The organism is Desulfonatronum thiosulfatophilum, assembly GCF_900104215.1.
Taxonomy (GTDB): domain Bacteria; phylum Desulfobacterota; class Desulfovibrionia; order Desulfovibrionales; family Desulfonatronaceae; genus Desulfonatronum; species Desulfonatronum thiosulfatophilum.
The window spans coordinates 57,672-107,672 of the sequence record NZ_FMXO01000016.1; the positions used below are offsets into that span (position 1 = coordinate 57,672).

Annotated in this window: 47 protein-coding genes (1 of these 47 cut by a window edge); 12 read left to right on the forward strand and 35 right to left on the reverse strand. The window is 56.8% G+C overall.

Going from position 1 to position 50,001, the window contains the following annotated elements; genetic code table 11:
• The 3 genes from BLP93_RS13470 to BLP93_RS13480 all read right to left on the reverse strand — a co-directional run.
• Positions 1-1,798, reverse strand: partial view of an efflux RND transporter permease subunit gene (locus BLP93_RS13470; protein WP_092122786.1) — the 5' portion only. It extends 1,346 nt beyond the left edge of the window; the window shows 1,798 of its 3,144 coding nt (coding positions 1-1,798); its start codon is at positions 1,796-1,798; the stop codon falls past the left edge of the window.
• Positions 1,795-2,910, reverse strand: a complete 1,116-nt coding sequence (locus tag BLP93_RS13475; RefSeq protein WP_092122789.1) for an efflux RND transporter periplasmic adaptor subunit — start codon at positions 2,908-2,910, stop codon at positions 1,795-1,797. The genes BLP93_RS13470 and BLP93_RS13475 overlap by 4 nt, the downstream gene beginning before the upstream one ends.
• Before the next feature lie 450 nt (positions 2,911-3,360).
• Positions 3,361-4,566 carry a type II secretion system F family protein gene (locus tag BLP93_RS13480; protein WP_092122792.1) on the reverse strand — a complete coding sequence of 402 codons (1,206 nt, stop codon included), beginning with the start codon at positions 4,564-4,566 and terminating at the stop codon, positions 3,361-3,363.
• 484 nt (positions 4,567-5,050) lie between these two features.
• Between BLP93_RS13480 and typA the strand changes: the two genes are divergently transcribed.
• The gene (gene typA / locus BLP93_RS13485) at positions 5,051-6,877 is read left to right on the forward strand and encodes a translational GTPase TypA (RefSeq protein ID WP_092122795.1); all 1,827 of its coding nucleotides are present in this window, start codon (positions 5,051-5,053) and stop codon (positions 6,875-6,877) included.
• Positions 6,878-6,974: 97 nt separating this feature from the next.
• Here typA and infA read toward each other — a convergent pair whose 3' ends face one another.
• Together infA and BLP93_RS13495 are read right to left on the reverse strand one after the other, a co-directional pair.
• Positions 6,975-7,193: a translation initiation factor IF-1 gene (gene infA, locus BLP93_RS13490; protein WP_092122798.1), complete on the reverse strand. Its 219-nt coding sequence runs from the start codon at positions 7,191-7,193 to the stop codon at positions 6,975-6,977.
• Positions 7,194-7,351: 158 nt separating this feature from the next.
• The gene (locus BLP93_RS13495; protein ID WP_092122801.1) at positions 7,352-7,669 is read right to left on the reverse strand and encodes an RNA recognition motif domain-containing protein; all 318 of its coding nucleotides are present in this window, start codon (positions 7,667-7,669) and stop codon (positions 7,352-7,354) included.
• Between the two features lie 238 nt (positions 7,670-7,907).
• Between BLP93_RS13495 and BLP93_RS13500 the strand changes: the two genes are divergently transcribed.
• The 5 genes from BLP93_RS13500 (at position 7,908) to BLP93_RS13520 (ending at position 11,263) form a co-directional block, all read left to right on the forward strand.
• On the forward strand, positions 7,908-8,462 hold the full coding sequence (locus BLP93_RS13500) for a DUF4416 family protein (RefSeq protein ID WP_092122804.1): 555 nt from the start codon (positions 7,908-7,910) through the stop codon (positions 8,460-8,462).
• Positions 8,463-8,824: 362 nt separating this feature from the next.
• The gene (gene hisB / locus BLP93_RS13505) at positions 8,825-9,412 is read left to right on the forward strand and encodes an imidazoleglycerol-phosphate dehydratase HisB (protein ID WP_092122807.1); all 588 of its coding nucleotides are present in this window, start codon (positions 8,825-8,827) and stop codon (positions 9,410-9,412) included.
• Positions 9,413-9,414: 2 nt separating this feature from the next.
• Positions 9,415-10,065, forward strand: coding sequence for a hypothetical protein (locus tag BLP93_RS13510; protein ID WP_092122810.1), 651 nt, complete (start codon positions 9,415-9,417; stop codon positions 10,063-10,065).
• The gene (hisA, locus tag BLP93_RS13515) at positions 10,062-10,805 is read left to right on the forward strand and encodes a 1-(5-phosphoribosyl)-5-[(5-phosphoribosylamino)methylideneamino]imidazole-4-carboxamide isomerase (protein ID WP_092122813.1); all 744 of its coding nucleotides are present in this window, start codon (positions 10,062-10,064) and stop codon (positions 10,803-10,805) included. The genes BLP93_RS13510 and hisA overlap by 4 nt, the downstream gene beginning before the upstream one ends.
• Before the next feature lie 260 nt (positions 10,806-11,065).
• Positions 11,066-11,263, forward strand: a complete 198-nt coding sequence (locus BLP93_RS13520; RefSeq protein WP_092122816.1) for a heavy-metal-associated domain-containing protein — start codon at positions 11,066-11,068, stop codon at positions 11,261-11,263.
• A 133-nt stretch (positions 11,264-11,396) separates the two neighbouring features.
• Here the strand turns inward: BLP93_RS13520 and BLP93_RS13525 are convergent, their stop codons facing one another.
• The 18 genes from BLP93_RS13525 to BLP93_RS13610 form a co-directional block, all read right to left on the reverse strand.
• Positions 11,397-12,443 (reverse strand): ADP-ribosylglycohydrolase family protein, encoded by a 1,047-nt coding sequence (locus BLP93_RS13525; protein WP_092122819.1) that lies wholly within the window; start codon positions 12,441-12,443, stop codon positions 11,397-11,399.
• 346 nt (positions 12,444-12,789) lie between these two features.
• Positions 12,790-12,975 carry a tautomerase family protein gene (locus BLP93_RS13530; RefSeq protein WP_139163008.1) on the reverse strand — a complete coding sequence of 62 codons (186 nt, stop codon included), beginning with the start codon at positions 12,973-12,975 and terminating at the stop codon, positions 12,790-12,792.
• A 32-nt stretch (positions 12,976-13,007) separates the two neighbouring features.
• The gene (gene secF, locus BLP93_RS13535) at positions 13,008-14,099 is read right to left on the reverse strand and encodes a protein translocase subunit SecF (RefSeq protein WP_092122825.1); all 1,092 of its coding nucleotides are present in this window, start codon (positions 14,097-14,099) and stop codon (positions 13,008-13,010) included.
• Between the two features lie 14 nt (positions 14,100-14,113).
• Positions 14,114-15,712 (reverse strand): protein translocase subunit SecD, encoded by a 1,599-nt coding sequence (secD, locus tag BLP93_RS13540; RefSeq protein ID WP_092122828.1) that lies wholly within the window; start codon positions 15,710-15,712, stop codon positions 14,114-14,116.
• 215 nt (positions 15,713-15,927) lie between these two features.
• Positions 15,928-16,275, reverse strand: a complete 348-nt coding sequence (gene yajC / locus BLP93_RS13545) for a preprotein translocase subunit YajC (protein WP_092122831.1) — start codon at positions 16,273-16,275, stop codon at positions 15,928-15,930.
• 440 nt (positions 16,276-16,715) lie between these two features.
• Positions 16,716-18,254 carry a GspE/PulE family protein gene (locus tag BLP93_RS13550; RefSeq protein ID WP_092122834.1) on the reverse strand — a complete coding sequence of 513 codons (1,539 nt, stop codon included), beginning with the start codon at positions 18,252-18,254 and terminating at the stop codon, positions 16,716-16,718.
• Positions 18,251-20,221, reverse strand: coding sequence for a type II secretion system secretin GspD (gspD, locus tag BLP93_RS13555; RefSeq protein WP_161946339.1), 1,971 nt, complete (start codon positions 20,219-20,221; stop codon positions 18,251-18,253). The genes BLP93_RS13550 and gspD overlap by 4 nt, the downstream gene beginning before the upstream one ends.
• A gap of 126 nt (positions 20,222-20,347) precedes the next feature.
• Positions 20,348-21,211: a PDZ domain-containing protein gene (locus BLP93_RS13560; protein ID WP_139163009.1), complete on the reverse strand. Its 864-nt coding sequence runs from the start codon at positions 21,209-21,211 to the stop codon at positions 20,348-20,350.
• Between the two features lie 116 nt (positions 21,212-21,327).
• Positions 21,328-21,597, reverse strand: coding sequence for a flagellar biosynthesis protein FliQ (gene fliQ / locus BLP93_RS13565; protein ID WP_092122843.1), 270 nt, complete (start codon positions 21,595-21,597; stop codon positions 21,328-21,330).
• A 327-nt stretch (positions 21,598-21,924) separates the two neighbouring features.
• A complete protein-coding gene (gene fliP, locus BLP93_RS13570) occupies positions 21,925-22,728 on the reverse strand; it encodes a flagellar type III secretion system pore protein FliP (protein WP_092122846.1) in 804 nt (267 codons plus the stop codon).
• Positions 22,664-23,014 (reverse strand): flagellar biosynthetic protein FliO, encoded by a 351-nt coding sequence (fliO, locus tag BLP93_RS13575; protein WP_092122848.1) that lies wholly within the window; start codon positions 23,012-23,014, stop codon positions 22,664-22,666. Before fliO ends, fliP begins: the two co-directional genes overlap by 65 nt.
• On the reverse strand, positions 23,007-23,561 hold the full coding sequence (gene fliN / locus BLP93_RS13580; RefSeq protein ID WP_092122851.1) for a flagellar motor switch protein FliN: 555 nt from the start codon (positions 23,559-23,561) through the stop codon (positions 23,007-23,009). The genes fliO and fliN overlap by 8 nt, the downstream gene beginning before the upstream one ends.
• 107 nt (positions 23,562-23,668) lie before the next feature.
• The gene (gene fliM / locus BLP93_RS13585; protein ID WP_092122854.1) at positions 23,669-24,646 is read right to left on the reverse strand and encodes a flagellar motor switch protein FliM; all 978 of its coding nucleotides are present in this window, start codon (positions 24,644-24,646) and stop codon (positions 23,669-23,671) included.
• Positions 24,647-24,804: 158 nt separating this feature from the next.
• Positions 24,805-25,308 (reverse strand): flagellar basal body-associated FliL family protein, encoded by a 504-nt coding sequence (locus BLP93_RS13590; protein ID WP_092122857.1) that lies wholly within the window; start codon positions 25,306-25,308, stop codon positions 24,805-24,807.
• 189 nt (positions 25,309-25,497) lie between these two features.
• Positions 25,498-26,214 carry an OmpA/MotB family protein gene (locus BLP93_RS13595; protein WP_092122860.1) on the reverse strand — a complete coding sequence of 239 codons (717 nt, stop codon included), beginning with the start codon at positions 26,212-26,214 and terminating at the stop codon, positions 25,498-25,500.
• 159 nt (positions 26,215-26,373) lie between these two features.
• Positions 26,374-27,210, reverse strand: a complete 837-nt coding sequence (locus BLP93_RS13600; RefSeq protein WP_092122863.1) for an OmpA/MotB family protein — start codon at positions 27,208-27,210, stop codon at positions 26,374-26,376.
• 101 nt (positions 27,211-27,311) lie between these two features.
• Positions 27,312-28,073 carry a motility protein A gene (locus tag BLP93_RS13605; protein ID WP_092122866.1) on the reverse strand — a complete coding sequence of 254 codons (762 nt, stop codon included), beginning with the start codon at positions 28,071-28,073 and terminating at the stop codon, positions 27,312-27,314.
• A 79-nt stretch (positions 28,074-28,152) separates the two neighbouring features.
• Entirely contained in the window at positions 28,153-28,896 is a 744-nt protein-coding gene (locus tag BLP93_RS13610) for a YggS family pyridoxal phosphate-dependent enzyme (protein ID WP_092122869.1), read from the reverse strand.
• A 220-nt stretch (positions 28,897-29,116) separates the two neighbouring features.
• Here BLP93_RS13610 and BLP93_RS13615 point away from each other — a divergent pair, with 220 nt between their 5' ends.
• The 3 genes from BLP93_RS13615 to BLP93_RS13625 all read left to right on the forward strand — a co-directional run bounded on the left by BLP93_RS13615 (position 29,117) and on the right by BLP93_RS13625 (position 33,202).
• Positions 29,117-30,301 (forward strand): pyridoxal phosphate-dependent aminotransferase, encoded by a 1,185-nt coding sequence (locus tag BLP93_RS13615; RefSeq protein WP_092122872.1) that lies wholly within the window; start codon positions 29,117-29,119, stop codon positions 30,299-30,301.
• Between the two features lie 59 nt (positions 30,302-30,360).
• Positions 30,361-31,761 carry a sensor histidine kinase gene (locus tag BLP93_RS13620; protein WP_244148760.1) on the forward strand — a complete coding sequence of 467 codons (1,401 nt, stop codon included), beginning with the start codon at positions 30,361-30,363 and terminating at the stop codon, positions 31,759-31,761.
• 67 nt (positions 31,762-31,828) lie between these two features.
• Positions 31,829-33,202 (forward strand): sigma-54-dependent transcriptional regulator, encoded by a 1,374-nt coding sequence (locus BLP93_RS13625; RefSeq protein ID WP_092122875.1) that lies wholly within the window; start codon positions 31,829-31,831, stop codon positions 33,200-33,202.
• 21 nt (positions 33,203-33,223) lie between these two features.
• On the opposite strand, the gene BLP93_RS13630 is transcribed toward BLP93_RS13625, so the two are convergent.
• Both BLP93_RS13630 and BLP93_RS13635 read right to left on the reverse strand, forming a co-directional pair.
• Positions 33,224-33,601, reverse strand: coding sequence for a type II toxin-antitoxin system VapC family toxin (locus BLP93_RS13630; RefSeq protein WP_092122878.1), 378 nt, complete (start codon positions 33,599-33,601; stop codon positions 33,224-33,226).
• Positions 33,598-33,855, reverse strand: coding sequence for a type II toxin-antitoxin system Phd/YefM family antitoxin (locus tag BLP93_RS13635; RefSeq protein WP_092122881.1), 258 nt, complete (start codon positions 33,853-33,855; stop codon positions 33,598-33,600). Before BLP93_RS13635 ends, BLP93_RS13630 begins: the two co-directional genes overlap by 4 nt.
• Positions 33,856-33,948: 93 nt before the next feature.
• Between BLP93_RS13635 and recD2 the strand changes: the two genes are divergently transcribed.
• Positions 33,949-36,168 carry an SF1B family DNA helicase RecD2 gene (gene recD2 / locus BLP93_RS13640; RefSeq protein WP_092122884.1) on the forward strand — a complete coding sequence of 740 codons (2,220 nt, stop codon included), beginning with the start codon at positions 33,949-33,951 and terminating at the stop codon, positions 36,166-36,168.
• Between the two features lie 200 nt (positions 36,169-36,368).
• On the opposite strand, the gene BLP93_RS13645 is transcribed toward recD2, so the two are convergent.
• Positions 36,369-37,301, reverse strand: a complete 933-nt coding sequence (locus tag BLP93_RS13645; RefSeq protein WP_425248229.1) for an SAM-dependent methyltransferase — start codon at positions 37,299-37,301, stop codon at positions 36,369-36,371.
• Positions 37,302-37,768: 467 nt separating this feature from the next.
• Between BLP93_RS13645 and thiD the strand changes: the two genes are divergently transcribed.
• Complete coding sequence (thiD, locus tag BLP93_RS13650) at positions 37,769-38,620, forward strand: bifunctional hydroxymethylpyrimidine kinase/phosphomethylpyrimidine kinase (RefSeq protein ID WP_092122887.1); 852 nt, start codon at positions 37,769-37,771, stop codon at positions 38,618-38,620.
• A 487-nt stretch (positions 38,621-39,107) separates the two neighbouring features.
• Here thiD and hemC read toward each other — a convergent pair whose 3' ends face one another.
• From hemC to BLP93_RS13670, 4 genes are all read right to left on the reverse strand, one after another.
• Positions 39,108-40,049 (reverse strand): hydroxymethylbilane synthase, encoded by a 942-nt coding sequence (gene hemC / locus BLP93_RS13655; RefSeq protein WP_092122890.1) that lies wholly within the window; start codon positions 40,047-40,049, stop codon positions 39,108-39,110.
• A 14-nt stretch (positions 40,050-40,063) separates the two neighbouring features.
• Positions 40,064-40,303, reverse strand: a complete 240-nt coding sequence (locus BLP93_RS13660; RefSeq protein WP_092122893.1) for an FmdB family zinc ribbon protein — start codon at positions 40,301-40,303, stop codon at positions 40,064-40,066.
• 405 nt (positions 40,304-40,708) lie between these two features.
• Positions 40,709-41,311 carry a D-sedoheptulose 7-phosphate isomerase gene (locus tag BLP93_RS13665; RefSeq protein WP_167353025.1) on the reverse strand — a complete coding sequence of 201 codons (603 nt, stop codon included), beginning with the start codon at positions 41,309-41,311 and terminating at the stop codon, positions 40,709-40,711.
• Positions 41,312-41,586: 275 nt separating this feature from the next.
• Positions 41,587-42,252, reverse strand: coding sequence for a hypothetical protein (locus tag BLP93_RS13670; protein ID WP_139163010.1), 666 nt, complete (start codon positions 42,250-42,252; stop codon positions 41,587-41,589).
• A gap of 449 nt (positions 42,253-42,701) precedes the next feature.
• Between BLP93_RS13670 and BLP93_RS13675 the strand changes: the two genes are divergently transcribed.
• Entirely contained in the window at positions 42,702-44,030 is a 1,329-nt protein-coding gene (locus BLP93_RS13675) for a TolC family protein (protein WP_092122899.1), read from the forward strand.
• Positions 44,031-44,218: 188 nt separating this feature from the next.
• On the opposite strand, the gene BLP93_RS13680 is transcribed toward BLP93_RS13675, so the two are convergent.
• The 5 genes from BLP93_RS13680 to BLP93_RS17745 all read right to left on the reverse strand — a co-directional run bounded on the left by BLP93_RS13680 (position 44,219) and on the right by BLP93_RS17745 (position 49,976).
• On the reverse strand, positions 44,219-45,037 hold the full coding sequence (locus tag BLP93_RS13680) for a Wzz/FepE/Etk N-terminal domain-containing protein (protein WP_092122903.1): 819 nt from the start codon (positions 45,035-45,037) through the stop codon (positions 44,219-44,221).
• On the reverse strand, positions 45,037-46,938 hold the full coding sequence (locus BLP93_RS13685; RefSeq protein WP_092122906.1) for a polysaccharide biosynthesis protein: 1,902 nt from the start codon (positions 46,936-46,938) through the stop codon (positions 45,037-45,039). The genes BLP93_RS13680 and BLP93_RS13685 overlap by 1 nt, the downstream gene beginning before the upstream one ends.
• Before the next feature lie 138 nt (positions 46,939-47,076).
• Positions 47,077-48,132 carry an MraY family glycosyltransferase gene (locus tag BLP93_RS13690; protein WP_092122909.1) on the reverse strand — a complete coding sequence of 352 codons (1,056 nt, stop codon included), beginning with the start codon at positions 48,130-48,132 and terminating at the stop codon, positions 47,077-47,079.
• Between the two features lie 172 nt (positions 48,133-48,304).
• Positions 48,305-49,441: a glycosyltransferase family 4 protein gene (locus tag BLP93_RS13695; protein WP_092122912.1), complete on the reverse strand. Its 1,137-nt coding sequence runs from the start codon at positions 49,439-49,441 to the stop codon at positions 48,305-48,307.
• A 145-nt stretch (positions 49,442-49,586) separates the two neighbouring features.
• On the reverse strand, positions 49,587-49,976 hold the full coding sequence (locus tag BLP93_RS17745) for a transposase (RefSeq protein WP_425248230.1): 390 nt from the start codon (positions 49,974-49,976) through the stop codon (positions 49,587-49,589).
• Between the last annotated feature and the right edge of the window lie 25 nt (positions 49,977-50,001).

The following is a 50,001-nucleotide window of genomic DNA, read 5'->3' on the forward strand; positions in this document are numbered from 1 at the left end:
CCGCCTCAACGCCGTTCAGCCCCGCCAAGCGCTGTTCGACCTGGCGCACCAGGTCATCGGCCTCCCAAACCGACAGATCGCCCCGGGCATGCACCCTGACCTGCAAGGTTTCCGGTTCGATGTCCGGAAAGAACTCCACGCCGCGCCCAAAAACGCCGTAGAGCAGATACAGGCACAGGACGAGGCCCACTCCGCCGGCCAGCGTGAGCACGGGGCGTCGGCAGCAGTGACCGAGCACCTCGACATACCGTGCCGTTATCTTTCCCGTATGTTGATAATCTCCGGTTTCCGCGGCTTTTATGCGCCGCGACTTCTCATCATCCCCTTGAGATCTTGGCCCGAGCACCTGTCCCAGCGCGGGTACGAACACCAGGGCCATGAGCAGCGACGCGAGCAAGGTTATAATGACCGTCGCCGGCAGATAGATGATGAATTCCCCGATCATTCCGGGCCAGAACAGCATGGGGACGAAAACGGCGATGCTGGTTGCGGCGGCGCTGATGATCGGCCAGGCCATGCGTTGCGATGCGAGCAGAAACGCTTCTCGGCGATGGCGTCCCTCCTTGATGTATCTGTCGGCCAACTCAACCACGACGATAGCCCCGTCCACCAACATGCCGACAACGAGGATCAGCGCGAACAAAACGACAATATTGAGGGTGAAGCCCATGGCGTAGATCACCAGGATGCCGGTCAGGAAAGCTCCCGGCACGGCTACCGCCACCAGCAAAGCGGCACGCAGACCCATTACGGCAATGATCGTCAGGGAGACCAGCAGCACCGCGATGATCACCGTGTTCTCCAGATCGCCAAGAAGATTTTCGATCTGCTCGGCCTGGTTCTGGAGCAGGGTCACCCGCAGTGCCTCGGGCCAGGCCTGTTGCGCCTGCTCCAGTTCCCGTAACACGGCGTCCACGGTGATCAGCACGTTGGCGCCCGTCCGCGGGCGCACATCCAGGGTCAGTGCGGGTTCACCGTCAATACGGGCGAAACGTTCCGGATCAACAAAGCCTTCCCGAACCTCGGCCACGTCATCGACCGTGATCACGATCCCCTCTTCCACCCGCACGGCGATATTGCGTACGTCCTCCATGTTCTCGATGGTCCCGGGAACAATAATCCCGATCCGTCCCGCACCGGCATGGACGGAACCGGCGGGCACAAGCTGGTTGTTCCGTTCAACGGCGCCGGCCAGTTCCTGAAACGAGATCTGATAGGTTTCCATCATGGTCGGGTCGACCAGGATCTCCATGACCTCGTCCCGCTCACCGATGATGTCCACCTGCAGCACGCCATCGATGCCTTCCAGGCGATCGCGCAGATTCCGCGCCACCTGAAGCAGCGAACGCTCCTCCATCGGCCCGGAAAGGACGATGCTCAGAATCGGGAAAAGATCCAGATTGACTTCATTGACCACCGGTTGTTCGGCGCCCGCGGGCAGTTCCGGAGCGGCCACGTCCACGGCCTGCTGGACGTCGAGCATGGCGGTGCGGCTTTCAAAGCCGGGCAGAAATTCAAGCCGGATGATCCCGAACCCCTCTCCGGCATTGGAAACCAACTCGTCGAGTCCCGCCAATTGCTGGAGTTCACGCTCCAAGGGCTGCAGCAAGAGGCGTTCGGAATCTTCGGCTGAAACGCCGGGATAGACGACGGTGACGAAAAAAATCGGAATGTCGATATCCGGCGCGGCCTCTTTCGGAGCGATGACGTATGCCGCTCCACCGGCGGTCAGCAGCAAAAGAAGCAACAGCAGAAGCGTTCGGCCACGGCCGAGGAGCCCGGCAAGAATCGCATTCATTGCGCCACACTCTCCACAGGAGCGTCCTCGTGCATCAAGTGTGCTTCCTCGGAACGGGCAATCACCTCCTCCCCGGCTCGAACAAAGCCCTGGCCGACGGTGATGATGCGTGCCCGATCCGGCAATCCCGTGACCCAGACTCCCTCCCGGCCGGCACGTACGACTTCGATGACATGAAACTGCACCCTGTCTTCCGCGTCCACGGTCATCACGCCGATCCGGCCGTCATCATCCAGCCCGATGACGGCCGGCGAAACCTGATGTGCAAGCACCTCCTCGGTGGGTATCTCGACCTCGGCGCTGGTCCCGGCAGGCAGATCCCGGCCTGGATTCGGCACCTCGACTTCAATGCGGAAGGTGCGGGTGGCCGGATCCGCAAGCGTACTGACGAAGGTCACCTCGCCCTCCACCATGCCGTGACGCAACACGTTCACTCGTGCCGGCAAGCCCACTCTGACCCGCCCGATGCTGTGCTGCGGCACCTGAACCATGGCCCGCAACGGATGATTGTTGACGATCCTGGCCACCTCGTCTCCGGTGGAGACGAAATCTCCACGCTCGGCAATGCGCTGGTCCACGCTCCCGGCGATGGGCGCCTCAATCCTGGTCCGGCTGATTTCCTCTTCAATCGCCGTCAAATCCGCCTGGGCGGCTTCCATTTCCGCCATTGCCGTTTCGAGCTGGATTTCAGCCTCAAAGCCGTCCTCAACGAGTTGACGCGTAGCCTGCAGTTGCCTTTCAGTGACATTCAACCTCGCCTGGGCCTGCCGCAACTGCGCACGGCGCTCGCTGAGCTCAAGCTGGGCCAACAAGTCGCCCGCTTCCACGGCCGCACCAAGCTGCACATGCCAGTTCTCGATACGCCCGCCCGTCTCCGCTCGCACCATCACGACCTGTTCCGGTTGCAGATCCCCGTGCAGCACGAGAAGGCGCTCCACCGGCTGCGCCTGCATTTGCCGAACAGCTACGATGGTCCTGCGCTCGGCAGGCCTGACCTCTTCCTTCGTTTCGTCGTCACGCAACAGCACGCCGCTTGCGATCCAGATGATCACCAGGGCAAGAATGCCGATGATCACCCACGTCTTGGGCCCTCCCAAAACCTTGCTCATCATGTTGGCATTTCTCCTCCGCCTTCGAATCCGTCTTCTGCCAGCCAGGTCTGCTTCCAAGGGCAATAACGGTTTCATGACTCAGGCATGAACAGATCCAGCTGAATTTTCATCAAAAAATTCACCCATTAATCGTCATCATCTCCCTGGGGTTGTCAAGAAGAACAGTCTTCATTCACTGCTGATGAGCGGTATTTGATGGACGCAATTACAACGCCCGGTGAAGGCTTGCTGCACCGGGCGTTGTTGGATGACCATGATTGCTTCGTGATCTTGCTGGAGAGATGGAGATCATTTTTTGGAGTGTCTGCTTGGAGGAGCTAAACGTACGTGGGGTCTCCCGTACATGGGATCCCCAGTCGGCCATTTCCGCATCGGAATGAGCAGGCCGAGAGGGCTTCTTTCATGGCGAAATCAGACGAACGCAGGACAGAGGACGAGCGTGCGTCCGAATCACCTGACGCGTGAGGTCAAATCAAAGATCGGCCCCATGACCGCCAGAACGAGAAAACCCACCAGAAGCCCTAACGCCAGAATCAAAGCCGGTTCCACCAGTGCTGCAAAGCGTTTCAATGTGGCGTCGGTTTCACGTTCAAGCAGTTTGCCCAGACGCTCCAGAAACGAACCAAGCCCTCCGGCGGCCCGCCCGGCACTGATAGAGGTCAAAAAAACATCTGGATAGATGCCCTGTCTGGACAGCACTTCATCCAAAGGCTGGCCCGTGGAAACTTCCCGGGCGGCCTGGGACATTTTTTCTCGAAAAAAAAGCGACCCCACCCCCTGAGCCGAACTTTCCAGGGCCTGAACCATGGGAATGCCGGCTTGCAGTTGAAAGGCTACAAGACCGGAAAAACGAGCCAGCACGCCTTTTTGAACCACGGGTAGCCGCCAGAAAAGCCTGTCCAGACGCATTCGCCAACCCGGCCTGCGTTTGTAGGCCATGACTGACATCCATGCCGCGCCTCCCAAACCCAACAAAAGCATCATCCCCCAGGATTCCATCCACGCCCCCACGCTGAGAAGGATCCGCGTATCCCAGGACAATTCTCCGGCGGAAGAGGTCACGATGTCGGCGATCCGCGGAAGAACCCGGGATAGCAGGAAAAAGACCGCGCCAAGGCCGATCACCAGAATGGTCAGAGGATATCCGAGAGAGGTGAGCAATCGTTCCCGAAATTCCCGTCTCCCCTCCTCGTATCGGGCGATTCGCTCCAGCACCTCACCCAGCCGCCCAACCTGTTCCGCCACATGGACCATGGCCGTATATACCGGAGGAATGACCGCGGGATGATCCTGCAAGGCCTGGGAAAAAGCCTGCCCACCCTCCACCGCGTCACGAATCTGCAGCCAGAATCCCGAAGCATGCCCGTTGGATGTTCGCGCCAGAAGATCCAGACTCTGCGCCAGCGACCCGCCTCCCTGAAGCATCATTCCCAGGGAGTAGAAGGCTTCATCCAGACGGATGCGATGCAGCCAAACCCCTGGAGTGAGCCAGGAGCGCAATGAGCGGATGTGGACGCCTCCGGCAAGGCCGAGCTGAAGGGGCAACAGGCCTTGCTCCTGAAGTTTTCCATAGGCCACCGCGCGGCTCTCAGCTTCACAAAGCCCCTTGCGCTGAATTCCTTGGCGGTCCAGGGCAAGATATTGAAATGTCGGCAATGGTTATCCTTCTTTTAGATTTCGATTTCGATTGCGATTGCGATTGCGATTGTTATGTTATGCGATCATTCACGAAACAACCGAAACCCACTGACTTAAATAAAAATCGGCAATTTTTCTACCGTTGTCGAAATCGCAATCGCAATCGCAATCGAAATCGACACGCAATCCATCATGTTCCCGCCAATCACCTCAATTCATGAGCCACGCCATCGTTAACCTTGCTGTATCGGCGAAGCCGATTTTGCCCACGCAAAGACCGGATGTCCAACATCTCCAAGCATACATTAATGCATTCATGCTTGTGCCCCTGCGAATGCCCCCATTCAGTTCAACCGAGAAACAGCTCAGATGTCGGCACTTGCCGTGCCGCATGTTGTGCAGTAAAAGCCCATAAGCCGGAAGTGTCCTTTCAACGAAAGAAATGGCGCAATTCACTCGTGTTTGTCCCTTGAGGCAGATCCAACTTTTAACAAAAAAGAATATGCCAAACAAAGAAACCAATCAATCAATTCGGAATATCGCCATCATTGCCCACGTCGATCACGGCAAAACAACACTGGTGGATGCCTTGTTCAGACAAAGCGGACTGTTTCGGGAAGGCCAGGAAGTGGCCGAGCGGATCATGGATTCCATGGACCTGGAACGGGAGAGGGGCATCACCATCGCAGCCAAGAATTGCGCCGTGCTTTGGAAAAACGTTAAAATCAACATCATCGACACCCCAGGGCACGCCGATTTCGGCGGTGAAGTCGAACGCTCCCTGTCCATGGCCGACGGCGCGGTACTCCTGGTGGATTCCTCTGAAGGGCCCTTGCCCCAGACGCGCTTCGTGCTCAAAAAGACTCTTGAATCAAAGTTAAAAGTTATCGTGGTGATCAACAAGATCGACCGTCAGGATGCCCGCGTCGAGGAAGTGCTGAATGAAATTTATGATCTGTTCATAGACCTCGACGCCACGGAAGAACAGTTGGATTTTCCGGTGCTTTACGCGATTGCCAGGGACGGCATTGCCAAGCATGCCCTGGAAGATCCGGATGAGAACCTGCATCCCCTCTTTGATACAATCCTGGAAACAATCCCCGGACCGGCGTATGATCCCAGCATGCCTTTTCAAATGCTGGTTTCGGATCTGGGGTACTCCGACTATCTGGGGAGATTGGCCATCGGCCGGGTGGTAAATGGAAGTGCGAAACAGAATGAACAACTGATCTGCATTGACGCGGCTGAGGAACAACTTCCATTGCGGGTGACCAAACTGCAGACCTATTCCGGCCTTTCACTGCAGGACGTCAAGGAAGTGGGGCCTGGCGACATCGCTGTCCTGGCTGGGATTGAAAACGTGGCGATCGGCGACACCATCTGCACCAAGGCCGAGCCTTCGGCGCTCAAACGGATCAAAGTGGACGAACCCACCGTGGCCATGAAATTTTCCATCAACACGTCTCCTTTAGCCGGGCGGGAAGGGAAATTCGTCCAGTCCCGCAAGATATGGGAGAGGCTGGTCAAGGAATCCCTCAGTAATGTCGCGATCCGGATTGAAGAGACCGAGGACAGAGACAGCTTCGTGATCAAGGGCCGAGGTGAATTTCAAATGGCTATTCTCGTGGAAACCATGCGTCGAGAGGGTTATGAGCTCAGCGTGGGTCGCCCGGAAGTCATCTACAAATATGTGGACGGGAAACGCCTGGAACCCATGGAGCACCTTTTTATCGATTGCGAAGAGGTTTTTCTTGGCGTGGTTACAGAAAAGCTCTCCATCCGGAAAGGGCGCATGTCCAACCTCGTGAACCGGGGAACCGGTCGCGTCCGGGTGGAATTCTCGATTCCTTCCAGGGGGTTGATCGGATATCGTGACGAATTCTTGACCGACACGAAGGGAACCGGGGTCATGAACTCTTACTTTTCGGGTTATGAGGAGTATCGGGGAGACTTTCCGACGCGATTCATGGGATCCATCGTCGCGGACAGGGCTGGAACCGCCGTGCCCTATGCGTTATTCAATCTGGAGCCCAGGGGAAGACTCTTCATCTCGCCCGGAGAACCAGTCTACGAAGGGATGATCGTCGGGGAACACAATCGGGAGAGCGACTTGAACGTCAACCCCTGCAAGGAAAAAAAGCTCACGAATATGCGGGCTTCGGGAAAGGATGAAGCGGTGATCCTGACCCCTGTACTGCCGTTGACTCTGGAGTGGGCGTTGCACTTCATTCGCGAGGACGAACTGGTGGAAGTGACCCCGCATTCCATTCGATTGCGCAAGACGGTTTTGTCCGCATCCAAACGTCATGTCATGGGCGGAGCAAAATAATGCAAATGAGTGGACGTTGCTGCGCAGATTGCTCTTAAGCGGAGGATAAGGGGGGACGGGCCGAGGCGGAACACTGCAACCGCCCCCTTAATAGAGGCTATTTTTCCCGAAAAACGATCCGCCCCTTGGTCAGGTCGTATGGGGACAACTGAACCCGTACCTTGTCTCCGGGCAATATCCGGATTCGAAATTTTCTCATCTTCCCACAAAGATGCCCAAGAATTTTATGTCCGGTCTCCAGTTCGACGGAAAAAAGGGTGCTGGGCAAAGCCTCCTGAACAACCCCGCTCATTTCAATACATTCTTCCTTGGCCATAGGCCCTCCTTCGGTTAAAGATATACACCACGAACCACGTCGGTAAGCTCGGATAGCATTTAATTACTTCTTGATGCATTGCAAGCAAAAAAGCCCCGTCCTCACGAAGAAAGAGGACGGGGCTTCGTAAGGCCTATGTATTCAAAATTGGGCTGCCACTACCAGCGCTTGGATTGACGATTTCTGTCGCCATATCCGCCGCCGCCACCGCCACCGCCGCCGGGACGGGGAGAGCGTTCCTGGGCTTCATTGATGCGCAGGCTGCGGCCTTGAAAATCTTTTCCGTCCAGCGCTTCCTGAGCGGAACGGGCTCCGGCTTCGTTCATCTCAACAAATCCGAAACCACGTGGGCGTCCAGTTTCACGGTCACTGATCAGGGCTACGGAAAGAACCTCGCCGTAAGCGGAGAAAAGATCACGGATATCATCTTCCTGGGCGGTAAAGGGCAAATTCCCAACATACAACTTACTTGACATGCGAATGACTCCAAAAGGGGTTGGGGCAAATTCTTCCTGATCTTTCCGGATCCGAGCCGCCTCGGTGTCCAGAACTGAACGAGATTCTTGCCGGTGCAAATTGAAAATATAAAAATAATTTGCGTTTATATTTTTGTCAACTTATTTCTTTCCGCCGGCCAACACAATTGGATTCCTTATCGGCAACTATTGAGCACATCCAGATCTCAAGCCGGGACCTGACACAAAGACAAAGACCATGAGCACCCCCCGCCCTCCTCTTTCAGCCCAGCTGGTACTTTCCCTGTTCAGTTCACGATGGGAAATGTTTTGGCCTGATCTCATCCCATCCCTGGAAAGTTTTCTTGGGCGCCTGGAATCAGCCGGCACTCCCATCCCTTTCTCCGAGACGACCTATTACGAGGCTGAATTCGGCACCCCGCTGCAGCGAAGGCTACTGGCATTTGAACAACTTGTCCCTCAGGAGCGACTTCGGGAAATCAAACTCTGGTCGCATGACCTGGAACAGAAATATCTCCGCGGCGGCCAGCGCCTGTTCAATCTCGATCCAGGCTTGTTGACCCAGGAGCGGTTTGTCCTGGCAACCGGGAAGAATTTTACCCACCGCATTTACCTTGGCGACGGAGTCTTTGCCGATCTCACGCTCATTTACCAGGCGGGTCGCTGGCAGACCTTGCCCTGGACATTTCGCGACTACGCAGCTCCAGTATTGCAGCATCAATTGACGCAATTACGGCTGAAGTACAGGGCAAAGCTCGGCATTTTCGACAAATCACCTGTTCGAACGTCATGAAATCCTTATCCGAGCATGGCTCAAGCTGCGAACCCAGATTGACAGCAAGCAATTTCCGGGACAAAATTCAATTTTTTGAATCCATTCAGCTTTTTATTTTTCATATCTGATCTGCATGGTTCATCGCAGGCAGGAACCCGACCCGTCTTGTCAGGATTTTTGCGGTCTCGCCTTTTTGGCTATGCCCTAGTTTTTCAGCGCATGATTACCGTCAGCCGGAAGCACCAGTTGTTCCTTTGCGAAGGTTCGATGTTCTTCCAGCTCGCCGACGAAGGTTCACGCATGGCCGCAAGATCGGCCTGCCACCGGCAGGCTCCATTTTCCTTAGTGTACTTTTAATCTTAAGGATTTCAGAGAAACACATGCACGACATTCGCAGAGCCGAGAGCCAGCGGCAGACCAGGGAAACGACAATCAAACTTGATTTGGTTCTTGATGGATCAGGATCGACGCAGATTCACTCCGGAATCGGCTTTGCCGATCACATGCTTCACCTGCTTTCCTTCTGGGCGGACTTTGATCTCAACCTGACCTGTGAAGGCGATCTGCACATCGACACCCACCACACTCTGGAAGATATTGGATTAACTCTCGGCACATCCTTGCTGGACGCTCTCGGTGACAAAGCCGGAATCGCCCGTTTAGGTTCGGCCATTGTTCCCATGGACGAGGCATTGGTGGAAGTTGTGGTGGATCTTTCCGGTCGGCCATACCTGGTTTATAATGATGATCCTTTGCCGGCCATAATCGCCGGAGATGAAAAAGACATCTGGCGTGAATTTTTCAAATCACTGGCACAGGAAGCACGAATGAACCTGCATATCACGTATCGTTACGGCCGAAACGGCCACCATCTTGTGGAAGGCGCCTTCAAGGCGCTGGGCATGGCGCTGCGCCAGGCTGTTTCCAGGACTCGTACCGGTGTGCCGAGCACCAAGGGAAGTTGTTGAAAATGCGTAATTGGACCATGACCAACATCTGTTTGTGGAGCCTTATCCTGCTCTTGAGCGCGTGTGCACCCCGGCCTGCCGCTCCGCAGTTGCCCGTCGAACACACCCTTGCTGTAGCCGGGTTTCACCAGCCTCTGGAAGGCTGGCAGCTGCTGTCCACCTCCAGAGCTGAACAAGCAAGAACCTTGTCCCCTGGACTGCTTGACGAACTGGACGCCATGCTCATGGAACTGCTTGGTGAAGGCGAAATTCGTGCTGTTCTCGGAACAGAAGCAACCAAACAATGTCAGGAGCTTGTATTATCCGGCGTCAATACCGAACGTGGAGGAATCTCTGGACTTCGGTACTGGATGGATGTCGGCGCGTGTACCCGGGCGGATTACCTGCTTGTCCCGCAAATCCTCGAATGGCGTGAACGCGAGGGTGGCGAATGGGGCGTGACCGAGCCTGGAAGGGTTGTCTTGGAGCTGACTCTGTTGAACATCCCGAACCAAAGAATTGCTCAGCGCTTTCAATACGATGAACGTCAACGCTCCTTGAGTGAGGATCTCCTGCAGGCCGACAGGTTTTTTCGTCGCGGCGGCAAGTGGCTGCCCACAAAAGAACTTGTGCGGGACGGTCTGCGCGAAGGTATGCGGGAGATGGGCTTATGATTCTTTTTCCGGCGGTGGACATCAAGAATGGACAATGTGTTCGCCTGCGCCAGGGCCGAGCCGACGACGTTACCGTATTTTCACCTGACCCCGCGGCCATGGCTCGGCATTGGGGGGAACTGGGCGCAAAATGGCTTCACCTTGTGGACCTGGATGGCGCTTTTGACGGACTGCCCGTCAACTTCGATCTGATCCAACGGATTTGCGGCCAGGTTTCGGTTCCGGTTCAGCTTGGCGGCGGGATTCGTGACATGGATACCGCGCAAAAATATCTTGACGCCGGTGTCCAACGCCTGATCATCGGAACCATGGCTCTGGAAGATCCTGATGCCTTCGGCGCCCTGTGCTCTGCACTGCCTGGTCGAATCGGGGTGTCTCTGGATGCCGTTAATTCAGCCTTGAAAACCAAGGGCTGGGTAGACGACGCGGGGCTGACCGTAGACCAGGTTTTGCCTCGGCTGGAGCGCCAGGGAGCGGCTTTCATCATCTACACGGACATCAGCCGGGACGGGATGCACAGTGGAGTCAACCTTGCGGCCATGGAACATCTTGTTCGCTCAACCCAGCTCCCGGTTATAGCCGCCGGCGGCGTCACCAAGCTGGAAGACGTTCAGCTTCTCCACCACTTGGCTTCCCAGGGCCTGGAAGGGATCATCACCGGAAGAGCCATTTATGAAGGCACGCTTGATTTCAAAGCAGCCATGGAGTGGATCGAACTGCAGGAAACTGAGCAAGGATAACTACCGAAACAATCCAATTACTTGCAAATGTTTGATTTTCCAAGAGCAACAAGCACGCTCTTTCATCTGCAAGTCATCTCATTCTTCAGTTGGACATTTTGCACGCATGTTCGAGGTATGGCTCGATGAACGAATCCTGGCTCAGTCAACCGTGCGAGACCGCGATACCAAGGAAAGCCGGTCCTATTCTCGATATATGATCAAAATTTGCCGAATGGTTGCTGATTTTCAAGAGAACGCGAAACGCCAAGGAGTTGCATATGGCCACGATCAAAGTCTCGGGTATGTCCTGTCAACACTGTGTCAATGCCGTAACAAAGGCCTTAAGCGGGATTGACGGTGTACAGGACGTTAAGGTTTCCCTGGAAAAAAAACAAGCCGACTTTACGGAAACCAAACCGGTTTCACGGGAAGTCATTCGAGAAGCACTGCAGAAGGCAGGTCACGATCTGGGTTGATCCGCATCGATTTGCAAGCTGTTCAACAAAAAAGCCATCCGCACGGGATGGCTTTTTTGTTGAAGTTGATCTGTAGGAGATTTCCGACATTCGCTTCACGATGCTCAATTGTCGGCGGGGAACGACTTCATATTTAAGCGTAGACGACATCAAAAGCAGCCAGATGCCGGGCAAACTCTGATGGCGGCTCATACAAGCCGGACAGCCATTTCTCAGGCCATGCCCGATCGCCATGCATAGCTCCCATCAATGTGCCGAGAACAGCGCCGCGGTGGCAGTTGTCGCCGCCGAGATTTGTGTTCACAATCAGGGCCATTTCCGGATCATCCTGGTACTTCCAAGCTAAATAGTACGTGAGCGGCAATGCTTGCTGCACGTAGCAGGCTGTGTTGAACACGTTCAACGCCACCTCCGCATCGGGCTGTTGCGCAAGTTCTTCAAATGGATGGCCAGCAAACTGCATCAGATTTTCCGGCCATTCCTGTTCCAGTGCCTGACGAATATCCATGCCCTGCAAAATGGATTGCAGCACTTGCGAGAAACTCGTGAACGCATCTTTCATCAACTGCCCGGGATGAGTCAGTTCCATGTGCTGTAGACCGAGTGTGAAGGCCTTTTGCGGTTGGTCGTGAAAATACAGCAGGATCGGAATGGGCATGCACAATCCCCCCATGTGTTTTTCGTCCGGAGCAATGACCTTGTCTTCCTTGTTCCGGGTCGCCCAGGCCTTGAAAAACTCCCGGTGACACTCCTCGACATAGGTATCGCGGTGATTTCCCGGTTTCGTCATGAAGGAAACGTACCGGGCGAGATAACGAGCCCTGAGGTCGTCCTCGTCCTCAAGAAGGCAGTCCATGAGGATCCGGCCTAATTTCATGTTCAGAGTGTTTTCTCCAGCTTGCAAAAACTGATGATAATGCACACCTCGTTCACCCCAGAACATGGCCTGATTGTGCAGGATGTCCGTATCTGGACTGGGCGGACGATAGCGTGAGCGCCAGAGCAGGCTGTCCGGGTGTGGATTCCGGGGCTGCTGATAGCCTTGCACCAAACCGTAGTCCTTTGTCAGCGCAAAGGTATCGTAATACCAGTGAACGGGCATGGCCAGGGCATCAGCGATATGCGCGCCGTAAATCGCTCCGGCAAGCCGGGAGTTGATCTCCGGGACATGTTTCAGCATGGCATTATCCTTGGTAAAAGGTGATGAATATCATACTTCATTCATAGTTACTCAGCTGTGTTCCTGTTTGTCATGCAAAAGTCCGAGTAGTTGCCTTCAACCTTTGATAAGATCGGATGCTGAAAGGTCAATCCTCGCCCCGAATTCTCAAGGCGCAAAGCTGCTGTGCATTTCGTATCGCAAGAACCTGATGCTCTAAAATGGGAAGGCCGCCATTTGCAGGCTTTCAATTTTAGCCTTGTCCTGAAAGCAGTTGCAATGCCCAAAAAAAAGACCCCTCTGCAGCAGCAGAGGGGCCTCAATGATTTTTGTAAAACCAAAGTTAATCGATATGGACAATCGGGAACTAAAACTCGGGCAATGGCTGTCCGTCCTTGAAATGGAGAGAGCCCGGATTTTCAAGGATCAGGACATACCTTGACTCTCGAAGCGCACCAATGGTTTCGTGCACGGCTTGTGTGATTTCCCGAGCCAGGGCATCCTTTTGCTCCAGGCTCCGACCTGCGCGAATATTCACATTCATGACGGGCATGAGCTTGTCCACGAAAGATCAATAAGCCGCGGCTATGTCGTGGACAAGGTTTGATCCGGCTCCGCCTCAGCTTCAAGGTCCATGTTTGAAATCTTGGTGAGACCGAGGAGAATAGGACTCGCGATAAAAATTGAAGAAAATGTTCCAATGGCGATCCCGATGAACAATGCCAACGCAAAGTCATGAATGACCCCGCCTCCGAACAGAACCAGGCAGAGAACAACCATCAACGTGGTGCCGGATGTGAGAATCGTCCGGCTCAGCGTCTGGTTGATGCTCAGGTTGATCACGCTGAACAAGGTCATGTCCACCTTGTCGCGAATGTTCTCGCGGATCCGGTCGTAAATTACGATGGTGTCGTTGAGTGAATATCCAAGAATGGTCAGGAACGCAGCGATAATGGCCAGATCCAGTTCCTTGTTCAACAATGAAAAAATGCCGAAGGTGATGAACACGTCATGGATCAGGGCGACCACGGCTCCGAGAGCGTAAGAAAGCTTGAGTTTCCAGCATAAGACCACGGTGATGACCAATGCGGCAAGGACAAGCAGTTCCATGGGCAGGCCGAGCCAGCGCAGCGCAGCGATGCCTCCGGCAAGTCCGGCGGCCATGATCACGGCGGGAAACCATCGCTTCTCGAACCGTCCGGAAATGTAGATTGCAATCAGCAATACGGCGTAGAAGAGCGCTTCCATTGCCTGGGCGCGCAAATCAGCGCCAACCCGAGGGCCGACCATTTCCAGGCGCTGAATCTCATGGCCGACGCCGGGCAGATTTTTCTCCAGCCTGGCGCTTAAGTCTCTGCGTACGACATCGGAAGACAAATCGGTCGTCGAGGTCCTGACCAGAAACTCATTATCCTGCACTGTACCGAAACGCTGAATCGCCAGACCGGGAAGATCGGTCCCCTGGAGGGCCTGTTGAACCTGGCCCACCTCCATCTGCTGATCAAACTTCAGCTGAATGATCATGCCTCCGGAAAAATCGATGCCGTATTGGGGGCCGCCCTTGATCACCAGCGACACGATGCTGACGAGGATCAAAAAACCGGACAACAGAAACGCCGCGTAGCGCAACTTCAGAAAATTGATCCGGGTATCCGGACGAATTATTTGCAGACCCATGCTCTCACTTCTCCTTAAATGCTCAATGCGGTGCCGGGCTTGCGCCGTTTCAGCCAGAAATCGAAAAAGATGCGGGACACGAACACGGCGGTGAACATCGAAGCTAAAATGCCCAGAATCAGTGTCACTGCAAAACCTCGGATCGGCCCAGTACCGAACTGATACAGGACCACGGCCGCAATCACCGTCGTGACGTTGGCATCCAAGATGGTTTTCAGCGCCCTGCCGTAGCCCTCGTCAATAGCCGCTCCCGGCGTCAATCCGCGTCGAATCTCTTCCCGAATACGCTCAAAAATGAGGACATTGGCGTCCACGGCAATACCGATGGTCAGAATAATGCCGGCAATACCCGGCAGGGTCAGGGTGGCGCCGAAAGCGGCCAGCCCGGCCATGACCAGCAGCAGGTTCAGGCAAAGCACGGCGTTGGCCACAATCCCGGAGAAGCTGTAATAGACCAGCATGAATACAAGAATCAGCGCCCCACCGAAGAGGGCCGCGCGAAGTCCTCTTTCGATGGACTCCTGACCGAGAGAAGGACCGACGGTTCGCTCCTCCATGATATGCACGGGCGCGGGCAGCGCTCCGGCCCTGAGCACCAGGGCGAGATCAGTGGCTTCATCCGTGGTGAAGCGTCCGGAAATGCTGGCCCGCCCGCCGGAGATCCGTTCCTGAATAACCGGCGCGGAGTGGACGTTTCCGTCCAGAACGATGGCCAGTCTGCGACCGGTGTTCTCGCCGGTGATCCGTTCAAAAAGCCTGGCCCCGCGGGCATTGAAGTTCAAGCCGACGTAGGCCATGTTGAACTGGTCGAAACTGACCCTGGCATCCGTGATGAATTCTCCCGTCATCAATGTATCACGTTTGATGACGATGGGCGATCGGGATATAGAGCCGTCGGGGTTGCGTGTCTGCATATAGGCCAGCTCGGCATCCGGGGGAAGAATGCCGCGCAAGGCGCGTTCGAGATCCGCCTGGTCGTCGACCAGCTTGAACTCCAGGTGCGCGGTGCGGCCGATGATGGCCACGGCCCGCTCCGGGTCCTGAAGACCGGGCAGCTGCACCTGGATGCGTCCTTCGGCCTGCCTGCGAATATCCGGTTCCGACACGCCGAACTGATCAATCCTATTGCGGATGGTCTTGATCGCTTGGTCCACCAGCAAATCTTCAAGATGGGCGCGGTAAGGTCCGGTCATGCCCATGGCGTATCGGACCTGACCGGCATCCTGGACTTCCTTGGTCAGAATCTGAAGATTGTTGAAACGATCCCGCAAAAGACGTTCCAACTGATCTTGCTGCGCCCCGCGGGCCAGGGTGAACTCCAGTCGATCGTTCACGACCTGTGGCCTGAGCACAAAAATGCCGTCCTCCTGGGCTTCGGAGCGGATATCCTGTCCAATTTGGGACATGGTGTTCGCCACTCCTCTCGGAATATCGACTCCCAAGGTGAGGTGCATTCCCCCCTGCAGGTCCAGCCCCAGCCGAATCTCGCTTTCCGGCAAGATTCTGGCCAAAAAAGTGCCCTGAATATTGACCAATGCCGGCAAGGCATACAGTCCGCCCAGCAGCAGGCCGAGCACGGCCAGGACGATCCGTATTCGCAAACTCATCTTCATTGTTTTTCCTCTAGCTTGTCACAACCAGACCGTAAAAAGCCCATGGACCAAGAGACGCTCATCCTTCCCCGAGGCAGGCCAGATTTGGCATGAGCCGCTGTTGCAAGGCGAACAAGTTCAACAATACATTCGTCGTGCTTGGGATTTTTTTTCGGGAGGACATTCTCAAAGGATGATCTCGCGGAGACGCCGTTTTTTGGTCTACATTTTTTTTGTTACTTCGGTTCCTTGCTCACCGGGCGCGTCTCGGTCTCGGCCAGGCCGGCAATATAGTTCCGGTTGGTTTGGACTTTAACGTTGTCTCCGATTTCCAGAGTCAGAATGTCGTCGTTCAAGGCATGAATACGACCGTAAAGCCCCCCGGCAGTTATGACGCGATCTCCTTTTTTGAGATTGCCCAGGACTTCCCTGTGCTGTTTTGCCTTCTTTTGCTGCGGACGGATCAGCAGGAAATAGAAAATCGCGAACATGACGATCAACGGAATGAACGCCGTGATCGGGTTTCCTTGGCCTTCGGCTCCGTTGGCCCCCATGGCAAATGCCAGACTTGGTTCAAAAATCATGATACGCTCCTTCGGCGAGTTGAATTAAAGATCGGGAACATGATGCCTATAAAGTGATTTTTTTCGGCATATGCAAGTCCCGCCCGACATCATCAGACCTGCGGGGAGTGATGATGCTTTTAGGTCAAAAGGGAGATTACTACATGAGATTATTGTGGATGTACAGTGCATGAAAGGGGGCTGCGCAGGGGCAAAATCCGTTCTCGTAAAATCGCAATCGCAATCGAAATCGAAATCGGAAATTCTTAGAAACCGAATTCGACTCGATAGCGATTTCGATTGCGATTTCGATTGCGATTGATTTTGGTGACTCCAGGGACAGGCCTTGATCATCCAGGGTTCTATTGTATTGGCATCAAAAATATTTACAGAGAAAAATGCCCGAGGGGGTTGCGGCGAGACCTAAGCGAAACCCGAAGTTACCGAAAGAAAAAAGTGGATCACAAGCTGGTGACCCGAAGCAGTTCCTCCTGGGTCGTCTTTCCAGCGGCCACAAGTCTGGAGCCATGGTCGTGCATGGTTTGAAAACCTTGCGCGCGCAGGCGCTGCCGAAGCTGCTCCACGGAAGCTTTTTGCACGATCAGGCTCCGCAAAGCCTCGTCCACGGGCATCAGTTCAAAAACTCCCTGCCGTCCGCGATATCCGCTCTGTCTGCAGGCATCGCATCCGCTGCCGCGAAGCCGGGTGGAAGACAGGGGATTGCCGTTTGCCCCATTGGCGTTTACCTCAGCAGCCTCAAAAAATTTGGGCGTACATGCGGATTCCAGATCCCCGCCGTTCACCGGCGCGGAACAGAGTGGGCAATTCAGGCGGACAAGGCGTTGTCCGATCACCAAGTGCAGGGACGAGGCCAGCAGGAACGGCTCGACGCCCATTTCCAGCAACCGCGTTACCGCCGTGGGAGCGTCGTTGGTATGCAGCGTGGCCAGCACGAGATGCCCTGTCAGTGAAGCCTGCACGGCCGTACCCGCGGTCTCCTGATCCCGTATTTCTCCGACGAGTATGATGTCCGGGTCCTGACGCAGAAAGCCGCGGATAGCCGTGGCAAAGGTCACGCCCGCTGCGCGGTTCACCTGGACCTGGTTCACCCCGGGCAGGTGATATTCCACCGGGTCTTCCACGGTCATGATGTTTCGGGAGTCGCGGATCAACTCCTTGAGGGCCGCGTAGAGCGTCGTGGTCTTGCCGCTGCCCGTGGGGCCGGTGACCAGAATGATCCCATGCGGCGCCGTGATCATCCGCGTGATGGCGGCCACGGCCTCGGGTTCCAGGCCGAGATCGGAAAGGGGCAGGATGTTCTTTGAGCGGTCCAGAATACGCAGAACGGCCTTTTCCCCGTTCAGGGTCGGCATGGTCGAAACCCGGACATCCACATCCTTGCGGCCAACCCGTACCTGGAACCGGCCATCCTGCGGCGCCCGGCTCTCCGCCACGTCCATCTGGCCCATGACCTTGATCCGGGCCAGAACCGTGGATTGCACAGCCAAATCCAGCCTGCGTTCCATGCGTAATTGCCCGTCCACTCGGAACCGCACCTGAAAGCCGTTTTCCCGGCCTTCGAAATGGATGTCGCTGGCCCCCTGGCTGACAGCTTGATGCAGCATCCGGTTCACCAGCCGAACAATGGGCGCATCCTCGTGGGACCAGCCCAGCAGTTCCTGGCCGGATGCTTCAAGTTCATCATTTCCGGCATCCTCTTCCGCGGGATTGTCCTCCTCCCACAAGGTCAGAGCCTGTTCCAAAGCCGGAAAAAAAACTTCGCTGGAAACCAGTTCCGTTCTGATTTTCAAGCCTGCTTTCCAGGCCAGGAAATCCGCCAGAGGCCTGGCCTTGGCCGTACGAAGCCACACCAGAACGTTTCCATTTTCGACGGCAACGGGCAAAAACTCGTTGCGCCGGGGAAAAGCCAGATATTCCTGGACAAGATCCGCGGGCAGCCGGCTCAGGTCCGGAGCGGAGACGGCAGCTGGACCATTCATCGCGGCGCCGGATACTCCGGCAGATCAGGCTCATGTTGTACGCCGCCTCTCCAGAACTCGCGTTGCAGCAATTCCTGACTTTTTATTTGGGCGTCGCGGATGCCCTCCATGCGGTTTCTGGTTAATTCCTCAGCCTGCTCCATGGTGTTGATGATCCTGGCGGTCAAAAAAACCATCAAGGTTCTTTTTTCCGCGGAAACCCCCTCCCGCCTGAAAAGCCATCCCAGAACCGGAATGCGCGACAGACCGGGCATGGCCCGTCGGTCCTGCGCAAAATCGTTTTGCATCAAGCCGCTGATGACCATGGTGAAACCGTCCGGGATCTGCACGTTGGTTCGGGTGGTGCGGCTCCTGGTCGTGGGCCTGACATTGGCGGCATCGGTCGCAATAACGTTGCGGACCTCCTGTTCCACCTGCATCCGGATCATGCTGGACTCCGCGTTGATGTGCGGCGTCACCTTCAGACGTATTCCCACGTCGCGGTATTCGAACGTCTGGATGGGATTGTTCTGGGCGTCCAACTTCTCGCTGACCATGTACGCCCTGTTCTCGCCCACGAAAATTTCCGCTTCGGCATTGTCCAATGTCATGATCTGGGGAGTGGACAGAATGTTGAAATCATGAGCCGTCTTCATGAAACTGACCAGTGCGCCGAGGGTTGAGAACTGTCTGCCGGCAAAGGTGATGACGTTGCCCAGGGCTCCCACCGTGAAGCCGCCGGGCACAACCGGCACCCCAGGCCCCCCCGTCGCCCCCGGCAACGGCTGCGTCATCAACGGCGGCAGACTGGAGGGAGAAGGCCCCAGGAAACCACCGGTGATGATGCCGTCGGAGCCTCCGCCGCCCACGATCCATTCCACCCCGAGTTCCTGGCTGTTGGTCAGGCTTGTCTCCACGATCAACGCTTCCACGAACACCTGATCCAGACCACGATCCAGATGAGCGACTATGGATTCGACCTGCCGCTGGACCCGCGGTTCGGCCAGAACCAGAACCGAATTCGTCTCCGGATCCGCGGCCACCACGACGCTCCGGCCGGGACGCCCCTCTCCCCCGCCGGCCTGCTCGCCCTGAAGCAGACTGCGCAACACCTCAGCGGCCGACGCGGCCTTGGCGTTCTTCAATGCGTACATGCTCATGTCCGCGCTGGAATCCACGATCTGGTCCAAGTTCAACAGCAAACCACGAACCGCCTCAAGCTGTTCGTCCGATCCCGCTACCAGCAGGGAATTTGACCACTCCACGGCCAGGATGACCGGTGTCTCGGCCAGATGGCCTCGGGAAAAGAGTTCCTCATACAACTGGGCGATTTTCTGGGCGGTCTCACCGGCTTGGGCTTGATGCAGAGGCAGCAGCTCCAGATTCCATCTTCCTCCCATGGCCAGCACCGCATCCAGAACCTCCTGCATCTTGCGCACTCTGGCCCGGGTATCGCGCAACAGCAGTGCCCGGGCCTGGGGAATCTCCATCACCATGCCGAACCTGGAAGCGAAAGGCTGCAACAATTCAGTGACCTGCTTTCCCGACGCTCGCGGATCCAGACGCAGGACAGTGGTCAGCAGTTCCCCCTCTTCCCCCGGGTCCAACGGCGCCCGCAAGGGATCGAGTATCTCGCCGGCCAGGTTTCCCTGCAGAATGTAGTACAGGTCGCCCTGGGCCACGAGATCCAGGTTGTTGCTGGCCAGAACCCGTTCCAGCACGGCCAGAAGTTCCAGCTCGGTCATGGGGCCCTGGGAATGCAGGGAAACTTTGATGGGCGGGATCTGGTCCTCTCGAAAAACAATGTTCCGGCCGGTGAACTGACCAACAAAAAGAATGAAATCACGCAGGGTGATTCCCTCCAGGTTCGCGGTCATCCGCTGGCCAGTGATGTTTTCCCGGTCCTGAGCATGAGTCAAGCCGGATGGAAAGACCGCCAGGCAAACAATCAGACACAGCACCCGAGACCAAGCGCCGATGGTTAGCATAAAAGGGGTTCCTGATTCATTTCCGAGTCCGCTTTGGTGAAGATTGCAGCGTAGCTGATCATCGGAGACCCGGATTGTGGTAAGAATTTTCGAGAAGGTCATTCCGACAAGATAACGGCGCCATATTTAATTCAGTTCAACAAGATAAGTTTGCATCTGGGAAGCCCGTTGGACATCAAGCGTGATCAAGGATGCGCGGTTCATTCCGGAATAGGCCTGAAGCAATTGCGTCGGTCCAGTCAGTGTTTGCCCGTCGATGCGTGCCAGAACATCGCCGTTGCGTAACCCGATCTTGCTCAGCAGGGAATTCGGACGAATGCTCAGCACCTGGAAGCCGCCGACCCTGCCGTCCACGCTGAACGGCTTGAAACTGGCCATCTGCAGCAATGCATTGGGATCTGACAAGATCGGCTGCACATCCTGCCTGGAAAGGCTGACCCGGGTCGCACCGGCAGGAGCGGACCAGGGCTGAGGCGTGGCGACAAGTGGGGAAAAAGAAACATCCGCGTCTTCCTGATCCGCTGTTTTCTGCCACAGCAGGACTTCATTGCGTCTGTCTCCGGAAATGAAAACCACGGACCCGAGATGGACCTCGGACAGCACCCATCCATCAATCAGGGCGCCGGGGTCCAGAATCAGAAAATTTCCACCCGCCCGGAGCAAGGCCCGAGGAGATGTCCCGGTAACGGTTCCAAGAAGCAAAGGGGCAAAGGGTTCCAGATACTTGACGGGTTCCGGAGCACTCACGCCGCTGTCCGGCACCTCCAGTCCCAGGATATTCTGATCCAGAATCACCGGGGCCCAGGACTCTGCCGCCTTACTGACGAAGGACGCGGAAACCATACCGGGAACCGCAACGTATGACCGGGCGGAATAGTACTCCCAAGCCCCGGTCAAAATGAACGCAAAGGCCAAACCGAAGGCCAGCGGAAAGACAAGCCGGGAAAGCCAGGTGGACATTCGGATGGACATCAGACGGGAAGAGTTCACGTGGGATGCAAGAGGTTGCTCGAGGTGTCGGACACGGGAGCGAAGCTAAATCATTCGTCGGCTTCGGGCAAGAAAAACGGGAGGCCATTCATCCAGGAAACGATCGCCGGAAACAGTTAGCGAACATAATTCGGCAAATTCAGAAAAAGGTCGGTGGTGAACGTCACCATTTTGTCCATTATCCAGGGGAAGGAAAATAAAAGCGCCAGGAAAATGGATATGATCTTGGGGACAAAGGTCAGGGTCATTTCCTGGATCTGCGTCGCGGCCTGGATAATGCTCACCACCACCCCGACGATCAATCCGATGCCCAGCATGGGCAGGGCGATCAGCAGGGTCAGTTCGATGGCTTGCCGCGCAAAACCGATCACGAATTCAGGTGTCATGTCTTCTCCGGGGACCTCAGAGGCAAATGGTTGATCTGGACTTCTTATCGTAAAACACACGTAACTACTCAGCTGAGGTCCGGCTTGCCTTGATTTTGCGGCCTCGCAGACTCCTTCGCCGGCTTCGTAACATCAAACCATTGCGTGAATAAACAGCATTTAGAGCTTCAAGTGCTTGGCAATGGTTTGATGAACGAATCCTGACTCAGTCAAACATGCGAGACCGCAAAATCAAGGCAAGCCGGACCAATCCTGTGTACTTTCAGAATATGCTGAATAGTTGCAAACACTATTGGTCGGACTTGGGTGCAAAGGTCGAGAACCGCGTCAGGCAAAGCCGTTCACCAAAGAAAAAATCAGCAGGTTCCAGCCGTCCACCATTACGAACAGCAGGAGCTTGAACGGAAGCGAGATCATCACCGGAGGCAGCATCATCATGCCCATGGAGAGCAGGATGCTGGCCACGACCATGTCCAGGATCAGGAAGGGAATGTAAATCAGAAAGCCCATCTGAAAGGCGGTTTTCAATTCGCTGATCACGAATGCGGGAACCAGGATGATGGTCGGCACGTCGTCTCTGTTCGAAGGACGCTCCATGTTGGTGATGGAGTAAAACAGCGAAAGATCCTTTTCCCGGGTGTGCTTGAACAGAAATGCCCGCATGGGTTGCTCGGCCTGAAACAATGCATCCTGAAAACCGATCTCCTCGGCCAGATAGGGTTGCAACGCATTGGCGTTGATCTCCTTGCCCACGGGCATCATGATCACAAATGTCAAAAAAATGGCCAAGCTGGCCAGAACCTGATTGGGCGGCATCTGTTGCGTGCCCATGGCTTGGCGGATGAAGGAAAATACGATGACGATGCGGGTGAAGCAGGTTGCCGTGAGCAGGATTGACGGCGCCACGGAGAGAACGGTGAGCAGGAACATGATTTCCAGGGCGATGGAAACGTTTCCAGGCTCACTGGCGCCGCCGCTCAACGTCATGTTCAAGGTGGGCGGCGAGGGTTGAGCGCAGGCCGGATCGGGCAGAAGGAGCAGAAGTATCAGGGCGGCCAAGAACAGGCTAGCCGCCGCCTTGACTCCTGGATTGGTCAAGATGAGTGGAAAATGATGTTCTTTCAAGGTCATGGTGCGTCTCCGTCAGCAACGTAATGGAGTTGTCCGTCACTCCCAGCACCATGTCCTTATTCAAATAGCGGACCACCACTACCGTCTTTCTCGGTCCAAGGGCAAGTTGTCCCACAAGTCGCAGATCGGATGTGAGCTGGCGGGTCAATCCGGCTTTGTGCCCGTACCGTTTCAACAGATAGAGGATCAGAAACATCACCCCCAGAACGAGAAACAATCCGCCGACCATTTTCAGGGCCGCAAAGCCGAAATCCCATGTTGGCGCGGTGTCGACTGCGTTAGGCAAGTTGCTTTACCCTCTCGATGGGACTGATGATGTCGGTCAGGCGAACACCGAATTTTTCATTGATCACGACGGCTTCCCCCCGTGCGACCAACTTGCCGTTCACGAAGATCTCCAAGGGTTCACCCGCCAGTTTGTTCAATTCCACCACTGACCCCTGTCCCAGCTGCAGCAATTCGTTGATCAACAGTTTGGTCCGCCCCAGTTCCGCGGACACGTCCAGGGGAATGTCCAGGATGAAATCCAGGTCCCGCTTGGTTTTCTCCTTGGGAGCCTTGGCCTGGGATGTCAAATCTTTGAAATTGGGCTCCTTGGTTTTGGCGGCAAAGGACTTCTGCTGTTTCTCTTTTTTGAGCTGATTCTCCTCCTCAACGGCCAGGGCCTTGGCCCATTCATCTGCCAGGTCCTCCTGATCTTGACTTTGGTCGCCGCTTTCCTTGCCCGCCGCCCTGCTGGCGGCTTCAAAAGGATCTTCAGGTTCGTCGCCCTGATCCATCTCTTCCAGAGCTTTAGCCCATTCCTCTGCCAATTTGTCTTGGTCTGTGCTCATTCAGGAATCCGTCCTGTATCGGCACGCCGATCTTCGTGCCTGTGAAATATTAAGGTTTGCGATGCTGCCGAGCCCGCCCGGCATGAAAACGTCAGACAGGAAGCTCGCTAATAACCAAACTCGGCTTCCTTCACGACCTGAAACGCTCTATTGGCTTTGACAATGCCGGGGCTGCATTGAAATTTGTCTACACCATGAATTTTAACTTCCAGCGGCTGTTCGGTATCCGTATCCAGCAGCAGGATGTCCCCCACATCCAGATTGAGAAGCTGGCGGCCCGTGATGGACGTGCGGCCCAAAGGCACCACCAGTTCAACGGGGATTTCCATCAAGCGCTCCTTGAATCTGGAGAGCCAGGCATGGTCCACCTCCAGGCGTTCGGACTGGAAGGATGCGTAAAGCTTGCCGCGAATGGGTTCAATGGTTGAATAGGGCAGACAGAAAACCAAAGAACCGATGGCATTCTCCAGTTCCACCTCCATGGAAACCACGATTACGACATCGCTGGGCGGCACGATGCCGGCGAACTGCGGATTGATTTCGGTACGCAGAAGCTCAATGCTCACGTCATGCACCGGAGTCCAGGACTGCTCCATGGAGGACAGGAAAATCTTGACCACCCGCTCGATCACGGATTGTTCAATGGGCGTGAAATCACGTCCTTCGATCTTGGGCTGCGTGCCCTGCCCGCCGAAAAAGTTTTCCACCAGGGCGAATACGAGGCGGGTGTCCACGACCAGAATGGCGTTTCCCCTCAGCGGATCGATCTTGAAGATGTTGATGCTTGTCGGCACGGGCAACGAGCGCATGAAATCGCCGAACTTGGACATGTCGATGGAAACCGGGTTGACGTCGACCTTCTTGCGCATCGAGTTCGCCAGGGAATTGGAGGCCAGGCGGGCAAAGCGATCGTTGATGATCTCCAGAACGGGCATTCGCCCGCGTATGATCCGATCCTGGTTGGCAAGATCAAAGGAAATGATGCCCGAGTCGTCTCCGGCAACGGCGGTTTCGGTCTCGACCTCGCCCCCGGTGAGCCCGCGTAACAGGGAATCGACTTCATCCTGGGAGAGAATTTTATTCATGGGACTTCCATATTTTGCCGTGCTGCGAGTTTCACTCAACCATCCATGGCGTAACAATAATTTTATATCTTCCGCGGATATTGCGGTCCACGCGGCTTGCCGTCAGCTGCTCTGCAGCTGCACCCGCAAGGCGGCAACTGTTTTTTTCGGCCGACGCCCTACTGGATCACGAACTCGGTCAGATAAACATTGGTCACCCGGCCGCTGCCCAGAATCTGATTCAGTCGGTCCATGATCTCGTTCTTCAAGATGATCTTGCTTTCCATGCTGGCCAGATCACTGAAAGATTTCCCGGACAGCAACAGAATGACCGCATCGCGAACCCGTGAATCCGCCCGTTGCAGATCACTCGCCACAGACTTGTTCAGCACCTCCACGTCCAGGGACATACGCAGAAAACGCCTGCCGAGAGGATCGGCCAGATTGACGATAAACGGCTGCAAGGAAACAATTTCCGGAATAAATTCAGCACGAGGCGACGTTCTGGAATCCTGGGCCTGAGCCTGTTCCGATTTCTCCTTGGGATCGGCCCCGGGCCCCATGAAGAACCAGTAGGCGGCCGCGCCTCCTGCCATTAGGAGCAAGATCAAAATGAGAATGATCCATTTCAGCTTGCCCCCCTTCTTTTCTTCCCCAACCGATTCAACTTCCTTTTTGGCCATCTCAACTCCTCATGTCGTATCTGCTTCGGCACAGCCTGAAAGCTCCGCCGCGGCTGGGCGCCGTCAGCTTTTTCACTATCCAGGCAAAGAAGCGGAAGCAACGGCCTTCCGCGGTCTCTACCTTGGGAATCGCGACGATTCAAGACAATCTCTCCAGGTCAGCCGCGAGGTCGAACCTGAAATGCATCTCTATGATGTCTTGAACAGAATTCCCACCCGCCGGTTCAGGGCGCGCCCTTCCGGGGTACGATTGTCGCTGACGGGCATCCGGTCGCCGTAGGCGGAGACGGACAGTTTGGCATTCGGGACTCCGGAGGACAGCAAAACCTCCAGGACAGCCATGGCCCGCAAGGCCGACAGGGTGTCGTTGTCCATTGTTCTCCCGACCAGATTGTCCGTATGGCCGGAAACATTCACGACATTAGGCACGTACAGAAGCAAAGGAGCCAGTATCTCCAGCAAGGCTTGAGCGGATTGAGTCAATTCATGTCCGCCCAGAGGAAAGAGCAGCTCGTCCGTGAGCAGGATGGCCAATCCTTCAGGCCGTTGCAAAAGCCGCAGATTTTCCTCAAGGGTGGCCTTGCTGATCTCCCGCGGCAGGACATCATCCGGAAAAAGCAGGTCCCGGATACGCTGTTCGTTGTCCCGAAACTCCCATGGCCGCTGCATCAGCTCGACCACGATTTCCAGCTTGGTGGGAATACGGCCCGCGGTCTTCTGCGAGACAACTCCCAGGTTGGCCCCGAAAAGGCTCATGGCTTCGGTGACGATCCGTCGATCCATGGAAGACATGCTGAGCAACAGCACGAAAAAGGTCAACAAAAGGGTGATCAGATCCGAAAAGGTGATCAACCAGCCCATGGGATCGACTTTGGCCCCGCCTCCTTTTTTTTTACGTCTGGCCATGGATCACCGCCTGGGAACATCGTGACGAATTGCTTGCGCGGAGTTTTCGAAAATCATCATCAAGGCGGAAGAGACTTGCGGAGCCACAGCGTTGTTAATCATTCGATAAGCGTGAACTTTTCTTATCGCAACGCAAGCACTTGGACGGTCAATGACAGCTCAAGGCCGGATCGGCTCGGGATCGTGCGCATCGGGAAATCGAAAAATAAAATCCCGGTAGATGAACTTTTCCGTAGTTCCGGTGACCGCCGGCCGCTCCAACAGCGGAGCCCAAGGCATAGCTCGCCGGTCCAGGATAAACTCAACCCGCCTGTTGTTGCGCCGGCCTTCAGGGGTCCGCGGGTCCTCCCGAGGATGAAATCGTCCCAAACCCTCCATGCGCAATATTTCTGATGAAACGCCCTGCTCCAACAGGAATCGGTAAACGTTCAACGCGCGGAAAAGAGACATTTGCCAGGAGAGATCAGGTATCGCCTCACTCAGTGCAGGCTCGAAGTCGGCATCAAACTCATCCCGGAGCGTGGAACCGTGCCCGGCAATCAGGACCGGCACGGTCACGTTGCGCAGCGTCGGCGCCACTTGACGCAGAAAATGACGCCCCTGCTCGGTAAGATCCGTCTCTCCCGGATGGAACAGCACGGCGGTGTTCACGCTGAAAATCTGGACGAAACGATTGCTGACAAACTGCAAATCCTCTTCAACGTCATCCCACAGCAATTCCTTGAGCGAGGCCAGATCTTGGTCCGGGGGCATCGGTCCGGGCTGATACGTCTCAAGGCTTTCCCTGACCCCGAGGGCATCCGGTTTGCCGGACGCCATTCCAAAGGCCCCCAGCAGGGAACCGATGGCCAGCCGTATCCTGCGCTCGTCCATCAATGAAGCGTTTGTCACCAGGTAGACGAAAAAAGCCATGATCAGGATCATCAACCCCGTGAACGTCAACAGCCAGCCGGGTGTTCCGACCTGCTTCTCTTTTTTTTCCCGTTTCCCCGCCATGCCGCAATCCCTGCTTGCGTAATCAAGTCCACCTTCAGCAAATTCGGATTGCAAGCCCGCCCTCGACGGGTAGCAATCAAAACCCAGATTACGCTTACATGTTATTCCATTTTGGTCCGCATTTTCGGAGGCAGAAAGCCGTTCAGCTTTTCCTCTATGATCCTGGGGTTTTCGCCGCGGGAAATGGACAGAATGCCTTCAAGGGTCAGTTCCCGCAGCAGGACTTCCTCCTTGCTGCGGGTTTTCAATTTGCCGGACAGGGGATTGAAAACGAGATTGGCCAGCACCGCGCCGTAGAACGTCGTGATCAGGGCCACGGCCATGGCCGGTCCGATGGCCGCGGGGTCATCCATGCTTTGCAGCATCTGCACCAGGCCGATGACGGTTCCGATCATGCCCAAGGCAGGAGCATACATCCCCATGGCCGCGAAAATGTCCGCGCCGGTTTCGTGACGCTCCTGCAGGTATGCCACTTCAGTCTGCATGATCTCCTGAATGACCTGCGGCTCCACGCCGTCCACCGTGAGTTGCATGGCCTTGCGGAGGTAATCATCGTCGATTTCCTTGAGCAAAGGCTCCAGGGACAGGATGCCCTCTTTGCGAGCTCGACCGGCATACTCCAAAAACTGGGCAATGGTATCCGAAGGATTGGCAAGCTTGGTGAAGAATGCGTTTTTCACCACGCCGAGCACGCCGAGGATGTTGCTCAACGGATAGTGGATCAGCGTCGCCCCCAGGGTGCCTCCGAGTACGATCAACGCGGAGGGTATGGAAACGAATACGAAGAGGCTGCTGCCCATCATGATCGCGGAAACGACCAACCCGAAGGAGAGCACGACGCCGATGATAGTCGCCAGATCCATAACCGAACCTCAACCTTTCTCGCTCATATCAATATTCACCTCTATCCGCTTCGCGGAAACCGCTCGTCATTTTTATGACTCACCTGGACCGTTCACCAAAGATTCGCGTCCCGATGCGCACCATGGTCGCTCCTTCGGCAATGGCTTGCGGAAAATCGTCCGTGGTTCCCATGGACAATTCCGGAAGCGGAAGTCCGAGATGGGTTTGCAGCTTGTCCCGCAACTCGCGCAGCTCAGAGAAAAGTCGCTGTTTTTCCGGCAACTCCAGGGAAAAAGGCGGCAACGCCATCAGCCCCCGCAAGGCCAATCCGTCCATCCGGCGGACCTTCTCCGCCAAGTTCGGGAGCTGATCAGGCAAAACACCACCTTTTTGAGTCTCTTGGCCAAAATTGACCTGCAAGAGAACTTCCAACACGCCACCATGCGTTTTCGACCGTAATTGCAAGCTGGATGCCAGCAATTCATCGTCCAGGGCATGAAACATGGTAAAGTTTCCAGGAACGAATTTCGCCTTGTTGCGCTGCAGCCTGCCCAGGTAATGCCAACGCAATTCGGGCAGCTCCAGCTCATCCTGCTTACGCAGCGCCTCCTGAATGTAATTCTCGCCGAAATCCAGATGTCCATGTCCGGCCAGAGTTCTCAAAGCCGCCGTGGGCTGGTATTTGGAAACCGCAATAATACGGACATCTCCAGGTTCACGATTATGTCGGGCTGCGATTTCCGCAACAGTATCTCGCGTTTGTTCATATCGCCGGATCAACTCCCGGCTGTCAATCCGCGCTGAACCTTCGACATCACGATCTTCGAGGTTATCGTGCTTCATGCTTCTCTCCGTTTCATATCCGACATCCGTCGCCAATACGTCTGCCCGTTCACCTGTCTCCTTGCACACAACCCCCCTTTGCGTCCAGAGCGATTCTCCCACGTCTATTCCACTATCTCACATTCGGCCTGTTTAGGCCTTGTGCTGTACCATCCTTTGGAGTTACAAAAACCCTTTTTCGGTTGTTCAACTTCAATGATCATATTTCAGGAGAACTCCCGTGCGTATTGCCAATAAAATCCGTTCGATCCCCGCCTCGGCCACGTTGGCCGTGAATGCGAAGGCCCAGGAGCTGGCGTCCCAAGGAAAGAAAATCATCAGCCTTGCCGTGGGCGAGCCCGATTTTCCGACACCGGAGCATATTCGCCAGGCTGCCAAGGACGCTCTGGATCAGGGTTTCACCAGATACACGCCGGTTCCCGGCATACCGGCCCTGCGGCAAACGGTTGCCGACTATTTTGCCGGGTGCGCCGGTCTTGCCAGCGAAAGTCTGCCCCCCGAGGCGGTCATGATCTGCAACGGCGGCAAGCACGCCCTGTACAACCTTCTCCAGGCGCTGCTCGATCCGGGAGACAGTGTACTGATCCCAGCTCCCTACTGGGTCAGCTATCCGCCCATGGTTCTTCTGGCCGAAGGCAAACCGGCGATCATCCCCTCCACACCGGAGCAACGGTTCCTGATCAGCACGGAAGATCTTGAACGCCACTGCCCCCCCAACGCCCGGGTCCTGCTGCTCAACTCCCCGTCCAATCCCACGGGATGCCATTATTCCCAGGACGAACTCGACAGCCTGATCGGCTGGGCCATGGAACGCGACATCTTCGTGATCTCCGACGAAATATACGACCAACTGGTCTATGCCCCGGCCCGTCCCAGCACCGCGGTGCACTGGTGGGTCAAATTTCCGGACAAGGTCGCCGTGGTCAACGGCCTCTCCAAAACCATGGCCATGACCGGATGGCGCGTCGGCTACGTCCTGGCCCACCCGGACCTGATCAAGGCCATGGTCCGCATCCAGGGACAAAGCACCTCCAATGTCTGCTCCATTGCTCAGAAAGCGGCTTTGGCCGCGTTGACCGGCCCCATGGACAGCATCCGCGAAATGCAAACCGCCTTTGTTCGTCGCCGGGATCTGGCCTTGGACAGGATCAGTTCCTGGCCCGGCGTGGTCTGCCCCAAGCCCGACGGCGCCTTCTACCTGTTCCCCCGGTTGGATTCCCTGTTCACGGCTGATCGAACCGATTCCGCGTCCCTGTGCACGCACATCCTGGAAAAGGCCGGAGTCGCTCTTGTTCCGGGCGTCGCCTTTGGGGACGACCGGTGCATACGCTTCTCCTACGCCCTGGATGACCAAACCCTGCTTACGGCTCTGGACCTTGTTCAGAAGGCCCTGCTCGAAAAGTAACATTTACTTTGCCCACGAAAATCACTTTCGGCCCCAGGCCGTTTCAACCGGTCAAATTTTTGTCCTGGAGTTCACTGGTCCTGATCCTGGTCGTGAATCTGCTCTTTTCCGTTTTCATCGCCAATTACGCTCGCCAGACCATGCTTGAAAAGAACCAGGAATTCGCGCTGCTCCTGGCGGAAAATCTGAACCATCAGATCTTCCAGCGTTTCACCCTGCCCACGGTGATCGGCTTCGGGCGGATCGAACTCAAGAATCCGGCCCAGTACGAACGGCTGGATCAAATCGTGCTCTCCACCATCCACAGTTTCCATGTCCTGGAGGTGAGCATCTACGACTTCGACCACGAAATCGCCTATTCCACCACTCCCGAGATTGTCGGCCTTTCCGATGTGGCGGGCAAGGCCGTGCGTCAGGCTCTGGACTCGGGCATCCACAGTTTCGAGCTGCTCAGCCGCATTCCCGCCTGGTGGGCCATGTTCAAACTTGACCTACCCGCGGAAAGCTTCGTTTTGCGCACTTCCTACCCTCTGCGCGCCGAGCGGGGATTCGATCCGGTGACCGGTCCCGGACCGATCATGGGCGCCCTGGAATTCACTCAGGACATCACCGATGATTACGAGGCCGTGCTCTACTTTCAGATCCTGATCCTCACCGCATCATTTGCATCCTCCCTGATTCTGTTTTCCGTGCTCTATCTGATCATCCGCCGGGCAGCGAACACCATTGCCAAGCGGGCCGACGAGAAGGAGCGCCTGGAGCGGGAACTGCACCAGAACGAAAAGCTGGCCAGCATGGGCCGGACCGTGGCCAGCATCGCCCATGAAATCCGCAACCCCCTGGGCATTATCCGGAGCACCGCCGAATTGCTCATGAAGCGCTCCCAGACCAGAGGAGGCCAGGCGGACAAGGCGGAACAGCAGCAGACCCGACTGCTCAAGGCGATCTATGACGAATCCAAACGTCTTTCGCAGACCGTGAATGATTTTCTGGACTACGCCCGCCCCAAGGCTCCGAACAAGGAAAAGGTGGATATGTCCCTGATCCTGGATCAGGTCCTGGCGTTTTGGGACAATGAAATGGCGGAGAAAAACGTCTTCATCCAGCGCGACACCTCCAGCCAGGTCATCATGGGGGACAAGGATCTGCTTTACCGCGCGGTCTACAACGTCCTGGCCAATGCCCTCCAAGCCATGGACGGACCGGGAACCATCTCCATCGCCCTGCGACGCGAACCCAAGGCCGTTGTTCTGATCATCCGGGACACTGGTCCGGGCATTTCCCTCCAGGCCAGGGAAAAGCTTCTGGATCCGTTCTTCACGACAAAGGAAAAGGGAACCGGCCTTGGCCTGTCCATTGTGAACAGCATCCTGCTCAGCCATAACGCCCGGCTGGAAATTGCCAACCATCCTCAGGGCGGCGCCGAAGTGCGGATGATCTTTCCGGATCCCGTACATTGAAATTGCCATTGAAGATACTATTATCTCCTTCATGACTACTGATCAGCAAAACCATCCGAACACACGCATGTCCAGCCATATCCTTGTTATCGACGATGAGCAGAATTACCTTCTGCTTCTTGAGACCCTGCTGGACGACGAAGGGCATGTCGTCACCGCCCTCCAGAATCCGGAACTGGCTTTGGCCTACCTGGAGGAATCCGAGGTCGACGTGATCATCACGGACATGAAAATGCCCAAGTTGACCGGCCAGGATGTCCTGACCCACGTACAAAAGAACTATCCCCACATCCCCGTGCTGATCATGACCGCCTACGGCTCCATCGATGCCGCGGTGGTGGCCATGCGCCACGGCGCCTTCGATTACATCACCAAGCCCTTTGCCAATGATGAGTTGATCCTCTCCGTTCGCAAGGCCGTCCAGTTGTCCCAGGCCCAACGCAGGTACAGGCTCCTGTCGGAGAACCTGGAGCAGCGCTACGGCCTGCACCAGATCATCGGGCGCAGCAAGGCCATGCTCCGTGTTCTGGACATGGTGGACCGCGCCGCGCCCAGCAAAAGCACGGCCATGATCACCGGGGAGTCCGGCACGGGCAAGGAACTGATCGCCAAGGCCATCCATTTCACGTCGCCGCGCAAATCAGGTCCCTTCATCACGGTGAACTGCATGGCCCTTAATCCCGGCGTTCTCGAAAGCGAACTCTTCGGCCATGAGAAAGGTTCCTTTACCGGCGCGGTCGCCCGCAAACGCGGACGGTTCGAATTGGCCCACGGCGGCACCTTGTTTCTGGATGAAGTCGGCGAACTGTCACAGGATCTGCAGGTCAAGCTGCTGCGGGTGCTGCAGGAACGCAGTTTTGAACGGGTCGGGGGTTCCGAGCCCATCAGCGTGGATATCCGGATCGTGGTGGCCACGAACAAGGATTTGCCGACAGCCGTCCAGTCCGGGGAGTTTCGCGAAGATCTTTACTACCGCCTCAATGTCGTTCAGATTCCCTTGCCCCCGCTCCGGGAACGCCGGGAGGACATCCCGCTCTTGGCGGCGCACTTCCTGAAAAAATTCACGGAAGAGAACGCCAGCCCGATCAAGGGGTTCACCTCGGACGTCATCGACTACCTCACGGCTTACGAATGGCCGGGCAATGTCCGGCAGTTGGAGAACGTGGTGGAACGCTGCGTGGTCATGGCCGGGGACGACATGGTCCGGGTGGAGGATCTGCCTCCGGAAATCAAGGATGAAGAAGCCCAGTTCAAAAGCGCCGTGGACCTGCTTCCGTCCCGCCTGAACCTGGCGGACACCCTGGAAAAAATCGAGGCCGCCCTGATCCGCCGGTCCCTGGTCCAGACCAACTTCGTCCAGGTCAAGACCGCGGACATGCTCGGCATCTCGAAAAGCCTGCTGCAGTACAAGTTGAAGAAGTACAAGCTGACGGGGAACTGAGAAGCAGGGTGAAGATATTGCTTAAACCAAACGAACCGGATCTCCGTATGCGGCAAGCAATCTGTCCGCGGTGAGCAGTTGAAGACCTTCATGTTTGGCCTGAGCGATCAGCAAGCGGTCAAAAGGATCGTTGTGGAACGCGGGCAGCTTTGCGGTTGTAGCGGCGTGTTCAGCATATACGGGCAACATTCGCATTCCTGAGTTGCGAGTCAGATGCAACAATTCATCTGGGGAGACGGATAACTTCCCAAGCTTGAATTTAATCGCCGTTTCCCAGACGGAAGCGGCACTGACAACCGCCTCTGACGAGGCAATCAGCTTTTGTGTCGGCATGTCAAGCCGTGGATGTCCGGAAAGCCACCACAGCAGGATGTGCGTATCCAGAAGTAAACTGCTCATAGCGGCTTCGAGTCACGACCGAAGAACAATTCGGCAACCTCTGCGTCCGCATTGGCGCAGAAAGCCGCGTCAATTTCCTCCCGGGTAACGGCCAATGTCTTATACCCGGTGGTTCGGTGCAACGTATCGACCAGTGGCGTCAAGCGAACGAGAGGTTTGCCTGAACGGGCCAGCAAAACGTCCTCTCCGGCCAACGCCGCCTGCATCAAACGAATGATTTCAGTATCATGCTCCTCGACATTCACCTGCAACATAATACCCCCTTTTTTTTAAAAGGTTATCTCGAAACAGATTGAAGTCAACTCAAACCGCAACAACGTCACTACTTTCTGCTCCTGATCAACAACATGAAACCCCAGCCCCGGTCGTCAAATCCAAATCCCCTCTGCCCTCCGCTGATCACCATCAACGCCGAGGTTCAAGGCGTGACCTTTTTCAATCCAGCCAACGGCTACGCCGTGATTCGGGTCAAGGTCCGCGAAGAGCCGGGCATTGTTACTGCCGTGGGCAACATCGTGGAGGTCAAGCCTGGAGAGTTGCTGAACCTGTCCGGCCAGTGGAAAGAGCATCCCAAATATGGGCGGCAATTCCTGATCACCAAAGCCGAGCCGCTGTTGCCGGCCGGAGTCAATGCCATCCGCAGGTATTTGGCCTCCGGTCAACTCAAGGGCGTGGGTCCGGCCCTTGCCGAACGGATGATCAAGCTGTTCAAGGACAAGACCCTGGAAATCATCGACACGGATCCGGATCAACTGCTCCGGGTCGAGGGCATCGGCGTTTCCAAGCTTCAGAAAATCGTTCAGTCCTGGGAGGAGCAGCACCATGTTCGCGCCCTGATCCTGTTCCTCCAGGAACACGACGTTTCTCCGGCCCTGGCCGTGCGCATCCATCGCCATTACGGAGCCCAGGCCCTGCAGAAGGTCCGGGACAACCCCTACGACCTGGCCTACGAGGTCCACGGCATCGGCTTCAAGACCGCGGACGCCATTGCCCTGAAACTCGGCTTTGCCCCGTATTGCCGCGAACGGCTGGAAGCGGCCCTGGTATACATGCTTTTCCATGCCAGTGAATCAGGGCATGTCTTTGTGCCGTTGGATGAACTGCTTGAAAACACGACATCTCTTCTCGGCGGCGCGCCCCTCGAGGAACTGCACAGCGCGTTGGACGTGCTGGCGGAACGCCGACGGATCATTCTGGAGGAGTTGCCCACCCAGGGACTGGGGACCGTTGTCTACCTCAGCCACTTCCACCGTTGGGAAAACGAAATCGCCCAGCGCCTGCGGGAACTGATCCAGCACCCCGCCGCCGTGGACAAGAGCAAGCTGCGCAACGTGCTGGCCCAGTTGGAAGCCCGGCACAGGATCACCTTGTCCCCGCAGCAGCGCCAGGCCGTGGAAGACGCCTGCCTGAACAAGGTGTTCATCCTCACCGGCGGGCCGGGCACGGGCAAGACCACCATCACCCGGTTCATCGTGGAAGCCGTCACCGCCCTGGGCATCGCGGTGAAGCTGGCCGCCCCCACTGGCCGGGCGGCCAAACGGCTTTCCGAGGCCACCCGCACCCACGCCTCCACGCTGCACCGTCTCCTGCAGTATGCGCCGGACGGGGGTTTCGGCATGAACGAAACCAAGATGCTCAAGGCCGGAATGCTGGTGGTGGACGAAGTCTCCATGCTGGACTGCCACCTCTGCCTGGCCGTGCTCCGGGCCCTGCCCCTCACTTCGCGGCTGGTACTCGTGGGCGACGTGAATCAGCTGCCTTCCGTGGGCCCGGGCAATATTCTCGGCGACCTGCTCAAAAGCGCGGCCCTGCCCCATGCGGAGCTGACCCACATCTATCGTCAGGCTCAGGAAAGCATGATCGTGGTCAACGCCCACCGCATCAATCAGGGCCAGTTCCCCTGCCAGTCCCCCAAGCCCCCTCCGGAGGCGGATTTTTACTGGATCGAACAGGACGACCCATCCCGGGTCCAGGCAATGATCCTGCAGATGGTCTGCGAACGCATCCCGGCCGGATACGGGATGGATCCGCGCCTGGATGTCCAGGTGCTCACTCCCATGCACAAAGGGGAAGTCGGAACGCAGCAGCTCAACACCCTGCTTCAGGAGCGGCTCAACCCCAAGGGCCGCGAGTTTGCCGTGGGTTTTCGCAAGATGCGCGTGGGCGACCGGGTCCTGCAGATGCGCAACAATTACGACAAGGAAGTCTTCAACGGCGACCTGGGCTGGATCAGCTCGGTGAACATCGAGGACGGCCAGGCGGTCGTGGAATTCGACGGGCGGGATGTCAGTTACGAACTGTCCGAGATGGACGAGCTCAGCCTGGCCTATGCCGTGAGCGTGCACAAGTCCCAGGGCAGCGAGTACCCGTGCGTGGTCATGCCCCTGCTCACCCAGCACTTCATGCTCCTGCAGCGCAACCTGATCTACACCGGACTGACCCGTGCCAGGCGACTGGCGGTAATCCTTGGCAGCAAGAAAGCCCTGGTCATCGGGCTCAAGAACGCGAAGGCAAAGAATCGATATACGGATTTGGCGCGCAGGATTGTGGAGATGGTGGAGGGATAGGTGAGGGGGGATGGGTTATGGGTTATGGGTTATGGGTTATGGGTTATGGGCGAGAGGCAATGGGGGTGACCGCGGTTGGTGAGGTTATGGGATTTGTTGAGCGTATGGGTTATTCTGAAGCTTTCCTCTCACCCATCGCCAATTACCCATAGCCTCTCACCCATCGCGCCCATAGCCTCTCACCCATCGCCTATTACCCATCACCCCTTCCCCCAAACCCATGTGAGTTCGTGTTTATTGTGCGCCAGATGCAGCAGGCGGGAGTTTGGAATGGCGCGAAAGCGGTCGATGGTTTCGAAGTCCGTCTCGCCCTGGAACTTGATGGTGCAGACATAATTTTTGGCCGCCCCGGCTTCCAGCCACTGGGTGACTAGGCTGAGCAGCCGGTGCGGGTAGCAGATCACGTCCGAAAACAGCCAATCTACCGGGCCGATTTTCTCAGGGCGCTGCGCAAAGGCGCTCTCGACCCGGAAATCGACTCCCTCCAGATTCGCGAGCCCCGGAGCAAGGGGGGCCTTGTCCACGCTGATCACCCGAGCGCCGAGTTTTTGCAGCACCCAGGTCCAGCCGCCGGGGCTGGAGCCAAGGTCCAGGCAGAGCTGTCCCGGTTTCGGACTTTGCCCCAATAAGGTAAAGACCTCCCAGAGCTTGAGATAGGCCCTGCTGGGCGGACCGGTCTTGTCCTCCAGAAACTGGATATCGCCATGCGCGAAGGGACTGGAACAGCGTGCGGAGGCCAGTAGGGTCCGATCATCCAAAAGGGTCCAGGACCCGAGGGGGGAGTTTGGCGTCGTTGTCCCGAACCGGAACGACTTGGGGGAGGGGCCTGACAATCGTTCCTGAATCAGTTTGGCCCGCCCCCGATTCCGGAGATGCTCGTCGTACAGCGCCCAACGCCTGCCAAGCCCCTTGAGCGCATTCGCGGCCTGGGCTATGGACTCGAAGGCGATTACCCGCGGCGAGTGCCAGACATTTTGCGCCCAGGCGGCATCCACTGCCGGTCCGGGACAGAGCACAAGCCGGCCGAGCCGGAGCACGCCGTCCCCCACCTCCCGCGTCAGTTCCGGTAGAAAGCCGTCCGGAGCGAGATAGCCGGTGAGTTCCCGAGGTAAAGGGGTCATTTCGTTTTCAATTCTGTTCAAGCTGGATCTCATTGCAAAATAATAACTCGAAATTGCTGAATAACTACTCAGCTGTTCCGGCTTGTCTCGATTTTTCCGCATCGCAACTCCTTCGCCGGCTTCGTAACATCTAACCATTGCACGAATAAACAGCATTTTGTGCTTCATGCGTCCGGCAATGGTTCGATGAACGAATCCTGGCTCAGTCAGACAGGCGATGCCAAAAAATCGAGACAAGCCGGAACACTCCAGGTCTTGTTGTGAGATGTGCTGAGTAGTTACATTACCTGTAAAACGAGCGGCAAGCATGACCTGGATTCCCGCCTTCGCGGGAATGACTTGTTTTTCAATGCCGTCTCCGGGTTAGTCATACTCGCGAAGCCTGTCCTCGTGCAGACGGGGAGCGGGTATCCAGTCCCCTTTTACTCGGATGAGCTGAGTAGTTACAAAAAAGTTTTGTCACGCCAGGAGAAGTATACATGCAAATTCAAAAAAAAAACCATGTCCTGTCCGATGCCACACCCCGCCCGCACCCGCCGTGCATTCTGACCATCGCCGGATCGGACTCCAGCGGCGGGGCCGGTATTCAGGCGGACCTGAAAACCTTCACGGTTCTGCGCTGCTACGGCGCGTCGGTCCTGACCGCCATCACGGCCCAGAACACCCAGGGCGTGCAGGACATCGCCCCCTTGCCGGAGCCGTTTGTCGCCCGGCAGTTGCAGTCGGTTCTGGAGGACCTGCCCGTGGCCGCGGCCAAGACCGGAATGCTGTTTTCCGCCCCCCTGATCCGCGTCCTGGCCGGGCAACTGGCGACCAAAACATTTCCCCTGGTCGTGGACCCGGTTTGCGTCAGCAAGAGCGGACACAGTCTGCTCTTGCCCGAGGCCGTGGAGACCCTGAAGTCCGTATTGCTGCCCCTGGCCGACCTTGTGACGCCCAATCGCCCCGAGGCGGAACTGCTCACCGGAATGGATATCGTGGGGGAGGAAGACGTTCCCCGGGCTCTGGAACTGATGTTGAACCTGGGCTGCAAGGCCGTCCTGCTCAAGGGCGGACATTTTGAAGGCGAGAAGCTTGTTGATTGGCTGGCCGTCAAAGACAGGCCGATCCGCAAGTTCGAACATGCCCGGCTGGCGTCCCGGCATACCCACGGCACCGGCTGCACCCTGTCCGCCGCCATAGCCGCGGGCTTGGGCCAGGGTCTGGAGATGGAGCAAGCCGTCGAACAAGCCGTGGACTATCTGCACGCAGCCATCCGCACCGCCTATCCCATGGGCCGCGGCGTGGGTCCGGTCAATCACCTGCACCCATGGCTCGACCCGGCCCAGTAACGTGTGTTGAAAAAGAACTACTCAGTTTGAGCGAAAAAATTGCTTTCAAATGAGGGCACATGACCTGGATTCCCGCCTTCGCGGGAATGACTTGTTTTCCAATCCCGTCTTGAATCAGTCATACCCGCGAAGGCGGGTATCCAGTCCGTTTTTAAAACGGATGAGCTGAGTAGTTACGAAAAAAAAACCTTTACCTGACAGTCGATTCAAAAATTCCAAGTGCAAGGAGCATAAAAAGCTGTCCTGCCACGTCCTTTGTCCGGCCCCTTCGGGCCGGATCGTTCGATGCGTCGTCGAAACTTGAAATTTTTCAACGGTCTGCCACCCTGAGCAGTATTGAGGATAGCCTGATCCGCAGGCTGTTCAAAAACCCCGATGGCAAGGCGCAAAAAAAGTTTTAGGCCGAAGCGTATTAGGCATACGTGAGGGCTTGAACTTTTTGCGGCAACGCAACCAGCGGGGATTTTTCAACAGCCTGCCGGCAGGATCATTCGGGACCGTGTGCCGCGTAGACCTCTTCCAGTATCTCCCGTCCGCCCCGGTCCAGCACGGCCTGGGCCACCTGGCGACCCAGTTCCTCGGCATCCCTGGGCTTGGCCGTTGCCTCTTCGATAATCAGGTTCTTGCCGTCCACGTCCGCGACCAGGCCGCGCAGGGTGATCCTGTTGGCATCGCTGTACCGGGCGAAACCGGCAATGGGCACCTGGCATCCCCCTTCCAGGGTGGCCAGAAAGGCCCGCTCCGCCAAGACGCAGCTATGTGTTTCCCGGTGATTCAGGAATTCCAGAAGTTCGGCCACATCCCGGCGGTCCTTCGCGTACTCCAGCCCCAAGGCTCCCTGGCCCACCGCGGGCAGGAAGTCCGGCGGCCCGAGTTCGCTGATTTGCGGCACGCTGAGGCCAAGCCGGTTCATGCCGGCCCGGGCCACGACAATGGCGTCGTAGTCGCCGTTGAGCAGCTTGCCCACCCGGGTGTCCAGATTGCCGCGCAGGTTGAGAATCTCCAAGTCCGGCCGCAGCGCCAGCAACTGACAGCGCCGCCGCAGGCTGCTCGTTCCGATGCGCGCCCCTTCCGGAAGATCTTTCAGGTCGGCGTACTTCACCGAGAGCAGCGCATCGGTCATGTTTTCACGTTCCGGAATCACCCCCAGGATCAGCCCTTCCGGCAATTCCGCGGGCACGTCCTTCATGCTGTGCACGGCCAGATCCGCGCGGCCGTCCAGAATGGCCTCCTCGATCTCCTTCACGAAGAGACCCTTGCCGCCGACCTTGGCCAGGGGTACGTCCTGGATCTTGTCGCCCATGGTCTTGACGATCAGCAGCTTCACGGTCAATCCGGGATAGCGCTCCAGAAGCCGGGCCTTGATGTGCTCCGCCTGCCACAGGGCCAGCTTGCTGCCCCGGGTTGCGATGGTAATGACGTTCATCATGACTCGGGCACCGCTCAATGGCACCCGGCGCAACTCGACGCCGAGCAACCGGAACATGATGAGCCGGAACCGGAACCGGCAGAGGACGCCTCACCCACCGGATCCGCGCCTCCACCCCGCTTGTGACGGCAGCGGGACATCAGCTTCCCCGTCCTGTCCGACCCGCAATGCGGACACGCCACCTTGGGATCACCAAAAACCAACTCCTCGAACTCCTTGTCGCATTGTTCGCAGAGAAATTCGTATATCGGCATTTATTCACTCCTTATTGAAATTTACCACTCATAATCGATCACAATCGATCATAATCGCAATCGAAATCGAAATCATAATCGCAATCGAAATCGACAAAAAAACGTATCTCGTCAACAGAGCCGAATAAAAGACCTGGATACCGGCTTTCGCCGGTATGACTTCAAGATGCAACGATCTCCTTTCATCAGTCATTCCGGCGAAGGCCGGAATCCAGGTGTCTTCCGTAATTCAAGCCCTCTGTTTGAACAGCTACATAATACTGAGTGGTTACACAATCAAATTAGATCTTCCACTCTCACCACATTTCCCAGCTGACTGCCTCCGCCGCAAGACCGCCGGCGACGACTTTCAAAAATCTCGATTGCGATTACGATTACGATTGCGATTTCGACAAAGACAGATCGTTATTCAACTTTCAGCCCCGCGAACAGAATCTCGTCCGTCAGCAGGCACAGTAGATGGCCGATGGTGATGTGCACTTCCTGGATCAGCGGGGTTTGGCGCGAGGGTACGGCTAGAAGGTGGTCGCACAGTTCCTGCATCTCCCCGCCGCCTTCGCCGGTCAGGCCGATGGTGACCATTCCGGTTTCCCGACCGGCCCGCAAGGCGGCCAGAACGTTCGGGCTGTTGCCGGAGGTCGACAAGCCAAGAAGCACGTCGCCGGGCTGTCCCAAGGCCTGGACCTGCTTGGCGAAGACCAGCTCGAATCCAAAATCGTTGCCCACCGCGGTCAGGATCGACGTGTCCGTGGACAGGGCGATGGCCGGGAGGGGACGACGGTCGATCAAAAACCGGTTCACGAATTCGGCGGCCAAGTGCTGGGCATCCGCGGCGCTACCGCCATTTCCGCACAGCAGGATCTTCTTTCCGTCGGACAGCGCCGATGCCAGAACCCGGGCCGCCAAAACAACATCCGCCCCGTGCTCGGCAAAGTACTTCTCACGCAATGCGCTCCCCCGGGCGACATAGTCGTTCACCCGGTGCAGCGCTTCACCAAGACCGACCAGTTCGTCGGACAATTGAATCGAGTTCTTCACGCTGGTTCACCTTGTTTTGTTGAGATGAATTGAACCGCCCGCTTCGCTCAAGACGCCAAGATCGCCAGGAAAGACATTTTGGAAAGCAGGGAAGGAGCTGCTTTCCAAAAGATTGCCTCACCCCTGCCGGGGTGATGTAGAGTCTGCCGATAGGCTAAAGCCTTTTGGCTTCCGCATCATTCCAGCGGAAGCCGAAAACTCTTCTTGGCGTCCTTTGCGCCCTGAGCGAAGCGGGCGGTTCATTTTTACTCTGAACCAGCCTTGACCGCTCCGCTGGAAAGCAACTGACCTTCTTCCTCAGCCAGGACGGCTTCCCGCTCCCATCCTCCGAGCATCAGGCTCTGGGATGCAAGTTGATACAGCAGTTCCGGGCGGTCGCCATACATGGCCTTGACCAGGGGGCCGTATTCTTCCGCGAAAACCATGCGCACCAGATTGTTGCGGTCGTACAGGAGCCGGGCCAGCAGCGCGTTGTCCCGGTGATCCGGCAGGTAGCGGATGAACAGCTTCCGGCTGGAGGCGATGATGTAGCGGATCCGGGCGACTTCCCGGCGCATGCTCTCCCTGGTCTGATCGATGACCTTGGACAATTCCTCCACCATGTGACGTTCCTCAAAACTGAGCCCGATCTCCTTGAGCTGCATGAATCTGCCCCCATAGCTCTCGCGCTGGTAGGCATCCTCTTTGAGTTTCATGGCCTCGTGGAAAATATAGCCCAGGCACCAGCCCAGGAGCTGGCCGTTGACGTCGCCGTCCTGATCAGTGCGAAAGAGGTGGTGCGCTGTGTCCTTGAGCCGCCAGAGCAGGCCCTTGTTCATCTCAACGCCCAGGATATCACGCAGCACCTCGAACTCCAGATGCTCCTCGGCATCAAAGAGCCGGAACTGATTTTCCAGCACTTGCTGGCTCAAACAGAAATCCCTGAGAATATCTCGGACGAATTCGGGACGTTTTGAACGGATCCAGGCTCGAAACATGGCGATTAATTATGTCTATGTTTTTCGGGTTTTGGTTGATGGTCTGGTACGGCTCAAAAAGGTCGGACACAGCCTGCGAGTTACCTTGCAACTGGATTCCCGCCTTCGCGGGAATGATTTCAATGAGTCCGCTTCTCCAATCACGTGATGCCCGCGAAGGTGGGCATCCAGGCCATGCCTGCCACAATTTTTTTAAAATCACATGGTCTACAATGCAGCCGTCATGAATGCGGAGGTTGTTCAACGCCAAACCGAATCTTTGGGCAAGAAAGCAAAGAGACCATGATCCATAAACATTGACCAAGGCCTTGGGACTGGGTTAATCATGGGCATTGTGAACAACGCTATAGTATAACCTCAAGCCGGTTAAAAATCAAAACATCATGCAGCACAAAACTAAATCCGTCCGTCTCGGAATGCTCCTTGTGCTCTGCGCACTTGCACTTTTCTCCGTCACGCCGGCCCTGGCGGATCAGCGGGCCGAGGCCGAGAAGACGTTCACAATGGGGGAGGCGGTGCAGCGCGGACTGCAGGCCAACCCTCAGATGGCCGGCATCCGGGCTGCCCTGCGGGGCGCGGAATTCGGCGAACGAGCCGCCCAGGCCGCTTTCTACCCGGCTTTGACCACGAACTTCGGATATTCCTACGTGGACGAAGCCGTGGCCCAGGGAGATCGCGGCTCCTGGACAGCGAACCTCAATCTCAGCCAGCCCCTGTTCACGGGCTGGCGACTCCTGAACACCCGCCAGCGCGCCGAACTGGCCCGGGAGCAGGTTCAACTTGAATTGATCAACAGAGAACTGGCCCTGACTCTGACCATCCAGGAGCAGTTCCTGGAATTGCTGCGGGCCCGGGAGAACGTGCGCAGCGCCCGGGATTCGTTTATTCGACTCGAATCCCAGTTGCGCAACGCCCAGGCGTTTTTCGATGTCGGCCTGCGCCCCAAATTCGACGTGCTTCAGGCCGAAGTGGACCTGGCCCAGGCCGAGCAGCTGCTGCTCATCTCCGAGAATGCCGTGGCCACCCAGAACGCCCGTCTGAACACCCTGCTCAATCTCGACCTGGAAACTCCGGTGACCTATGTCGGCGAATTGACCTACTCGCCCTTTGCACCCCGCTTGCAGGACTCACTGGACATGGCCTTCAGCCAACGCCCGGACATCGCCATGGCCCTCAAAGCCGAAGAAATCGCCGATCGGGACGTGGATATCACAGCCAGCGACCTGTATCCCCAGGTCAGCGCCGACTTGGACTACTACCGCCGCAGCACCGAGGAAGAGATCAGAGGAATTACGACCCGCCCGGACTCCTGGTGGACTACCGGAGTCAATGTCCGATGGCGGGCCTTCGACTTCAATCGGACCCGCCATGCCACCGATCAGGCACGGCAAAACGTGCTCCGCCTGCGTGAGGAAACAGCCAACCTGCGCCTGGAGGTCTCCTTTGCCGTCCAGTCGCTGCACCTTAACCTGAACGAAGCCGCGGCGCGCATCTCCGTGGCCAACAAGGCCCTGGAGGAAGCCCGGGAAGGCTTCCGTATCGCCCAGGCCCGCTTCCAGGCCCAGGTCGGCACCAACACGGAAGTCCTGGACGCCCAGGCCCGCCTGACCCGCAGCGAAGCCGACCTCACCGACGCCATGGCCGACCACCAACTCGCCATAGCCCGCCTCTTCGCAGCGACTGGAGAAATGAATCCGGGGTTAGAATTTTAGATGAGGGGTGATAGGAGATGGGTTATGGGTTATGGGTGAAAAAAGGTAACAGGCTATAGGTGATGGCCGATAGGTCCCCATCTCCGTATTGGCACTAACCCGTATTTCCCTATCACCCCTAGCCCATAGCCCCTAACCCCTAGTCCCTAGCCCCTATCACCCATAACCTATCACCCCTAACCTTCACTTCACTTCCCTCCCCTCTGCCTCAGCCCCTGCACGAACTCCGCGAAGAAGGCCGCGAACACGCCGGCCATCAGGGATGCCACGGCAGCCAGGGCAAGCACAAGTTGGACATTGGGCCGGACCGAGGTGATTGCATGGTCCTGTTGCAGGTAGTAGATGGAGTGCCGTGCTTCAAGGTTGTCCAACAGATCCTGTTTTTCAGTCAAGCTCAACTGGACATCCCGCTCCGCTAAAGCCACGTCAAAACCCAGCAAAATATTCCTTCCCCCGCCGGTTTTTTGGTCCAGCAACAAATTCTGGTACCTTTCCAACAAAAAGAGATCAGCCCCCATCTGGAGGACGACATTTTGCCGAGTATGCTCCATGCCCTGAAGGTGCTCGGGCAAACTGGTCAAAAAAAGCGGCAGGTTGTCAAAGGCCTCGGAAAGTGTCTGTTCATCATGGCCGCGGGCCTCTATCACCAGTCGGTTGGATTTTCCCTGCGGAGCAGAAGCGCTGACCGTCACCCCGTCAAGGGATCTGCTGTATTCAAGCACTTTAGCCGAGTAATAATCGGCATCCAAATCCAGGCCTTTCAGTGTTGTGGCATCCGCGGGAAAAATCAGCGTCCTGGTTGCGGTGTACGTCTTGGGGGTCAAGGCCAGATACCCGGAGGCCAGGCCCAGGCCCAGTATGACAACCGCCAGAATAAGCCACTTGCGCCTGATCAGGACCAGAGCCAGATCCCGCAGGTCGATCTCGTCGTCGTATCCGCCGTTACGCGGCGCACCATACGTTTCGCCGCCTCTCTCCGCCGTTTGGATCTTGTCCTTGTCTTGCATTACTTTCCCCTTTCAACATTCGGCTTCAACGTACAACCTTCAACGTCATTTCCAGGTTTGTATTCCGGCACGATGACTTGCAGGCTGCTCTTGATTCCCTGCACGTCGTAGTGCAGTGCCGCGGCCACAAGGTCGCGCATCAGGCGCTCGAGATCATCCAGGTCGCAACGCACGCCGCGGAGAACCTTGATTCGGCGGTGGCCGGTCTGAACAATGCCCTCGCCCTCGGTGATGAGCTCCTCGTAGAGTTTTTCTCCGGGCCTCAGGCCGGTGTACACGATGGGCACATCCTTTTCAGGCTCCAATCCATGCAGTCGAATTAGATCCCGGGCCATGTCCGCGATGCGCACGGGCCGTCCCATGTCCAGAATAAATATCTCGCCGCCCTCGGCCATGGCCCCGGCCTGCAGGATCAACTGAGCCGCCTCGGACACGCACATGAAATAGCGGGTCACTTCCGGATGGGTCACGGTAATCGGCAGGCGGGCCTCGATCTGGGATTTGAAAATGGGCACCACCGACCCGGAACTGCCCAACACATTGCCGAAACGCACGGCCACGAAGCGACAAGCTTGATGTCCGTTGGCGCATTCCACAAGCTTTTCCGCGACTCGCTTGGTCGCGCCCATGACGTTGGTCGGACGGACCGCCTTGTCCGTGGAGACGAGCACGAAGCGCTCCACCCCAAAATCCAGCGCCGCCTGAACCATGTTCCAGGTACCCTGAACATTGTTCAGAATCGCCTCCCAGGGGGTGACCTCCTGCAAAGGCACGTGCTTGTACGCGGCGGCATGAAGAATGACCTGGGGCTGAAACTCGCCCATGACCCGGGCCAGTGCGGCTCGGTCGCGGATATCCGCCAGAAAGACCCGCACGGGCAGATCCTCGAAGACTTGCCTGGTTTTCAGATCCACGCGGAACAGGTTGTATTCGGAAAAATCCAGAAGGCCCAGTTCGCTGGGCTGAAACACGCCCATCTGCCGGACCAATTCGGATCCGATGGAACCGCCCGCGCCGGTGATCAAGACCCGCTTCCCGGCATAGGCATGACCCAATAAATCCGTGTCCAACTGGACAACTTCGCGTCCGAGCAGGTCCTCGTAGCGGATGTTACGGATGGACTTCAGGGAGATCCGGCCGTCCATGATCTCGTCCAGATTGGGCATGGTCCGGAAAGGCTTGCCGGTCTGTTCGCACAGGGCCACGATCCGCCGCATGCGCTCACCGGTTATCGTCGCCATGCCGATCAGCACCTCGTCAATGGCGTCGGCGTGTTGCGGCAGCAGCTCGATTTGCCCGATCACCGGACAGCCATGCACGGACTTGCCCCATTTCAAGGGATCGTCGTCAAACAGGGCCACCGGGAGCATGTTCAACGCGGGATTGTCCAGCATTTCCCTGATCATTCGCTCCCCGGTCCGACCGGCCCCGAGCAGGCCCACGTGTTTGAGGCCGTTCGCCTTGACCAACAATCTGCATTTATTGACATGCAGCCGGTTCATGGCCAACCGCACGAAGATCCGTAGTCCACCAATCAGAGCACAGGTCAGGCCCAGATCCAAGATGAAAATGGAACGGGGGTAACCGCCGGCTTCACGAAACAAGGTCAATACGGCCAGAAACGCAAGGCTGGCGACCAGACAGGCCAGCATCACCCGACCGAGATCCCGCAGACTGGTATAGCGCCACATGCCGTGGTACAAACCGCAAGCAAAGAAAATCGACAACTTCAGGGGCACGAGATACGGCAAATGCCCAACCAGCAGTTTATGATACTGTGCGGGGATTGTACCGTCGAAGCGAAGAAGAAACGACAGGATCATGGCCGCGGCCACCAAAAAGGCGTCCATGACCAGCATCAGGTAGAAATTGCGGTTACGTAACAGGAGAGAGTAGCGCATGAAAATGGAGTTGACCGGTAAAGGTTGAAAGGCGGTTAGTGGCAGCGCTTGGCTTGTGATGCACGCAGGGCTGTAATTTTGGGACAGGTCATGAATGCGGATGCGCGCTTGTGGGCGACGGCCCAGAGTAGTTTTACCCTAAAAACCTTCGGGCTTGCCGTCCAGCCGAATCCCCCCACGGTAATACACCACCACGATAACCAATGGAATCCAAGCAATCAAAAGCCCCACCAGGCCGTCCAGGCGGCCCGTTGCCACCAACCCCGCCAGGGGCAGGAGCCAAGCGAGGTTGACGGCTCCCACGGCCAGTGTAACGGGAAAATGGGAGCCATGATGTCGCGCGGCGTGCTGATAGGCATGGTCGCGGTGAGCATCGTACACCCTTTCGCCACGCAACATGCGCCGCAGCAGGGTCACGGTGGCATCCACCACGAAGACCCCCAGCAGGATCAGCCAGCCCAGGAACAGTTCAGGAGCCGCCCGTGCGGCCTGCAGCGACAGCAGCCCCAACAACAGTCCGACAAAACCGCTGCCGGCATCGCCCATAAAGATGCGTGCCCGCGGAAAGTTCCAGCACAGGAACCCCGCTGTCGCCGCGGCCAGCAAAAGGGCCGGCTGGGCCGGAGCTGTGTAACCCGACAATTCCCTCCCCAAAGACAGCCAATACAACACAACCCCACCGCCGCAGACTGTTATCGCCTCAATCCCGGCTATGCCGTCGATGCCGTCCATGAAATTGTACAAATTGAGCAGCCAAGCCAGGTACAACACAGCCAAACCGTGCCCCAGCCAGCCCAAATCCACCACCCGGCCCGCCAATTCCAGGGGCGGGAAACCGCCGAGCCAAGCCAGGCCCCAGATGCCGGCCGAAAAATGAACCAGCAGTCGCCAACGGGCCGCCACGTGCCCCCGATCATCCATCCAGCCCACCAGGGCCACCAGCCCGCCAGCCCCCAAAAAAGCCGTCAACTCCGCGCCGGACAGGCTATTGTGCCACCACAGCACGGACAAACCGGCCAGCACCACCAGCACGATGGACACTCCGCCTCCCCGGGGCGTGGGGAGCTGATGCGAGCTGCGGGCGTTGGGTATATCAAGCAGGTTTTGGGTCAGGGCAAAGCGCCGCATCCATCCCGTAAACAGAAATGCCGTGCAAAACGCTGCTCCGATCAACACAATCCCAGTCACATTCATTGTTTCTCGGTCCTGGTCTTTTGCAAAAAAACTGTACCGTCTCACGCAAGGAGTCATCCACCAAAATCGGCGGCAGCCATCAGAGCCGGTCGCGAAACCAAGTAATATCCACCTGGAGCGACTCGCACAAGCGCCGGGCAGGGCAGGCAGGTTTACCGGATTTTGTTATCCCTCATGTTGCACGGGCTTCCAGCCCGGCATAAACTTGCAAATGGGCATCCACAATTTTATCAATACCAAACTCTTTTTCCGCCAAAATCCGACCGGCAGCCCCCAGATCTCTCCGCAAACCAGGATTCTCGATCAGCCGTTGAATTGCATCGGCAAGAGCCGGAGGGTCTTTTACGGGCACCAGCAATCCGGATTTATCGGGCTCGATGGCATCCCGGCACCCCGGCACATCGGTGGTGACCACGGCACGACCGGCAGCAGCGGCTTCCACCAATGATTTGGGGAGCCCTTCGCGATAAGAGGGGAGCACAACGACGTGTGAACTCGAGAACAGTGACGGAATATCCTCTCGGAATCCCAGCAGCTCAACCAGCCCCTCACTCCGCCATCGACCAAGAACGTCTTCACCGACCGATGAAGGGTTGCCCGGATCTGGATCGCCAATCACGCGAAAGCATGCGTCAAAACCACGCTCCCTGATGATGCGCGCGGCTTCCACATATTCAAAAATGCCTTTTTCCCGCAGCAAACGCCCGGCAAAACTCACAACAACCGGCTCCGGCGGTTCCGGTACAAACGGATAATCAGCCAGTTTGACGCCAGAACCGCGAATCAGGACCGTACGTTCCCGTTCTATTGCACGAAATGCCAACAGGGCAGCACGATCATCCGGATTTTGGAAAATGGCTTTGATGTTGGGATGAGCAAAGGCCTGCTTGTACAATGCCTGCACCACGACGCGCATCCCCCGCGCGGCCGGTCCCTGTGAAACAAACACCGATCCCAGTCCGGACACCGCCGAAACAACCGATGGAACTCTCGAGAGACGGGCGGCTATGCCGCCGTACAGCACTGGTTTGATGGTCACCAGGTGGACAATGGAGGGGCGAACCTTGCGCATCAGGCGGTAGAGCCTAACCAACGCTTTTACTTCAGCAATGGGATTCTTGCCGCTACGGGACAACGTGACGGGATGATAAGCAAAACCGGACCGTTTTATCTCCGAGACACCACTTCCGCTTCCTGTTGCAACATGTATCTCATAACCCACCTGTTTCGCGCCACTGGCTATCGGCAGGCGGTGCGACAGAAAAAAAGCAGGGGAGTTGACGACAAAAAGCAAGCGTTTACTCATCATTGGGCTTCCAGCCATGCCTGAAACATCAGCACATCCGACAAATGGTACTGACGATTGCCGCGGCAACTGAGATGTTCTGCCCATAATTTGCGGATGGGGAGGATGGAAGCCTCCCCCAAGCCAAAAACATCAGCCATTGCACCCACTAGGCCTTCTCCCGCCGCGCATCAACCGGCTCGCCCCCACAGGCCCCACAATCCCAGCCTACATTAGTCGAGCCTGAAAAATCCGATTTTCGGTACAGGATCATCATAGAAGGCTGACGGGTTGTGGTGCCGAAAAACAGCCAAAGCGTAAAAAGGGCAAAAAAGTGTTCGAGCTTCCGAATCCACTTCCTGAAATTGAATGCCGCGGCAGCCATGAACAGGTTGATCGCGTCGCCGAGAACCCCTTTCAGGTAGTTTCGGGACAAGCGATGATCCTGTTTCAGGTGACCAATTATCGGCTCTATTCCTGCTCTACGGCGAAAACGCTCACGGGCGATCCGCCGTTGATAGGGGCTATCGCTTTTCTTCGGACGCCCTGGCCGCAGGATTTTGGTGTCGCCTACATTTTGGTAG

Bases quoted from the DNA above. Each gene is read 5' to 3' on its own strand.
- BLP93_RS13475 (WP_092122789.1), bottom strand. From the start codon at position 2,910: ATGATGAGCAAGGTTTTGGGAGGGCCCAAGACGTGGGTGATCATCGGC.
- typA (WP_092122795.1), top strand. From the start codon at position 5,051: ATGCCAAACAAAGAAACCAATCAATCAATTCGGAATATCGCCATCATT.
- infA (WP_092122798.1), bottom strand. From the start codon at position 7,193: ATGGCCAAGGAAGAATGTATTGAAATGAGCGGGGTTGTTCAGGAGGCT.
- BLP93_RS13495 (WP_092122801.1), bottom strand. From the start codon at position 7,669: ATGTCAAGTAAGTTGTATGTTGGGAATTTGCCCTTTACCGCCCAGGAA.
- BLP93_RS13500 (WP_092122804.1), top strand. From the start codon at position 7,908: ATGAGCACCCCCCGCCCTCCTCTTTCAGCCCAGCTGGTACTTTCCCTG.
- hisB (WP_092122807.1), top strand. From the start codon at position 8,825: ATGCACGACATTCGCAGAGCCGAGAGCCAGCGGCAGACCAGGGAAACG.
- BLP93_RS13510 (WP_092122810.1), top strand. From the start codon at position 9,415: ATGCGTAATTGGACCATGACCAACATCTGTTTGTGGAGCCTTATCCTG.
- hisA (WP_092122813.1), top strand. From the start codon at position 10,062: ATGATTCTTTTTCCGGCGGTGGACATCAAGAATGGACAATGTGTTCGC.
- BLP93_RS13520 (WP_092122816.1), top strand. From the start codon at position 11,066: ATGGCCACGATCAAAGTCTCGGGTATGTCCTGTCAACACTGTGTCAAT.
- BLP93_RS13525 (WP_092122819.1), bottom strand. From the start codon at position 12,443: ATGCTGAAACATGTCCCGGAGATCAACTCCCGGCTTGCCGGAGCGATT.
- BLP93_RS13530 (WP_139163008.1), bottom strand. From the start codon at position 12,975: ATGCCCGTCATGAATGTGAATATTCGCGCAGGTCGGAGCCTGGAGCAA.
- secF (WP_092122825.1), bottom strand. From the start codon at position 14,099: ATGGGTCTGCAAATAATTCGTCCGGATACCCGGATCAATTTTCTGAAG.
- secD (WP_092122828.1), bottom strand. From the start codon at position 15,712: ATGAAGATGAGTTTGCGAATACGGATCGTCCTGGCCGTGCTCGGCCTG.
- yajC (WP_092122831.1), bottom strand. From the start codon at position 16,275: ATGATTTTTGAACCAAGTCTGGCATTTGCCATGGGGGCCAACGGAGCC.
- BLP93_RS13550 (WP_092122834.1), bottom strand. From the start codon at position 18,254: ATGAATGGTCCAGCTGCCGTCTCCGCTCCGGACCTGAGCCGGCTGCCC.
- gspD (WP_161946339.1), bottom strand. From the start codon at position 20,221: ATGCTAACCATCGGCGCTTGGTCTCGGGTGCTGTGTCTGATTGTTTGC.
- fliQ (WP_092122843.1), bottom strand. From the start codon at position 21,597: ATGACACCTGAATTCGTGATCGGTTTTGCGCGGCAAGCCATCGAACTG.
- fliP (WP_092122846.1), bottom strand. From the start codon at position 22,728: ATGACCTTGAAAGAACATCATTTTCCACTCATCTTGACCAATCCAGGA.
- fliN (WP_092122851.1), bottom strand. From the start codon at position 23,561: ATGAGCACAGACCAAGACAAATTGGCAGAGGAATGGGCTAAAGCTCTG.
- fliM (WP_092122854.1), bottom strand. From the start codon at position 24,646: ATGAATAAAATTCTCTCCCAGGATGAAGTCGATTCCCTGTTACGCGGG.
- BLP93_RS13590 (WP_092122857.1), bottom strand. From the start codon at position 25,308: ATGGCCAAAAAGGAAGTTGAATCGGTTGGGGAAGAAAAGAAGGGGGGC.
- BLP93_RS13595 (WP_092122860.1), bottom strand. From the start codon at position 26,214: ATGGCCAGACGTAAAAAAAAAGGAGGCGGGGCCAAAGTCGATCCCATG.
- BLP93_RS13600 (WP_092122863.1), bottom strand. From the start codon at position 27,210: ATGGCGGGGAAACGGGAAAAAAAAGAGAAGCAGGTCGGAACACCCGGC.
- BLP93_RS13605 (WP_092122866.1), bottom strand. From the start codon at position 28,073: ATGGATCTGGCGACTATCATCGGCGTCGTGCTCTCCTTCGGGTTGGTC.
- BLP93_RS13610 (WP_092122869.1), bottom strand. From the start codon at position 28,896: ATGAAGCACGATAACCTCGAAGATCGTGATGTCGAAGGTTCAGCGCGG.
- BLP93_RS13625 (WP_092122875.1), top strand. From the start codon at position 31,829: ATGTCCAGCCATATCCTTGTTATCGACGATGAGCAGAATTACCTTCTG.
- BLP93_RS13630 (WP_092122878.1), bottom strand. From the start codon at position 33,601: ATGAGCAGTTTACTTCTGGATACGCACATCCTGCTGTGGTGGCTTTCC.
- BLP93_RS13635 (WP_092122881.1), bottom strand. From the start codon at position 33,855: ATGTTGCAGGTGAATGTCGAGGAGCATGATACTGAAATCATTCGTTTG.
- recD2 (WP_092122884.1), top strand. From the start codon at position 33,949: ATGAAACCCCAGCCCCGGTCGTCAAATCCAAATCCCCTCTGCCCTCCG.
- thiD (WP_092122887.1), top strand. From the start codon at position 37,769: ATGCAAATTCAAAAAAAAAACCATGTCCTGTCCGATGCCACACCCCGC.
- hemC (WP_092122890.1), bottom strand. From the start codon at position 40,049: ATGATGAACGTCATTACCATCGCAACCCGGGGCAGCAAGCTGGCCCTG.
- BLP93_RS13660 (WP_092122893.1), bottom strand. From the start codon at position 40,303: ATGCCGATATACGAATTTCTCTGCGAACAATGCGACAAGGAGTTCGAG.
- BLP93_RS13675 (WP_092122899.1), top strand. From the start codon at position 42,702: ATGCAGCACAAAACTAAATCCGTCCGTCTCGGAATGCTCCTTGTGCTC.
- BLP93_RS13680 (WP_092122903.1), bottom strand. From the start codon at position 45,037: ATGCAAGACAAGGACAAGATCCAAACGGCGGAGAGAGGCGGCGAAACG.
- BLP93_RS13685 (WP_092122906.1), bottom strand. From the start codon at position 46,938: ATGCGCTACTCTCTCCTGTTACGTAACCGCAATTTCTACCTGATGCTG.
- BLP93_RS13690 (WP_092122909.1), bottom strand. From the start codon at position 48,132: ATGAATGTGACTGGGATTGTGTTGATCGGAGCAGCGTTTTGCACGGCA.
- BLP93_RS13695 (WP_092122912.1), bottom strand. From the start codon at position 49,441: ATGATGAGTAAACGCTTGCTTTTTGTCGTCAACTCCCCTGCTTTTTTT.